56 protein-coding genes and 1 pseudogene (2 of these 57 cut by a window edge) are annotated in these 57,671 nt (G+C 34.2%); 13 read left to right on the top strand and 44 right to left on the bottom strand.

Annotated elements, in window-relative coordinates; translation table 11 throughout:
• The 6 genes from TX86_RS04625 to TX86_RS04600 form a co-directional block, all read right to left on the bottom strand.
• Positions 1-506 carry the start of a sigma-54 interaction domain-containing protein gene (locus tag TX86_RS04625; protein WP_272867242.1) on the bottom strand. Its footprint begins 874 nt before the window's first position, so only the first 506 of its 1,380 coding nucleotides appear in the window; its start codon is at positions 504-506; the stop codon falls past the left edge of the window.
• Between the two features lie 82 nt (positions 507-588).
• Positions 589-1,434 (bottom strand): putative beta-lysine N-acetyltransferase, encoded by an 846-nt coding sequence (gene ablB, locus TX86_RS04620; RefSeq protein ID WP_052343533.1) that lies wholly within the window; start codon positions 1,432-1,434, stop codon positions 589-591.
• Between the two features lie 15 nt (positions 1,435-1,449).
• On the bottom strand, positions 1,450-2,736 hold the full coding sequence (locus TX86_RS04615) for a peptidase (RefSeq protein ID WP_042346677.1): 1,287 nt from the start codon (positions 2,734-2,736) through the stop codon (positions 1,450-1,452).
• Entirely contained in the window at positions 2,733-3,404 is a 672-nt protein-coding gene (locus TX86_RS04610) for a 3-oxoacid CoA-transferase subunit B (RefSeq protein WP_042346674.1), read from the bottom strand. Before TX86_RS04610 ends, TX86_RS04615 begins: the two co-directional genes overlap by 4 nt.
• Positions 3,383-4,081 (bottom strand): CoA transferase subunit A, encoded by a 699-nt coding sequence (locus TX86_RS04605; RefSeq protein ID WP_042346673.1) that lies wholly within the window; start codon positions 4,079-4,081, stop codon positions 3,383-3,385. The genes TX86_RS04610 and TX86_RS04605 overlap by 22 nt, the downstream gene beginning before the upstream one ends.
• A gap of 9 nt (positions 4,082-4,090) precedes the next feature.
• Positions 4,091-5,446 (bottom strand): aspartate aminotransferase family protein, encoded by a 1,356-nt coding sequence (locus TX86_RS04600; RefSeq protein WP_042346671.1) that lies wholly within the window; start codon positions 5,444-5,446, stop codon positions 4,091-4,093.
• 227 nt (positions 5,447-5,673) lie between these two features.
• Here TX86_RS04600 and TX86_RS04595 point away from each other — a divergent pair, with 227 nt between their 5' ends.
• Complete coding sequence (locus tag TX86_RS04595; protein ID WP_042346669.1) at positions 5,674-6,390, top strand: B3/B4 domain-containing protein; 717 nt, start codon at positions 5,674-5,676, stop codon at positions 6,388-6,390.
• A gap of 54 nt (positions 6,391-6,444) precedes the next feature.
• On the opposite strand, the gene TX86_RS04590 is transcribed toward TX86_RS04595, so the two are convergent.
• The 8 genes and pseudogenes from TX86_RS04590 to msrA all read right to left on the bottom strand — a co-directional run bounded on the left by TX86_RS04590 (position 6,445) and on the right by msrA (position 14,324).
• Positions 6,445-6,789: a hypothetical protein gene (locus TX86_RS04590; RefSeq protein WP_042346668.1), complete on the bottom strand. Its 345-nt coding sequence runs from the start codon at positions 6,787-6,789 to the stop codon at positions 6,445-6,447.
• 162 nt (positions 6,790-6,951) lie between these two features.
• A complete protein-coding gene (locus tag TX86_RS04585; protein ID WP_042346666.1) occupies positions 6,952-7,350 on the bottom strand; it encodes a hypothetical protein in 399 nt (132 codons plus the stop codon).
• 728 nt (positions 7,351-8,078) lie between these two features.
• Positions 8,079-8,930, bottom strand: a complete 852-nt coding sequence (locus TX86_RS04580; protein WP_042346665.1) for a pentapeptide repeat-containing protein — start codon at positions 8,928-8,930, stop codon at positions 8,079-8,081.
• Positions 8,931-9,027: 97 nt separating this feature from the next.
• The gene (locus TX86_RS04575) at positions 9,028-12,105 is read right to left on the bottom strand and encodes a C39 family peptidase (RefSeq protein ID WP_042346664.1); all 3,078 of its coding nucleotides are present in this window, start codon (positions 12,103-12,105) and stop codon (positions 9,028-9,030) included.
• A gap of 253 nt (positions 12,106-12,358) precedes the next feature.
• Positions 12,359-12,466: pseudogene (locus tag TX86_RS27130) on the bottom strand (YjcZ family sporulation protein); the annotation flags it as partial.
• 306 nt (positions 12,467-12,772) lie between these two features.
• Positions 12,773-13,282 (bottom strand): PTS sugar transporter subunit IIA, encoded by a 510-nt coding sequence (locus TX86_RS04565; protein WP_042346661.1) that lies wholly within the window; start codon positions 13,280-13,282, stop codon positions 12,773-12,775.
• 83 nt (positions 13,283-13,365) lie between these two features.
• The gene (msrB, locus tag TX86_RS04560; protein ID WP_042346659.1) at positions 13,366-13,791 is read right to left on the bottom strand and encodes a peptide-methionine (R)-S-oxide reductase MsrB; all 426 of its coding nucleotides are present in this window, start codon (positions 13,789-13,791) and stop codon (positions 13,366-13,368) included.
• Positions 13,788-14,324, bottom strand: a complete 537-nt coding sequence (gene msrA / locus TX86_RS04555; protein WP_042346657.1) for a peptide-methionine (S)-S-oxide reductase MsrA — start codon at positions 14,322-14,324, stop codon at positions 13,788-13,790. The genes msrB and msrA overlap by 4 nt, the downstream gene beginning before the upstream one ends.
• A gap of 165 nt (positions 14,325-14,489) precedes the next feature.
• On the opposite strand from msrA, the gene TX86_RS04550 reads away from it, so the two are divergent.
• Positions 14,490-15,245, top strand: coding sequence for a DUF4397 domain-containing protein (locus tag TX86_RS04550; RefSeq protein WP_042346655.1), 756 nt, complete (start codon positions 14,490-14,492; stop codon positions 15,243-15,245).
• Positions 15,246-15,305: 60 nt separating this feature from the next.
• Here the strand turns inward: TX86_RS04550 and TX86_RS04545 are convergent, their stop codons facing one another.
• From TX86_RS04545 to TX86_RS04535, 3 genes are all read right to left on the bottom strand, one after another.
• The gene (locus TX86_RS04545) at positions 15,306-15,872 is read right to left on the bottom strand and encodes a YpmS family protein (RefSeq protein WP_052343532.1); all 567 of its coding nucleotides are present in this window, start codon (positions 15,870-15,872) and stop codon (positions 15,306-15,308) included.
• A gap of 60 nt (positions 15,873-15,932) precedes the next feature.
• A complete protein-coding gene (locus TX86_RS04540) occupies positions 15,933-16,760 on the bottom strand; it encodes an SGNH/GDSL hydrolase family protein (protein WP_042346653.1) in 828 nt (275 codons plus the stop codon).
• A gap of 188 nt (positions 16,761-16,948) precedes the next feature.
• Positions 16,949-17,539, bottom strand: coding sequence for an SCO family protein (locus TX86_RS04535; RefSeq protein ID WP_230203565.1), 591 nt, complete (start codon positions 17,537-17,539; stop codon positions 16,949-16,951).
• A gap of 242 nt (positions 17,540-17,781) precedes the next feature.
• On the opposite strand from TX86_RS04535, the gene TX86_RS04530 reads away from it, so the two are divergent.
• Positions 17,782-18,306: a PCYCGC motif-containing (lipo)protein gene (locus TX86_RS04530; RefSeq protein WP_042350157.1), complete on the top strand. Its 525-nt coding sequence runs from the start codon at positions 17,782-17,784 to the stop codon at positions 18,304-18,306.
• 642 nt (positions 18,307-18,948) lie between these two features.
• On the opposite strand, the gene tatC is transcribed toward TX86_RS04530, so the two are convergent.
• The 3 genes from tatC to ilvA all read right to left on the bottom strand — a co-directional run bounded on the left by tatC (position 18,949) and on the right by ilvA (position 21,503).
• Positions 18,949-19,707, bottom strand: a complete 759-nt coding sequence (gene tatC, locus TX86_RS04520) for a twin-arginine translocase subunit TatC (protein WP_042346650.1) — start codon at positions 19,705-19,707, stop codon at positions 18,949-18,951.
• A 146-nt stretch (positions 19,708-19,853) separates the two neighbouring features.
• Positions 19,854-20,045, bottom strand: a complete 192-nt coding sequence (locus TX86_RS04515; protein WP_042346649.1) for a twin-arginine translocase TatA/TatE family subunit — start codon at positions 20,043-20,045, stop codon at positions 19,854-19,856.
• A gap of 189 nt (positions 20,046-20,234) precedes the next feature.
• Positions 20,235-21,503, bottom strand: a complete 1,269-nt coding sequence (gene ilvA / locus TX86_RS04510) for a threonine ammonia-lyase IlvA (protein ID WP_042346647.1) — start codon at positions 21,501-21,503, stop codon at positions 20,235-20,237.
• 257 nt (positions 21,504-21,760) lie between these two features.
• On the opposite strand from ilvA, the gene TX86_RS04505 reads away from it, so the two are divergent.
• Positions 21,761-21,991: a hypothetical protein gene (locus tag TX86_RS04505; RefSeq protein WP_042346646.1), complete on the top strand. Its 231-nt coding sequence runs from the start codon at positions 21,761-21,763 to the stop codon at positions 21,989-21,991.
• Positions 21,992-22,062: 71 nt separating this feature from the next.
• On the opposite strand, the gene TX86_RS04500 is transcribed toward TX86_RS04505, so the two are convergent.
• From TX86_RS04500 to TX86_RS04485, 4 genes are all read right to left on the bottom strand, one after another.
• Complete coding sequence (locus TX86_RS04500; RefSeq protein ID WP_042346645.1) at positions 22,063-22,782, bottom strand: lysophospholipid acyltransferase family protein; 720 nt, start codon at positions 22,780-22,782, stop codon at positions 22,063-22,065.
• Positions 22,783-22,903: 121 nt separating this feature from the next.
• Positions 22,904-23,773, bottom strand: a complete 870-nt coding sequence (locus TX86_RS04495) for an EamA family transporter (RefSeq protein WP_230203564.1) — start codon at positions 23,771-23,773, stop codon at positions 22,904-22,906.
• A 94-nt stretch (positions 23,774-23,867) separates the two neighbouring features.
• Entirely contained in the window at positions 23,868-24,353 is a 486-nt protein-coding gene (locus TX86_RS04490) for a dihydrofolate reductase (protein ID WP_042346638.1), read from the bottom strand.
• 41 nt (positions 24,354-24,394) lie between these two features.
• Entirely contained in the window at positions 24,395-25,339 is a 945-nt protein-coding gene (locus TX86_RS04485; RefSeq protein ID WP_439096719.1) for a thymidylate synthase, read from the bottom strand.
• Between the two features lie 162 nt (positions 25,340-25,501).
• Between TX86_RS04485 and TX86_RS04480 the strand changes: the two genes are divergently transcribed.
• Positions 25,502-25,873, top strand: coding sequence for a GIY-YIG nuclease family protein (locus TX86_RS04480; protein WP_042346633.1), 372 nt, complete (start codon positions 25,502-25,504; stop codon positions 25,871-25,873).
• A gap of 396 nt (positions 25,874-26,269) precedes the next feature.
• On the opposite strand, the gene TX86_RS04470 is transcribed toward TX86_RS04480, so the two are convergent.
• The 4 genes from TX86_RS04470 to TX86_RS04455 all read right to left on the bottom strand — a co-directional run bounded on the left by TX86_RS04470 (position 26,270) and on the right by TX86_RS04455 (position 29,325).
• The gene (locus TX86_RS04470; protein ID WP_042346628.1) at positions 26,270-26,890 is read right to left on the bottom strand and encodes a YpjP family protein; all 621 of its coding nucleotides are present in this window, start codon (positions 26,888-26,890) and stop codon (positions 26,270-26,272) included.
• Between the two features lie 561 nt (positions 26,891-27,451).
• The gene (locus tag TX86_RS04465) at positions 27,452-28,222 is read right to left on the bottom strand and encodes a class I SAM-dependent methyltransferase (RefSeq protein WP_042346624.1); all 771 of its coding nucleotides are present in this window, start codon (positions 28,220-28,222) and stop codon (positions 27,452-27,454) included.
• A gap of 1 nt (position 28,223) precedes the next feature.
• Positions 28,224-28,658 carry a BrxA/BrxB family bacilliredoxin gene (locus tag TX86_RS04460; RefSeq protein ID WP_042346622.1) on the bottom strand — a complete coding sequence of 145 codons (435 nt, stop codon included), beginning with the start codon at positions 28,656-28,658 and terminating at the stop codon, positions 28,224-28,226.
• Positions 28,659-28,737: 79 nt separating this feature from the next.
• Positions 28,738-29,325 (bottom strand): lysophospholipid acyltransferase family protein, encoded by a 588-nt coding sequence (locus TX86_RS04455; protein WP_042346621.1) that lies wholly within the window; start codon positions 29,323-29,325, stop codon positions 28,738-28,740.
• Positions 29,326-29,614: 289 nt separating this feature from the next.
• Between TX86_RS04455 and TX86_RS04450 the strand changes: the two genes are divergently transcribed.
• Positions 29,615-29,989 carry a VOC family protein gene (locus TX86_RS04450; protein WP_042346618.1) on the top strand — a complete coding sequence of 125 codons (375 nt, stop codon included), beginning with the start codon at positions 29,615-29,617 and terminating at the stop codon, positions 29,987-29,989.
• Between the two features lie 151 nt (positions 29,990-30,140).
• Here TX86_RS04450 and TX86_RS04445 read toward each other — a convergent pair whose 3' ends face one another.
• The 4 genes from TX86_RS04445 to TX86_RS04430 form a co-directional block, all read right to left on the bottom strand.
• The gene (locus tag TX86_RS04445; protein WP_042346616.1) at positions 30,141-32,021 is read right to left on the bottom strand and encodes an ABC-F family ATP-binding cassette domain-containing protein; all 1,881 of its coding nucleotides are present in this window, start codon (positions 32,019-32,021) and stop codon (positions 30,141-30,143) included.
• Between the two features lie 303 nt (positions 32,022-32,324).
• Positions 32,325-32,801: a glutathione peroxidase gene (locus TX86_RS04440; protein WP_042346614.1), complete on the bottom strand. Its 477-nt coding sequence runs from the start codon at positions 32,799-32,801 to the stop codon at positions 32,325-32,327.
• A 45-nt stretch (positions 32,802-32,846) separates the two neighbouring features.
• Positions 32,847-33,386 (bottom strand): hypothetical protein, encoded by a 540-nt coding sequence (locus tag TX86_RS04435; protein ID WP_042346606.1) that lies wholly within the window; start codon positions 33,384-33,386, stop codon positions 32,847-32,849.
• A gap of 13 nt (positions 33,387-33,399) precedes the next feature.
• Positions 33,400-35,094, bottom strand: coding sequence for a formate--tetrahydrofolate ligase (locus TX86_RS04430; RefSeq protein WP_042346604.1), 1,695 nt, complete (start codon positions 35,092-35,094; stop codon positions 33,400-33,402).
• Positions 35,095-35,290: 196 nt separating this feature from the next.
• On the opposite strand from TX86_RS04430, the gene metA reads away from it, so the two are divergent.
• Both metA and TX86_RS04420 read left to right on the top strand, forming a co-directional pair.
• A complete protein-coding gene (metA, locus tag TX86_RS04425) occupies positions 35,291-36,199 on the top strand; it encodes a homoserine O-acetyltransferase MetA (RefSeq protein WP_042346602.1) in 909 nt (302 codons plus the stop codon).
• Between the two features lie 241 nt (positions 36,200-36,440).
• Positions 36,441-36,734 (top strand): hypothetical protein, encoded by a 294-nt coding sequence (locus TX86_RS04420; RefSeq protein WP_042346600.1) that lies wholly within the window; start codon positions 36,441-36,443, stop codon positions 36,732-36,734.
• A gap of 182 nt (positions 36,735-36,916) precedes the next feature.
• On the opposite strand, the gene TX86_RS04415 is transcribed toward TX86_RS04420, so the two are convergent.
• The 3 genes from TX86_RS04415 to trhO all read right to left on the bottom strand — a co-directional run bounded on the left by TX86_RS04415 (position 36,917) and on the right by trhO (position 39,273).
• Positions 36,917-37,591, bottom strand: coding sequence for a class I SAM-dependent methyltransferase (locus TX86_RS04415; protein WP_042346599.1), 675 nt, complete (start codon positions 37,589-37,591; stop codon positions 36,917-36,919).
• A 172-nt stretch (positions 37,592-37,763) separates the two neighbouring features.
• Positions 37,764-38,192 carry a transcriptional regulator MntR gene (gene mntR / locus TX86_RS04410; protein ID WP_042346597.1) on the bottom strand — a complete coding sequence of 143 codons (429 nt, stop codon included), beginning with the start codon at positions 38,190-38,192 and terminating at the stop codon, positions 37,764-37,766.
• Positions 38,193-38,319: 127 nt separating this feature from the next.
• The gene (trhO, locus tag TX86_RS04405) at positions 38,320-39,273 is read right to left on the bottom strand and encodes an oxygen-dependent tRNA uridine(34) hydroxylase TrhO (RefSeq protein ID WP_042346596.1); all 954 of its coding nucleotides are present in this window, start codon (positions 39,271-39,273) and stop codon (positions 38,320-38,322) included.
• Between the two features lie 368 nt (positions 39,274-39,641).
• On the opposite strand from trhO, the gene TX86_RS04400 reads away from it, so the two are divergent.
• Positions 39,642-40,184 (top strand): NADPH-dependent FMN reductase, encoded by a 543-nt coding sequence (locus tag TX86_RS04400; protein ID WP_042346594.1) that lies wholly within the window; start codon positions 39,642-39,644, stop codon positions 40,182-40,184.
• 142 nt (positions 40,185-40,326) lie between these two features.
• Here the strand turns inward: TX86_RS04400 and TX86_RS04395 are convergent, their stop codons facing one another.
• From TX86_RS04395 to TX86_RS04375, 5 genes are all read right to left on the bottom strand, one after another.
• Positions 40,327-40,560 (bottom strand): ferredoxin family protein, encoded by a 234-nt coding sequence (locus tag TX86_RS04395; RefSeq protein ID WP_195892859.1) that lies wholly within the window; start codon positions 40,558-40,560, stop codon positions 40,327-40,329.
• Between the two features lie 497 nt (positions 40,561-41,057).
• On the bottom strand, positions 41,058-42,125 hold the full coding sequence (locus TX86_RS04390; protein ID WP_042346589.1) for a sulfate/molybdate ABC transporter ATP-binding protein: 1,068 nt from the start codon (positions 42,123-42,125) through the stop codon (positions 41,058-41,060).
• Between the two features lie 15 nt (positions 42,126-42,140).
• Positions 42,141-43,022 carry a sulfate ABC transporter permease subunit CysW gene (gene cysW, locus TX86_RS04385; protein ID WP_042346588.1) on the bottom strand — a complete coding sequence of 294 codons (882 nt, stop codon included), beginning with the start codon at positions 43,020-43,022 and terminating at the stop codon, positions 42,141-42,143.
• 16 nt (positions 43,023-43,038) lie between these two features.
• On the bottom strand, positions 43,039-43,860 hold the full coding sequence (gene cysT / locus TX86_RS04380) for a sulfate ABC transporter permease subunit CysT (protein WP_042346587.1): 822 nt from the start codon (positions 43,858-43,860) through the stop codon (positions 43,039-43,041).
• A 97-nt stretch (positions 43,861-43,957) separates the two neighbouring features.
• Entirely contained in the window at positions 43,958-45,007 is a 1,050-nt protein-coding gene (locus TX86_RS04375; protein ID WP_042346586.1) for a sulfate ABC transporter substrate-binding protein, read from the bottom strand.
• Between the two features lie 412 nt (positions 45,008-45,419).
• Between TX86_RS04375 and TX86_RS04370 the strand changes: the two genes are divergently transcribed.
• Positions 45,420-45,848 carry a DUF3788 domain-containing protein gene (locus TX86_RS04370; RefSeq protein ID WP_042346583.1) on the top strand — a complete coding sequence of 143 codons (429 nt, stop codon included), beginning with the start codon at positions 45,420-45,422 and terminating at the stop codon, positions 45,846-45,848.
• A 74-nt stretch (positions 45,849-45,922) separates the two neighbouring features.
• Here TX86_RS04370 and TX86_RS04365 read toward each other — a convergent pair whose 3' ends face one another.
• On the bottom strand, positions 45,923-48,094 hold the full coding sequence (locus TX86_RS04365) for a type IA DNA topoisomerase (RefSeq protein WP_042346581.1): 2,172 nt from the start codon (positions 48,092-48,094) through the stop codon (positions 45,923-45,925).
• A gap of 299 nt (positions 48,095-48,393) precedes the next feature.
• Between TX86_RS04365 and TX86_RS04360 the strand changes: the two genes are divergently transcribed.
• The gene (locus TX86_RS04360) at positions 48,394-50,697 is read left to right on the top strand and encodes a glycoside hydrolase (RefSeq protein WP_042346580.1); all 2,304 of its coding nucleotides are present in this window, start codon (positions 48,394-48,396) and stop codon (positions 50,695-50,697) included.
• A gap of 105 nt (positions 50,698-50,802) precedes the next feature.
• Here the strand turns inward: TX86_RS04360 and TX86_RS04355 are convergent, their stop codons facing one another.
• The gene (locus tag TX86_RS04355; protein WP_042346577.1) at positions 50,803-53,481 is read right to left on the bottom strand and encodes a YhgE/Pip domain-containing protein; all 2,679 of its coding nucleotides are present in this window, start codon (positions 53,479-53,481) and stop codon (positions 50,803-50,805) included.
• Positions 53,482-53,870: 389 nt separating this feature from the next.
• Entirely contained in the window at positions 53,871-55,001 is a 1,131-nt protein-coding gene (locus TX86_RS04350) for a tetracycline resistance MFS efflux pump (RefSeq protein WP_042346576.1), read from the bottom strand.
• A 461-nt stretch (positions 55,002-55,462) separates the two neighbouring features.
• Here TX86_RS04350 and TX86_RS04345 point away from each other — a divergent pair, with 461 nt between their 5' ends.
• Together TX86_RS04345 and TX86_RS25620 are read left to right on the top strand one after the other, a co-directional pair.
• On the top strand, positions 55,463-55,786 hold the full coding sequence (locus TX86_RS04345; protein WP_230203563.1) for a hypothetical protein: 324 nt from the start codon (positions 55,463-55,465) through the stop codon (positions 55,784-55,786).
• 24 nt (positions 55,787-55,810) lie between these two features.
• Positions 55,811-56,302, top strand: coding sequence for a GNAT family N-acetyltransferase (locus TX86_RS25620; RefSeq protein ID WP_052343530.1), 492 nt, complete (start codon positions 55,811-55,813; stop codon positions 56,300-56,302).
• 66 nt (positions 56,303-56,368) lie between these two features.
• Here the strand turns inward: TX86_RS25620 and nagE are convergent, their stop codons facing one another.
• Positions 56,369-57,671 carry the 3' portion of an N-acetylglucosamine-specific PTS transporter subunit IIBC gene (gene nagE / locus TX86_RS04335; protein ID WP_042346574.1) on the bottom strand. It continues 158 nt past the right edge of the window, so only the last 1,303 of its 1,461 coding nucleotides appear in the window; its start codon lies beyond the right edge, outside the window; the stop codon is at positions 56,369-56,371.

Here is a 57,671-nt window from a genome sequence, read left to right as displayed (position 1 = left end):
ATTTCAATAATATTCATAAAGGTTTCATTATCTGTCTTAATATCGTGAAAATGATAAAACGCACCTGTTCCTCTTTTCCTCAAAGGTATGTCAGGTGCGTTCTGTTTCTCTAAATCAATTAATCGCTCAGATAACTTTCGAAGCTCAGAAATGTCTTTTGCAATTTCTACAGCTCCTACAAGCTTTCGATCTACAAATATCGGTAATGTGGTATTAATCGTATCTATTGTTGCACCGTGAATATTTGCATAAGTTTGTTGCTTATGATAAATGGCTTGACCGCTTTCGATGACACTGAGCAATGTGCTCGTTTTCTTTGTTAATGAGGGGAATACACGCAGTAAGTGTTTACCAATGACTTCTTCCGCTTTCATACTGTCTAATGAAGCTGCTACTTTATTATAAAGAATGGTTTTCCCTGACAAATCAATTACATGGATACCTTCGTCTATCACCTTTAATAAAGCTTCCATAAGTTCTTTCGTCACAACGTCTTTTTCTAGCACTTTTTCACTTCCTTTGAAGTCTGTTTCTTTATGTATATGAAAAAGTGCTGAAAACTTGTCAGTTAATGCTTAAAATTCGGCATTATATCGTTTTAACCCATACATTCATATCTTCAATATCTTCGTAAATATTACAATTATTCGTTAATCGACCACGATATTTATATTGTAGTCGATGAAAAGCAGCATTCATGCCATAAGAACGAGCTCTTGCAATAGTATATAAACAAAATATTTTCCGATTAAATAATTCTTTCTCAAGTGCTGCCAAGAGTAATTGTACTAAGCCAAACTGACGGTATTCTGGCACTGTCGCACAATCCGTTATTTCAGCATTATGATAATGATGATTTATTTCACCGCTCACAGCACTTACAATTGTATTTTGATGCATATAAGCTAAAAAAACAGTACCAGCCTGCATACTTTTAAGAACATATTTCGGATCATGTAAAGGGACAGGATATACTTTGAAAACACCTGCATATAAATTAGCTAAACCTTCAATATCCTTTTCATCACAAACTTGTAACGTGTAATCAGATGATAAAGGAGTTGTTTTTTTCTTAATAGAAGAGGAATAAATCGTATGAATTATTTCATCTTCTTCAGCCCAAACATCACTTCTTCTTCTTTCTGAATTGTAGTATTTACAGAAGAAATACATATCGCTACCAAAGAAATATTTATCTACTTTCGCTTCAAATATAAATCCGTGCGCTAACATCACATCAAAGTCTTCTAATCGAGCTTTAAAAATGAGCTTTTCAAATTGATAACGATGAAACTGTTCCGTAATATGTTTTATAATGCTATTAATATTTCCGTAATAATCATCTACCCGCATCCGTTTATTGAAATCATCGACAGTATACGTATACGTACAATCATCTTTAACCATATTGAGTGAGTATGGTAGCTTATCCAAAGCTTCACCCCATTTTCAAATGTTTTCTTCAGCCATTTCACACCAATCTACGAGAGTCATAGCAATCACTTCAGCTGACTTCATTATTGCATCTACCTCAATGTATTCATTACTATCATGCGCTTTACTTGTTGTACCAGGACCAAAGACTATGACAGGTGTTCCACCAATGTTAGAAAGAATACCTCCATCTGTACCCCAAGGAGATGCCTCAATAATAGGGTCTTTCTTTTCAATGTACGTATAATTTTCACTTATACACTGTAGCAATTCATGATCATTTTCAATTTTTCCAGGTAGCCACCTTGCCCCAAACCACTCAAGTTCAATAGGCTTTTGTTGAAACCATTCATGCGTTGCATTTAATTCTGCTATGACACTTTCAAATTGTTGAATAGCTTCATCCACACTTTCATATGGGGACACACCAAAACGCCCCTCTAAAACCGTTAAATCTGGCACAGAAGATGGCCAATTACCACTTTTGCATAAACCAATATTTATAGGAATAGGAATGGGAATATTGCTGTATAATGGCTCATTTAGAATTAGCTCGTTACGTTTCTTCTCAAGTTGTTTCACTGATTGCATAACATAGTAGGCCAAATCTAAGCTACTAACTCCTTCATAACGAGTTCCACCATGCGCTGATTTCCCTTTAATATTTAATCGAAACCAAAGAGAACCTTGTTGATGAGGAAATAATTTCAAACCAGTCGGCTCAGGAATAATCGCTCCATCAGCGGTATAACCTCTTAACACAGTCGCTAAAGTACCAGCTCCTCCGCTCTCTTCTTCTATAACACTTTCAAAAATCACATCACCTTTCAATGTGATATTATTTTTAATTAACGCTTCAATTGCTACTAATAAAGCAACATTCCCGCCCTTCATATCGGTTGTTCCTCTACCATATATGCGGCCATTTTCTTCAAATCCGCTATATGGATGAGCATTCCAATCGTCTACATTTCCTTCAGGGACCACATCAATATGACCATTTAAAATAATTGATTTCCCTCCGCCTTTACCTTTCAAAATAGCAACTAAGTTAGGATTACCTGCAAAATCAGTGCGATCACAATGAAAACTAGGATGCTCCTTTACATTAGGATCTTCATCAATTTCCCATAAATCAATCTCTAAGCCTAATTCACGACACTTTTCTACGACAATTGCTTGAGCTTTTCCTTCATTTCCTCTAATAGAAGGTTGTTGAACAAGTTTCTTTAATAATGTAATTGCCTCTTGTTCATGATTTTCTATCCAAGTTTTAATGATTTCTTTTTTAGTCATATTCATTCCTCCTCTAGATTCGTCACTAATTCCTCAGAAACTTTGAACTTTGCATTCGTACACTGTTGAATATCATCTAAACAATAAGGAGCAAATATCTCTATTAGCTTTAAAGAATGATTATTTATAGTGAACACACACATCTCTGTAATTATCATCGAAACGCATCGTGGAGCAGTTAAAGGCAAATCGCAGTTTTGTACAATTTTGGATTTACCTTTTTTGTCGCAATGATTCATGGTAACAATGACCTTCTTTGCTTTTGCTGCCAATTCCATTGCACCACCCATACCCGGAACTTTCTTCCCTGGAACAATCCAATTAGCCAAATCTCCATTCGCACCTACTTGAAGTGCTCCAAGGATTGTAATGTCAATTTTCCCTTTTCGAATCATGCCAAAAGCGGTAGCACTATCAAAGTAACTACCTCCTTCACGCAACGTCACTGGAAAACCACCCGCATTACATAGATTGGCATCTTCTGCTCCGAACCTTGCTGAACCATCAATGCCAAGAATGCCGTTTTCTGCCTGAAAGAAAACGGATTCCTTATATGCTATATAATCTGGAACTAAAGATGGAATGCCGATGCCTAAATTAACAATCATTCCTGGTTTAATTTCTTTAGCGGCTCGTTTGGCAATTTTTGTTCTTATATTTTCTCCCACGCCCACTTCCAGTTCACCCCTTTGGATTGCACGATGTAATCAACATAAATACCTGGAGTAATAATTTCTTCTGGATCAAACTCACCTAACGATACAATCTTCTCAGCTTCCACAATCGTCACATCTCCAGCCATTGCAACTAGCGGATTCGTATTACGTGCGCTTTTATCATAAATAACATTGCCAAATTCATCGGCTGCTTTAGCGTAAATAATTGAAACATCAGCTGTAAGAGCAGTTTCTAATAAAAATTGCTCTTCGTTAAGAGTTATAATCGGTTTGGAAAGTCTTACAGCTTCATGGTCAACACCAATATCGGACAGAAAACCTTTAATGCCCGAACCGCCAGCTCGAATACGTTCCATTAAAATACCTTGTGGTGAGAATTCAATCTCTACTTCCCCATTCGTCATTTGAATTCCTGCATTTGGATTTGATCCAATATGGGAGACGATTAATTTCTTTGCTCGTTTTTCCGTTACCAATTTACCAATACCGATTTCCGGAAACCCTGTATCATTTCCTATTAATGTAAGATTTTCAACACCTAACTCTAAAACAAAATCAACAATGGTAGGAGGTGTACCAATTCCACCAAAGCCCCCATACATAATGCTCATTTCATCGCTAAAGAAAGACGTAAGAGTATTTAAAGAAACAACTTTCCCAAACAAATTCTCCATATAAACCTCCTACTCCGACTGTGATTGAGCATGATTCAACAATGTTTGAAAATCTAGTAAGGTTTGATTCAAACGTAATAATAATTCATCAATTTCCTCATAAGTAATTGTCAATGGAGGTGAAATAATAAAAGCGTCTCCAATTACTCCATCAATCCCCGCTTGGGCTGGATAAAGCAATAAACCATTTTGCTGAGCAATTGAAACAATCTTGTTCGTAGCATCTATATGTCTAGCAAATGGTGTTTTTGTAGCAGCGGAACTAACACATTCAATACCGATTAACAAACCTTTTCCACGAATATCCCCAATAAAATGATGAATTTTTTGAAGCTTTAAAAGCCCATTGCGTATATGTTCACCCTTTTGTTCTACTTGAGAAATGATATTGTGTTTCTCTATATAATCAATTACGGCTAAGGACGTCGCACATGATAATGGATTTGCACTAAACGTATGACCACTCATAATACTTCCTGACCCTTTCTTGATAGGCTCCATCACTTTATCACTCACTAATGTAGCGGCAATTGGTGTATAACCTCCACTTAATCCTTTCCCAAGAGCAACTAGATCTGGAACAACACCTTCCTGTTCACATGCAAGAATTGAGCCTGTTCTACCCATTCCTGTCATCACTTCATCGGCAATAAATAAAATATCGTTATCCTCACATATTTGTTTCACTTTAGTTAAATAACCATCCGGGGATGAAATAGCCGCACCCGCTGCTCCAATAACGGGCTCACAAATAAAAGCAGCTATATTTTCTGCTCCAATTTTACGAATCATTGATTGTAATTCATCAGCACATTTTAAGGCACATGAAGGATGCGTTTGATTATAAGGGCAGCGATAACAATATGGAGGAGAAACAGAAGGATAACTTTCAAGAAGTGAAACGAAGCGATTTCTTCTTATTGAATGACCAGACATAGACAGCGCACCTAGCGTTATGCCATGATAACTCATCCATCTTGAAACCAACTTTGTTTTTTTCGGCTGACCTTTTTCCTGCCAATATTGGAGTGCTATTTTCATAGCGGTTTCTGTTGCTTCAGAACCGCTATTCACAAAGAAGCTATATGTTAACCCCTTACTTGTTAAACTATTAATCTTATTCGCTAAGCTTTCTGCCGCTTCCGAAGAGAATTGCGATCGATAAACAAACGATACTTTTTCCGCTTGCTTAATCATCGCATCCTTTACTTCATTTACTCCATGACCAATATTAACGGTTACTGCACCAGAAGCAGCATCCAAATAATCCTTGCCTTCTTTGTCGTACAAATATACTCCTTTACCATAATCAATGACTGGATATGTATAATGTAAATCAGGTTTAATCAGTGAAGAATCCATCATATTGATTCCTCCTAAATTATCAGTTTATTAAAGTGTATGTATGATGATACATAATCTTGCTTATTAAACATCTTTATCACCATAAAAAGTAAATATTATTTTGCTCTTAGCTAGTAACGGTAATATATTATTTTGTGAAAAATTTATTCATATTCATTTCATAAAGTTCTCATTATGTGATAGTAGAATTATCGTATCGGCACTTGAACTTAGGAGAATCTAATATTATGAAAAGATTTATTATTACTGAAGAGTTTTGGGAGCTATTTCCGAAAGCAGAGATTGCAATAATATTAGCAAAGGGTATTAATAATAGTGAGGAATTATCAGAGGATGTAAGACCTGACATTATTGAAATGCTAGAAAAGAGTAACAAGAACGCAAAGAAATTTTTGACAGAGGATGTATTTAGCAAAAATAAGGTGATTTCAGTTTGGCGAGATGCCTATAAACAATTTAAAACCAAAAAAGGTGCTAGATGCTCCATTGAAGCATTACTAAAACGAATAGATAAAGGAAATGATGTAGGGGCTATTAATCCTTTAGTAGATATATACAATACCGTTTCTTTAACTTATGGACTTCCATGCGGTGGTGAAGATATCGATAACTTTGAGGGAGACATGCTTTTAACTAAAGCAAACGGAAATGAGGCTTTCTTAGCTTTAGGTGATGAAGAATATAATAATGCATTACCAGGTGAAATCATTTACAAGGATGATGCAGGAGCTGTATGTCGATGCTGGAACTGGCGTGATGGACAACGAACAATGCTTACAGAAGATACTACAAATGCTTTTTTAATTATTGAATCCATTGATCCAACCAGAAGTGGTGACTTAAAGGAAGCTACTCAATTGCTTGCCGAACTAACATGCAAATTTCTTGGTGGCTCCGCTACAATTACATATATGAATAAAGAAAACAGAGAACTAAAATTATAGAATTACTTTATGTAATAACTATAAGTTCATACTTATATGATTAGGTTAACCTTTTTATCGTTCCAAAAATATTCTGTTCTCTCCACATAAAATAGGTGTCTTCGGTGATACCATACTGTTTTGAAGTTCAGTGATCGTTATTTTTAAATCTTCAAAGTCACGTTGGAATTCCCAGCAAAGTAATACCGAATCCATATTCCATGTGATACCACCTTTAAAATATCCGAAAGCCCCTTCCTTCCAACCAAGCTTACTTAATGGATGTGCGGATGCTAGATACGTAACAAAATCACCAAGCGCATCTGAAAAAAAACTTGGATGAAAAGTAAACTCCTGGCCATTCAATTCCAATCTGCATATTGCACTTCCGGTTCGAATATCATCATAAGTAAATTTCAAAATATAAATCCCCTTCAACATTTACATTAGTTCTTATTATTCCTTACTTCTACATAAGAAAATAAAACCCTTCTATAACAAAGTACCTTTAACCCAAAAGAAATAAGCTACATATATGCAGCCTATTTCTTCAAATTTTTCATATTTTTTATATTCCCTGTTTTACTTTTTATCAAAATTACTAAGTATCGCAAAACCAAAAATTATACTAAAAATAGGATAAGTCGATGTATTAAAAATAGGTACAGCAATAAATGTTGGCAAACTTATAAATGAAAAGTGAATGAAAGGATAGAACATGAAAAATAGTGACAAAACTCCAAGGATGATAAATCTTATATAGTTAAAGGTCCAATTCCCAGCCTTCATTCTATTATGATTAAATACTGGCAAACTTAACACAATACCTGTGGGAATAAACAAACATGCTTTATAGAACACATACGGAAAGACTTGAAAACTTTGAGTTTGCAACTGATTTATATAGTCCCATAGAATAATCCCACCTAAAATCGAAGTAAATAAAAGAATCAAATAAACTACATATAATTTAGTCGTCATCCAATTCCCCCTTGTCATTTAGTCACTTCTCAAATTAATAATCAAGTATTGCTAAAGTGGTCCTCTATATAGTGTACTACATTATTCATTATCAAAACCAATAATTACCAGATTTTCATTTTAAAAACAATCTTAATCTGAGTACTCCATAAGTTATTGAATGAAATTGAATTTTATTATTGTTTTAATCTTTGTTTTCTGCACGTACTAAACAATATTATTAATCTTACTTATTGGACATTCTATTTTTTGTATAAAAATAAGACTGCCAATATGACAGCCGAGATTGAACTCTATAATTTGAAAACTACAACTATTTGTATAAATACTTAATACTCTTAGAATCTCCTTTAATCTATAAAGAGAGCTCTATAAAAATAAGATTATACACTTTAATATCTTTCATTATTCAACTATCCTCTCTTTTCAAATTTCATTTTAATAATTTTATACTACAATAGTAAAAATCCCTTTATTTAAAGCACACCCTTCTTTGAAACAAAAATCACCTTTAGTGTAATTTTACACTAAAGGTGATTTATATCAATACTTTTCTAAAAAGAATGTCTCCCCTAAATATTTGTTTTCAAAATAAAACAAGGCAATCCTGAGAGTAATATAAAATCACTTTCAAGATTGCCTCTTATATAAATTGCAACAGTTAAATCATTTGATAATAATATAGTTTACTTACTATTTTTTCCACCAAGAGAAAATCATTCATCACATCATTTATGCTTCTCTCTCCAATGAGCCGGAATTATTAAAGAAGTAGGTAATTTCGTATTAGAATCGCCTAACGCAGCATTTATTTGTGCTTGTGTAAGAAAGATACATCCAGTGAGATTAGCGCCTCTTAAATCAGTATCTCTAAAATCTGCTCCTATCAAATCAGTCAATGTAAGGTCCGCATCTCTTAAATCAGCAGCAATAAATAAGGCCCCCCTTAAATTAGCTCCCCTTAAATTTGCACCTTTAAGTTTCGCTCCAATAAAGTCCCTACCACGACTTATTTTTTTCTGATTTTTCTTAGCTAGTATATTAACTCGTACTAACTCACTTGTTTGTAAAAGTAACTGATTCACTTTTGCTCTGTGCTCTGGAATATTGATTTTCAGCATCAACTCTGGACTTAACTCTGTTAGTTGTTCGCTTTCATCTATACACCTCATTAAATCTCCATGAATAGATTTAGTAGCCTCTAAGCTTAAAGCCTCATTTAAATACCAAAGCATTTCGTGTAATTGCTGCATAATTGGTAAAATATCAAACATTTCTTTCGCTATAGAGGTATTATCTCTCCAATCATTCCCCTTATAGGTGACTTGTGAAACCTTTTGACCTGCACCGAAGCATTCGAAAGCCGTACAACCTCGAAATCCTTTTTGTCGAAGGTTATTATGAATACCACATCGATAATCTGATTGTAAATTTGGACACGGAGTTCCTCCATCCTTATCAAATGCGAAATCAGCTGATTTTGCAAAAGGTAGAGCTACACAACATAAACCAAAACAATCTTCGCAGTTGGCGCTTAAATACTTTAGAGCATTCCCATCTGTGGCTGATATACGTGACAATTTCTACACTTCCCTCTATATAATATTTCTATCATTAAATCTCGTATTATTTAATATCGCTCATCTAATCATTCCATCGCCACATCATGATTATCTTTTACCTGTTCCCATTCCTCTTCTTCTCTAAAGCCCCATTTGCGCATGCCAAGCATTCTAATCTTTCAGTTTCAGTCGTTGACATTTCATTTTTTGTAAGCTTTATAATATACTCATCGAGCTCCTCATGGTCTAGTAAACTAAAGAATCTTTTAAAATCAACAATAGTGAAATCAAGAGTAAATAATTTTTGATAACATTTCTTTTCTAATGCCTTATTTTCTTCTATTTTTGCAATCTCAATCAACTTAAATAGATAACGAATATCTTGCCAATTTTGCTCATAACAAAATTGTAAAGTTGTTTTTGCCTCTTCTAATTTGCCTCGTTTAAAATAAGCTTCACCCAATTGATAGGCAGAGAATACATTTTTCTTCATTTCAAAAGCTTCTTTAATGTCTAAAAAACCATCTTGATTAGTCATATCCTCTAGTAGCATTCCTTTATACGTTTGAAAAGCAAAAGCTAAGGAATGATGTTGATTAATCATTTTCGTTAAAAAAGCAATACCACGCTCAAAGAACTTATTTTCAGATATTGTTTTCACATATACATTCAAAGGTTCTTCCCAATTATTCTCTATGATTTCAATACCTTCTTCGAGAAAAGTAATACCTTTCTCCTTCTTATATTCATCTTCACATTTATAGAGGAATGATATTCCTGCGTTTATTAAAAATTCAATATCGTTATTAAATTCATTATAATATTGGTCATATAATTGATGTGCTTCTTCCTTTAATCCCATATCAACTAATGTATCAGCATATTTCACATAACCAAAAGAATACTCAGGAAATTGCATCATACATTTTTGAAATTGTTCACTAGCTATATCATATTTTTCCTGATCTAAATACAATTGCCCTAATTGAATGATGATTTCTTCTTGCTCATCTGCTTGTTCCATTCCCTTTAGTAAAACTTTTTCCGCTTCTTCTTGGTCATTCATCTCTTCATCCAAAAGTTTAGCTAACATGAGATATGCGTTTGTAAATTGAGAGTCAAGGGTAAGCGCCTTACGCAAATTAGTTACCGCATTTGTTAATTGACCAAGACCAAGATAAACTTTTGCTAAAGTATAAGATTTGTATGCATCATTATCCGGAACTTGAGGATTCATTATGAACACTTGTAGAGCTTCTTCAAATAAGTTGTTCGCCATTAGCACTTTACAATGATTTAATATGATAAATAAATCATCATTATGATTTTCATATGCCATGTAAGAGGCTTCTAAAGCTGCTTGTAATTCTTGATTATATAAATAAGTTAATGATAAATAGCTCCATGTTAATACATCATCTGCATCTGCTTTCACCGACCACTTAAAGTGCTGAATACCGTCTTCAAAGCGCTCTTCTTCATAGGCAATACGGCCTTGTAAAAAATGATAAAAACCATTCATTTGCTTTTTCTGTACGCGCTTAATGATCTCCTTTGCTTCTTCAACATGTCCAAAATTCAAATAGCCATTCACTATATGCAGGCATACGGTCCCGTTATGAGCCATTTTTTCTTCCATTTCTTCAATCGCTTTATTAAACAATTGCTTCATATCTTCATCATGTAAATGCTTAATAATAAATAATTTCGTGTACGCATGATTCCAATATTGCTCTAAAAAAGCTATTAATTTCTTCAAATACATTTTTTCATCTTTTTCAATAAGCTCTAAATACTCGAATAACGAACGATAATATAAATGATCTTCTGTACTTAATATTTGTAATTCATTAAATTGCGCTTGTGGAACCCCTACAATTCCTAAATAATTCGTAATTAAATGCGTGTCTATATAATCTTCAAACGAAATAAGCAAAGTTTCAAAAGTGTTAGCATCTTGAATATAAACCACTTCTAAATGTTCATCATAGCCTGTTACAATTTGCACATGTGAAAATAATCCAACATTTACACTAAGTAATATCGGCATACCATTGTCAATACATTTCTTCAACGTTGTTAAGTCCGCTGTAATATAGTTGCAAGTATAGCCAATGCTTTCCCAATAAGTAATAGTTGTTGATAGCTTGCTACCTACTTTATCAAAGATACAATCTGCGATTTCATCTTGTTGTCGATATTCACCATAGAAACTAAGAATCATCGACAAACTCGCTGGAACACAATAATTACTTTTCTGTATAACCGGATTGATGTGTAACTTATGTTTAGTTCCTTCATCTTGAATTGAATGATAAGGACTATCTTTCAAACTAATTTCTGTTACAACTAGATTATTCAGTGCATCATATTCTTCCTTTTCATATAAATAATCTGCTTTCAGCTTTAAAAAATAAGGTTTATAAAAAACATCTGGAATCCAGTGTACAAGCTGTTCGATATCGCTAATCATCTCTTCCTGGCGACTCATATCACGTAAGCGACGAATGCGCTCCATCAATAAATTTGGCATTTCACCAAATGTAGCTATACCTTCTTGAACAAAGTCGTAAGCTTCTTCATGATTCCCTTCTAAGGCAGCTAAATGTGATAGCATAGCATAACATTTATGACCATATTCAGCATGGTGTCGACCTTGCCAGAAGTACTGCTTTGCTTCAATACGTTCCCCTTTTTCCAGATAATAATATCCCCACTTATCATCCAAAGAAGAACCACTATCTGCATGCATCTTATTTAACAGTTCTTTCACTTCTGAAAATCGTTTTAACTCAAGCAATACTTGAAGATATGTGAAATAAATCTTCTCACGTATCTCTTTAGGATATTGCTCTAACTCTCCTTCATCAATCCTACTTCCTAACAAATGAGCCATTTCAAGTGTTTTACCACTTTCAATATAATCATCAATAGTCCATGAAAGCGTCCATAAAGATTGATGTTGTTTATAAGCTATACGCGCTAAGAAATTACTATATTGATACATTAATCCATAATCTAAAATCCGAATAAGCATATACAATGTTTGCTCATCTTTTATAGCTAGAATGGTATTCTTCAACAATGAAAATTTCTTTACTTTTTTTAGTTTATTTACAATATCCAGAACCTCATCAAGTGCTTTATTATAATTAGCATCCTTAAAGTGAATTCTAATTTGTTCTAAATTCATCTATTCATCTCCCGTAATAGATTCCTATCTATATGTCTATAATATTTCCAATCGGATGCATTCTTCAATCTCCACTAATCAATTAAATACGTTTAAACAAGTATATATCACAAACGTGATTTATTGTTTATAAATAACTAAAACACACTAATTTTAAAAAGAATATACATGATTAACTACATTTAAAGTCAAAAAGATAGGGCCATAGACAAAGGTCTAAGGCCCATATTTAACAACTTTCACAATCCTTATATTAGCAGCAACCGCCGCCACATCCACCAGTACCACCACAGAATGATGCACCAATGATAATTAATAGAATGAATAATACAACGATTAACGCAAATCCGCCACCCCAGCCGAAACCACCGCCGCCGCCGCAGCAACCGCCACCTCCATAGCCGTATCCACCAAATCCAGTACCACCAAATCCGCCACATCCATCATATCCGTAACCCATATAATTTCACTCCTCACAAGTTTCTTAAAACATCTGCTACATTGATACTTTATGAAACAGGGCTTGTGTCTGTATGTGCATTCGCCCATTTTTTTTAAAAAGTGAAATTTACATATCTTAAAGTGATGATATAACGATTTGATTTCCTAAGAAAAAAAGCTACTAAAATGACATTAGTTTACGCCATTTCAGCAGCTTCTTCATCTATTACTTTGTAGTAATTGTTAAGTAAGTTGTTTCACCTTTTACAAGTGAAGTTTCTGTAGTTTTTTCAAGCTTCTCTACAACATCTCCGTTTGTAATAATAACTGGAGTAATTGTGCTTTTTGCTTTTTCACGAACAAGATCAAGGTCAAAAGAAATAAGTTTATCTCCTTTTTTCACTTTATCTCCTTCTTTTACGTGAGCTTCGAAGCCTTCACCCTTCATTGAAACTGTTTCAAGACCAATATGGATTAAGATTTCGATATTATTGCTTGTTTTTAATCCTACAGCATGTTTTGTAGGGAATACTTGAAGTACTTCTGCATCGATTGGTGCTACAATTACACCTTCAGTTGGGTTTACCGCTAATCCGTCACCCATCATTTTCTCAGCAAATACTGGATCCGGAACTTCTTCTAACGCAACAAGGCTTCCTGTTGCTGGAGATACTAATACGTTATTATTGTTGCTAGCTGTTTCAGTTTTATTACCAAAAAGTTTTTTAAAAAACATCAAACTTCCGCCTTTCTAACTTCTGCGTATTCTAAGTAGTTAAAATACTATCTTGAAATAACACTTTACCATAAAAAGAAGGTTTATGTAAATAGTTTCACATACTCACCATAACCTTCTTTTTCTAATTCTTGCACAGGAATAAAGCGTAGTGCTGCAGAATTGATGCAATATCGTAAACCCGTTGGTCTAGGACCATCTGGAAATACATGACCGAGATGAGAATCAGCAGTCTGACTTCTTACTTCAATTCTACGCATTCCATGACTATGATCTTCTTTATTCACTATCTCTTCCTCATGCACAGGTTTCGTGAAACTTGGCCAACCACATCCCGCATCAAATTGATCATTAGTTGAGAATAACGGCTTTCCTGATACAATGTCTACATATAAACCCACTTCTTTATTATTATAATATTCATTTCGAAACGGTGGTTCCGTACCATTATTTTGTGTTACTTCATATTGAATATCCGTTAATTTTTTCTTTAAATCGTCTTTATTCATTTCACGTCACCCCAATGTTTATTAATAAATGCCGCTCTTCCAGATCCCACATGATAGGCATTATAATGATTTGGATTTTTTTCATAATATTGCTGATGATATTCTTCAGCCTTATAGAAAACACTTGCAGGAAAAATAGGCGTTACAATTGGTGCTGCAAACCTACCACTTTGCTGTAGTTTCGCTTTTGACTTCTCTGCAGCCATTCTCTGTTCCTCATCATGATAGAAGATTGCTGTTTCATAGGATTTCCCTCGATCATAGAATTGTCCACCCTTATCCGTTGGATCGATTTGCATCCAAAAAATGTGTAATAAAGTTTCATAAGGAATGATATCAGGATTATATGTAATCTGAATTGCTTCGTAATGCCCTGTTTGATTGCTACATACTTCTTCATACGTAGGATTTTCCATTGTCCCACCAGTGTATCCGGACATGACTGATACGACACCTTCATATTTATCAAACGGTTTAACCATACACCAAAAACAACCACCTGCAAATGTTGCTTTCTTTAAAGTATCTCCCATTCTGTTCACTCTCCTACTATACATATATTGTAAACCATACTTATTTCAATATTAACGTTTTATTCCGTTTCATCAAAATATTTCGTCTTTAGTGAATCTGACACCTGCCCAAGTTCTATTGCATACATTTATTACGTAAGAACGCGTTATGAAAGGAGTATACGTATGCAGTCGAGAAATGCACATCATTATTTTGAAAAGGCTTCTATGTACGGAATGTTAGCTGATTATTATAAATATTGTAACCCTACATTGCACATTTATTATTACAAAAAACATTTAAATAGCTTACAAAAAGCAATTGCCTCACAAAGATCGGTAATGGGAACAGATTCTACTGAAACACCAGCGAAAGTAAGAATTTTACACGCAGCACCGGATGCGCCTAATGTCGATGTTTATATAAACGGTACCAGAATACTGAAAGATTTTCCTTATAAAAAAATAACCGACTACTTACCTTTACCACAAGGCAAATATCAAGTTGATATTTATCCAACAGGTAACCAAGTTTCCACTATTATTAGTAGAAAGGTGGAAGTCCAAAACGGCAAAATATACACTTTAGCAGCTACAGGAAATGGGAAGAACTTAAAGCTTTTAACTTATGAGGATCACCCAATAGTTCCCCATGGCGAAGCCAAAGTCAGATTTATTCATTTAGCACCAGATGCACCTGCAGTCGACATAGCAGTCAAACATGGAGATATTATTTTCCCTAATATAGCCTACCGTAAAGCTACTAACTATTTAGGTGTTACTCCTATGAATATTGATTTAGAAGCTAGGGAAGCGGGCACTAAAACAGTTATGTTGGAATTACCTAATGTAGACTTAAAACCGAACACAGTCTATTCCATTTATATTATTGGATCAATTGAAGGGACTCCAGCTTTAGAAGCTTTAATATTAATTCCTTAAAAACAGAGCTGATTTTAATAAACTAAAAAAGTAAAACGCCGTTTACTAGTAAGCGGCGTTTTACTTTGATGGAACTACCAATCGGAAAGAAATATCATCTTCTTTTAAATTAAATTTATTAACTTTAAGCATTAAACCTTGATCAAACTCTAAATCGGTTAAGGCTACATAAATTTGCTTCTTCTTCGGATCAATTGTAATCCATTCTGGAAGTTCATTTTCTTTTTTTATGAAGTTCAGTACATAAGATACAGGTAATTGCATCTTTCCTAATTCCATCGAGCGTTGCTTTAATAGCAAGTCACCATTCTTCAATGGGACAGGAGTAAACGTCATTGCTAATTGCAATTCCATATCGAACACTGGAATCTTCGAATAAAATTCAATATAGTCGTCTAACACCACTTGAGACTCTATTGTTTTGTTCTTCGGCTGAGAAGCAATATAATTTTGAATTAATTGATTAATACTTTCTTTCTTACTTTGGATAAGAATAGAAGAATCTTCTTGACTCCATTTCCCTTCGTCTGGAAGCTTCACTTCCTTCGGTATACCAACCAGTAGTAAAACAACTAGAACAAAAGCTACATTGATGCCAATAAGTAAAAAGAAAAGTATTTTCCACAAGTTTCTTTTCTTAGTCTCTATTGTGGATGCCCCCCTTCTTTCCACTATCTCTTGCCATAATTATGAATTGCTTTTCATGGCCTGCTGCTGCATTCGAAGAATCGTATTTTGTTTTAATGCTTCATAAATGGCATTACCCATTTTTTCATATCCTTTCGTATTCGGATGAAAATAATCTTCTTCATAAATTAAGTTCTCCTTTTTGGATGAAAAAATTGGGCTAATTTCGACAAAATACACTCCTTTATGTTTGCTTGCTATGTTTTTCGATTTTTCATTCCATTTAATCATTATATCATTAAATTCATCTACAGAATTCAACCATTTATCAAAAGGATTATATAAGCCAACTAAATATATATCGCCTTTAGGATTATTTTTTCGTATAATTGCTAGTATTTCATTCACATTTTTTTCATATTGCTTCATGCCTTTTTCAAATTGTGCTAATTGCAAATGTTTATAATTTTTCTTTACGATATCCATTACATCATTACCGCCTATAGTAACAATAACAACGTCTGCTTGTTTCACTAAATTTACCATTGAAGATTGATGCAGCTTCTCCACCAATCCTTCAGAAGTTAATCCACGCTTTCCATAATGAGCCATGCTGATATCTTTAATACGCTTTTCTTCTTCTAAACGCGTCGCTAAAATTGACTGATAGCCACCCTTATTCGTTTCATCCCCTACTCCTTGGGTTAAGGAATCACCGATTGAAGCAATCATAATATCTGCTGGTGGCAATTGTTTTAGTTCCACTTCTTCATCATGGTCATTTTGTTTTTCAACACTTTGATTCACTTTTTCAGAACGAAAATTGGGAATAGAGCAAGCAGTTAGTAGTACACAAGCAAGAGAAAACAGAATAAATTTCCTCATCATACTCTTCACCCCTCTGACAGAATATCTTTATCCTATATTGTATTGTTTTGTAATCTTTCTATTTTATTCTTAAAAAAAGTAGAAGTTTACCCTGTATTTTTATAATAGCACTAATTAAGAAAAATACAGTGCTCTCTAGCTCATTACATGCTTTTAGTTCAAAAATAAAAACAGGCCATTTCGCCTGTTTAATAATTCTGCAGGATTTTAATATGCTTAATAATTTCATCAATTGGAAAACTTTCTAATCCGGCATATGTTTGAACAACCGTACCTTCTTCATTAATCAGAGCAAAGCTTGTACCATGAAGAACTTGATCACCTGTTTCAGGCTTCTTCACAAGTGTTTTGAAACTATTTTCAGCAAATTCTTCAATAGTCGCTTGTTCATAACCAGTTAGGAAATCCCAATTACTATAATTTGCTTTAAACTTATCGCCAAATTGCTTTAATACTTCAGGGGAATCTACAGTTGGATCTATGCTAAACGAGATAAGTTCAACATCTTTTATACCCTCTGCCTTCAATTTCGCTTGTAATTTTGACATATTAGCTGTCATAGGCAAACATACATCATTACAATTTGTAAAAATAAAATTCGCTACCCATACCTTACCCTTTAAATCTTTTAGAGAAACTTTTTCATTATCTTGATTGGTAAACGTGAAATCTTCTACTGGCCAATCTTTACTATTCGGTATTGCCTGATTGCCACAGGCTGTTACAATTACTAGAATCAAAATCATACCCATTGTTGCTAATATCTTCTTTGAAAACATTTCATCCATCCCTTTTCGATATGATTGTACCTTGTAATATTTTATCAAATTTTTCCTAATATTAAAATAAATTCATTTTGTACAATATTTGTCCAATTAAGAGTATTTTACCCAAAAGATAAAGTTCATCACTTATAAGAGGTATATTTTTCACATATTACCAATTTGTATGATAAGATAGAATGGATGAAAGCAATCTTGTTAATCATTATAGAATAAAAGTAAAAAGTGAAGGTGATAGCTTGAAACAGTCAAAAATACTTCTCTCATTATTTGCAACAGTAATTCTAATACTTGGTGCGTGCTCTAAAAATGAAGCAACTGAAGCCACCAAAACAGGTAATCAAGAGCAAACTGAAAATCATGATCACACTCAACATGCTGCTAATGGTGACTTACAAGAAGAAACAAAATCAATTGAAACACTACCATCTTTTTTAAAAGATAAACCTGAAGAAATGAGCACTGTATATGCAGCTGTGGCAAAGAATAGAAAATTGCTAGAAAGTATGCCTTGTTACTGCGGTTGCGGTGAATCAGCAGGTCATAAAGATAATTATGATTGTTTTATTTTCGAAAATAAAACAGATGGTTCTATCGTATGGGATGATCACGCTACGAGATGCAAAGTTTGCTTAGAAATTGCAGCTGAATCTGTTGTTCTATACAATAACGGCAAGAGTGCAAAAGAAATACGCGACATAATCGATTCAAAATATAAAGAAGGCTATTTAAAACCAACTCCAACACCTAAGCCACAAGGGTGACAAGAAAAGCGCAAGCGCCCGTTTTGCGACGTATAGATTGGAGCACTTCGACTGAGATAAAGTCAACACGAAGAGGCGGTAGCCTTTTTCGTGTTGACTTATCGTAGGGAGATGGGCAAAATCTACTAGTCACTGGGCGCTGGAGCTAGACAATAAGAAAAACTGTCACCGGTCTTTTTTGATTGATGTTTATGCTACTTGGTTTACTCCCAATCAAAAGAGCTATGCGGCAGAAATAAGCCAATCTGTTCTTGAGAACTCGCTTTTGATTTTCAAAACGGAATGGCCTATTTCCGAGCATAGCAGGTGTAAGGTTAGACATTATCTTTAAAAAAAGGCGTCCAAAAAGTGATTTCCAACCACCTTTTGGACGCCTTTTTACGACTATTTCACCCAAGATGAAACTCCTAAATAAAGTGAAACTTTGCTCGGTGGGGGGGTGCTATCATCCCCCACCGAGCATTAGTTGAACCAATCGGGTTCTTACTGGTACTTATCTCCCACTTAAACGTCCCTGCTTACGCTTATGTTTTGAAGTGGGAGTCTTAGCGCCAGTTTGAACGGGATAAATTAAAGAATTCCTTTTTCCACACTTTCTAACCACTCATATTAATCTGACTTATCATACAACCTCTTCTAATATCAAGCTTGCTGATAATCTTCATAATCCTCATGGTCTGGATCTGCCTCAAGTCTTTTCATACGTCGTTTATACACGATTTTCGATAACGTGATACTCACTTCATAGAGTGTTAATAAGGGTACTATTACTAGAAAATCTGAAAGAAAATCTGGAGGCGTAATAGTAACTGAAATAACAACTAAGACAAAATAAGCATACTTTCTTATTTTAGTTAAAACATATGGATTAATAATACCAATTGATGTTAAAAACATAACAACTGCCGGAAGCTCAAACAATACTGCGAATGGCAAAGTCATGTTCATTAAAAATGAGAAATACTTCTCCGCTGTAAAGTTCGTTACAAACATATTTCCACCTAATTCAACTAAGAAACCTAGTACAGTTGGAAAAACAACAAAATAACCAAAACATAAACCAATTATAAATAAAATAAATAACGCTGGAATATACGATAAAGTTGCTTTTCTTTCGTGTGGCATTAATGCTGGTTTAACAAACAGCCAAATTTGCAATGCTAAAACTGGTATAGTAGCAGCGATTCCGATAACTGCTGCAATCATAAAATACACCCAAATAATATCACTTGGACCAAGTACAATTAATTTCACATCTAAGTCTTTAACCAACCAATTATATATTTCCTCTACATAAACAAAACCTAATATTAAAAAAACAATAAATGCGACAGCGGTAATAATAAGTCTTTTGCGAAGTTCACTAAGATGTTCGATGATATTCTGTTCTCTATCTGCCATAGAAATCAAGCCTTCCTTCTTCTAATAAAGTAAAACTTCAATTGGTTTCTTCTCCAACTAAAAGTTCGACTAATCAGGTCCATTCAAATCTTCAAAAAAGGTGTAAGATGATTTCATCTCACACCCTTTCAGAACTATAATTAAGATTAGCTTTTTACTTTTTTCTTCTCTTCATCAATATCATCCATAACATCACTAGTTAATTCGCGGGTTGACTTCTTAAATTCACGTAATGTTTGACCAAATGCACGGCCAATTTCAGGAAGTTTCTTAGGTCCGAATACAATTAAAGCTACGATTAGAATTAAAATCAGTCCAGGAACACCAATATTTGACATTAAAACATCCCCTTTAGTATGTAGACTATGTTTTCTACAAGTAGTATAGTATATTTTTAAAAAATTCGATTAATAAAAACTATTATTCACATTGTTTTCACAAATACACGTAACATATTAGACACATAATTAACCAAATATAGTGAAAGTTCCCACTAATTGTAACCTAAAAGAGCATATATTGCTAGATTAAATAAGTAAATTAAATAAATTCTGGTCTTTATTTACTTCAATAAAACGGAAACCTTTTTTATTCATACGATAAATCATATCCTGATATTCTTCTGGGCGCTTAAGCTCAATGCCAACAAGTGCCGGACCAGATTCTTTGTTATTATTTTTAGTATATTCAAATCTTGTAATATCATCGTCAGGACCTAATACTTCATCAAGAAACTCTCTTAATGCACCTGCTCTTTGTGGGAAATTAACGATGAAATAATGTAAAAACCCTTCATATAATAATGAACGTTCTTTAATTTCTTGCATTCTAGCAATATCGTTATTACCACCACTAATCACACAGACAACGTTTTTACCTTTAATTTCTTCACAATATAAGTCAAGGGCAGCAACTGAAAGAGCACCAGCTGGCTCAGCTACAATGGCATGCTCATTGTACATATTTAAAATTGTTGTACAAACTTTCCCTTCAGGTACAACAATAATATCTTCAACTAACTCTTGGCAAATATCAAAGGTTTTTTCTCCGACACATTTTACTGCCGCACCATCTACAAACTTATCAATCGTATCAAGTGACACAACTTGATTGTTCAGAAATGATTCCTTCATACTAGGGGCACCGAGCGGTTCAACACCAATACATTTTGTACTCGGAGAAATACTCTTACAGTAAGTAGCCAATCCTGCCATTAGCCCTCCACCGCCAATTGCAGCAAATAAGAAATCAACTGGATCCTCACAATCATTTAGAATCTCAACAGCAACTGTTCCTTGCCCTGCGATTACTTTTTCATCATCGAAAGGATGGACAAATGTACGTTGTTCTTGCTCACAACATTCCATAGCCTTTACAAAAGAATCATCAAATGTATCGCCTACAAGGAATATTTCTACCATTTCCTTTCCAAACATTTTCACTTGATTTACTTTTTGTCTAGGTGTGGTAGCGGGCATGAAGATTTTCCCTACAATGTTCATTTGCTTACAAGCATATGCCACTCCTTGTGCATGATTACCAGCACTTGCACAAACAACTCCATTCACTTTTTCATCTTCAGTTAAACTTTTCATTTTATAATACGCACCTCTTAATTTGAAAGAGCGTACATGCTGTAAATCTTCACGCTTTAAATACACATTGCACTCATATTTTTCTGATAAGCGTTCATTTTTTTGTAACGGTGTATGAGCTACTACATCTTTTAATTGTTGATGAGCAATAAGCACATCTTCTACTTGTAGCCACTTTCGTTCATTGGCTGTCGAATTCATAAGGTCCCTTCTTTCTTTTTTCCTTCAGATTATTATAATGCCGTAAATTATATCACTATGGATGAATAAATCAACTGATTTTTCAAATAATTCAATTTTCAAGGAACCGAAATATAGAACTACTTTACTTTCAATATCTTTTCTCCTCCTTATATTGTATCATTTTCTATTTTTGTTTGTAACAAAGCAGGTTTGTAGTATACAAAAAACGAATAGTTAATATGATAGAGAACAGAAACAAAAGGGAGGTTTCACGATTGGAATTTTCGTTATGTTCGATTGACTGCGCCTTACCTGTGGAAGTAACTATTGATGAAGATAACGGTCGATACACAATTCGCAAAAGTGATTCAAGTGGAGAATATTTCAACACGGCTCAAGAACTTATTGATTGGATCAAGCAAAACTTTTCAGTGGATCAATTCTGCTATCAAGAGGAATACGAGGATATGATGAAACAGCTAAATTTATACGAGATATTACAATAACTATTAGAAAAGAGGTGTCCTAAAAGTGATTTTCAATCACTTTTAGGACACCTCTCCTTGATTTCATATTATTACAACTGTTCACGAGCTTCCTTAATCTTCATTTCTACATATGAATTTAATGTATTACTATCCATATCTTTATATTCTTCATATGATATTGCTGGTAATATAGAAACCGTAACATCTCCTGGTTTAATCCAATTTTTATTCTTCTCCATTAATTGCGATGTACCCTTAATAACAACTGGAAGAATGGGTGATTTAGCGTCAGTTGCTAATCGCAGACTCCCCGCTTTAAATTCACCTACTGGACCACCTTTACTTCTTGTCCCTTCTGGGAAAACAGCAATAGAGTGTCCTTCTTTCATTAAAGCAATACCTGCACGTATAGCCTTGATAGATTGTCTACGGTCTTTACGGTCCATAAATACACAATTCATAACTTCCATCCATTTATACACAACAGGTATTTTCATTACTTCAATTTTTGAAATGAAGCCGAATGGTTTTTTTAGAGAGCTTATTAATACCGGAATATCAAAATTTCCTTCATGGTTTGCTACAATTAAAACAGAGCCTAAAGGAACATTTTCTTCACCTAAAACAGTTACATTAGCACCAGAAATTTTTACTAATGTACTCGCCCACTTTTTAGCGTGTTTTTGTTTAAATTGATCTTGCTCTTCAACAGTTAAAGAGTCATCTTTGAATTTCTTAGCTTTATTTAAAAATGGAATACTATAAAATAAATATCCAAAAAAATAAAGGAAAAATGCCACTGTGCGCATCTTGTTGTACCTCCTGAGTGAATTGCCTCCCCCATTATATACAATTATGTAAGTAAAAACTATAGCATTCCTTAAGTAATTGTGTCTTGACACAAAACTTGATGACATTAGAAGCCTTTCACTATAGAATCAGTAATACAGTCCCAATTGTAATAACAATTCCACCAAGAATCGTCATTTTTGATGCTTTTTCTTTTAAGATGATAAAACTTAAGACCATCGTAATAACAACACTAAATTTATCAATAGGAGCTACAATAGACACCTTACCAATCGCAATCGCGCCAAAATAACATAACCATGACAATCCAGTAGCAACACCGGATAATATGAGGAATGTATAACTTCTTTTTGATATATCTTTCAACTGTCGGTGAGTTCCTTGGAAGAAAACAATTCCCCATGCAAAAATTATAATAACAATCGTTCTAATAAATGTTGCTACATTTGAATCAACATCTTCAATACCTATTTTCGCTAATATGGCAGTTAAGGCCGCAAATAGTGCAGATAAAACGGCTAATACAATATAAGAATTGGATGCTTTAATTGTTTTATCTGGTTTGATTTTGCCAATTAATATGAATGTTCCAATAGTTATGATTGCACCACCTGCGATAACCATCGGTGTCGCAGGTTCGCCTAGAATGATAAAAGACAAAATAATCGTCATCACGACACTCGATTTATCAATTGGAACAACCTTCGAAACATCCCCAATTTTTATAGCCTTGAAATAACATAACCATGACAATCCCGTTGTTATACCAGATATAATGAGGAAAATGAGAGCCTTCCATGGTACCATAAAGATTTCATCAAATCGATCCGTTATCAATACCATAATAAATGCCATAATTACAACTACAATTGTACGAACAGCTGTCGCTAAATTAGAATCTACCTTCTCTATCCCGACCTTTGCCAATATTGCCGTAAGAGAGGCAAAAAGAGCGGCTAATAACGCTAATATAATACTCAATACTTCCACCCCTGTTTCTTTCTTCTTTTTCGTTTTTGAGAATGATTCTCATTATATCTTATTATAGAAACCAACCATAAATTATAGTTGGTTTCTATACTCTTTATTTTCTATCATAAACATGAAAATAATATGTGTATGGATTTTTCTCATCCGTTATACCTTGTTCAACAAACACTTCTTGCCATTCGCTATAATCGATTTCTGGAAAGAATGTATCACCATCAAAAGCATGATGAATTTTAGTAATATACAATTTATCCGTTTGATCTAGGAACAGTTTATAGACCTGCTCTCCACCAAAGATAAAGATTTCTTCTTCATTTGCACAAAGCTGCAGTACCTCTCCAGGAGAATGGGCAATTTCACAGCCCTCTGCCTTGAAATTAGTATCTCTCGTTAAAACAATATTCCTTCTTCCCGGAAGTGGTCTGCTAATGGATTCATAATTTTTTCTCCCCATAATAATTGGATGACCCATTGTTGTTTTTTTAACATATTGTAATTCTCGTGGTAAACGCCAAGGTAATTGATTATCCTTACCAATCACTCGATTTTCATCCATAGCTACAATTATAGAAACAATCATACTATCCCCTACCTTTTGTTCTAATGTTAGTAAATAGTTTATTAAACAGCCACTGGTGCTTTTATAGCCGGGTGTGGATCGTATCCATCAATACGGATATCCTCCATCTCAAAATCAAAAACAGATTGCTTCTCGCTATTTAAGAAAAGCGTTGGAAGATTCTTAGGCTCACGACTTAATTGCTTCTCAACCTGTTCCATATGATTGCTATAAATATGTGCATCTCCTAATGTATGAATGAATTCTCCTACCTCTAATCCACATTCATGTGCAATTAAATGAGTTAATAAAGCATAACTAGCGATATTAAATGGAATGCCAAGGAAAATATCTCCACTACGCTGATATAATTGACAAGAAAGTTTACCTTCTAATACATAGAATTGAAAAAGTGTATGACATGGTGGCAAAGCCATCGTTGGTACATCTTCTGGATTCCACGCTGAAACAATCAATCTTCTTGAATCAGGATTACGTTTAATCGTATCAATAACATCTTTTAGTTGATCAATCGTTTCACCAGCTGTTGTTTTCCATGCACGCCATTGTTTACCGTACACGTCTCCTAGCTCTCCATACTTACGAGCAAATTCATCATCATTTAAAATAGAATCTACAAAGATTTGCATTTGTTTTTGATATTCTTGATTGAAAGCTTCATCTTCTTGAGAACGCAAACCAAAGTCAGTCATATCAGGTCCAGTATACTCGTCACTTTCAACCCATTTTTTAAAAGCCCATTCATTCCAAATATGATTATTATGTTGCAATAAATATTTTATATTTGTATCACCTTTAATAAACCAAAGCAGCTCACTTGCAATTAAACGAAAAGGAATACGCTTTGTTGTTAATAACGGAAATCCTTCTTGCAAATTAAAGCGCATTTGATAGCCAAATGTACTAATTGTACCTGTTCCAGTACGATCTTCTTTCTTCACTCCATTATGTAAAACGTGGTTACATAAATCTAAGTATTGTTTCAATGTAATAGCACCTCTATAATCAATAATATTGTTATATTTTAACCTTTCTTATTAGAAGAAGTACAGGAAGAACTTTTTGTATTTTTTACTATCAATCACAAGAAGAAAGTAATAACATACATCTACATGAATATTATTAGTAGTTAAAGGAGAAATAAGGACTTGGAATGGAATGTAGACCCGAACCATATATTATATGCAGTTTTTCTTACGCTAAATGAAGATATTAATATTGCAATTGGAGCAAAAGGCTTTCAACAATTTACAAAAGGAGATTATATATATATTGGAAGTGCAAAGAAAAATATTCTTCGCAGAGTAGAGCGCCATTACAAACTAGATAAACCATTGCGCTGGCATTTGGATTATTTACGTCCATATTGTACCATTACGAAAATACAATCATATGACCATCCCGAAGGAGAATGTTCTCTAGCAGCCACATTCGCAAAACAAGGTGAAGTATGGATCAAACATTTCGGAGCTTCTGACTGTAAATGCAACGGTCATTTAATTCGAGTACAAGACAAATAATGAACATTCCTCTAATGATTTTCATAAACTAGAATACTAAGATAACAGGTGAGATGTCATGAGGAAGAATGATAAAATCAACAATCCCTTAGAGCAAATCGATGATGTAAGTATAGTTATGAATTTCAAAATATTTATTTATCTGGACCTTTTTTTATTGTCTTTTTTCTTAGGATTTTTATTATATTCACAAATACACCATTGGCTACCAACATGCATTATTTCAAGTGTATTTTTTTTATCGACTTCATTAATTTTTAAGCTTTTGATTACAAAGGATGAGCCTCAAAAAAAGCAAAAGCAAACCTTTTGAAACCGATGAAGATTTCAAAACAGTAAAAAGGATGTCCAAAAAGGAATTTGTACCTTTGGGACATCCTTAGTCTAAATCTTTTATTAATGTAATTGCTGATTCCATCCAGGAGGCGTGTTCTTATCCCAGAATATAGAACCTAAATCATGATGAGTTAAGAATTCATCATCGTTTGTATGATAGTGAAAATTAAACCAATAGCCTTGTTGAGGTGGATTTTCCCTTCTTACATGAAAGCGAATAATATCTTTGCTTGATTGTTTGTCATAAATATTGAAGATTTTCTCACCAGTAGCTGAATTAGAAGGTTTTTCAGTGATTGCTAAGTTAGACAAATCCTCATCTGGATAGCTTTGTAAATATTCAGAAATAGCTTCTTCCATCTTCGGAAAAATAATATCTTTAAATTCATTTTCAATGCGAGGTTTAATACGATCTCCAAACTTCAAATAGCAGTTTTCTTCAGCTTTCAGCACAAAGCTTTCAATTTGCTTATCACGATCAAATTCTTCTTCCGTAGATAACGATGTTGGAATAATAAACTCATCAACTGGCTTCGCTTCTTCAAAAGAACTCTTTTTCTGAGGCTTACCATTAGCAGCGGCTTCATCTTGCCAATGAAAATCATCCGGCGATACTAATCCTAATGTCATAATTGACAAAAGAATAACTAAACTTTTCTTCATCCATTGTGGTACGACCATAGAATATCCCCTCATTTATAGCATTCTACCTTACTTACAATATACACTGTTTCTACTATATACGAAACATTTTGGAAGAGGTTTCATAATTATTTAATACTCTAGTAATAATTCAGCAATAATTACTAGAATGCTAGACCTAATGATACGAAAATAAGGATATACATATCATTTTTTGAAAAAACTATATACAAGGAGGAGGTATTGCCATGATGGAAATTTGGTTTTTCAATATCTTTAGCATCATTATTCTTGTATATTTTATTTTCTTAAGCTTTACTGATTAATATAATTGTTTTACATACTGAATAAGAAAAAACGTCACCGGTCTTTTTTGATTAATATTTATGCTTCTTGTACTACTCTAAATCAAAAAAGAGCTATGCGGCAGAAATAAGACGAGCTGTTCTTGAAAACCCTCTTTTGGTTTTCAAAACAGATTGGCTTATTTCCGAGCATAGCAGGTGTAAGGTTAGACAACGCTAAAATTATATACTTTCTTGTCTTTTAAAACAAAACCGCTTGAAGTCAATCTCGACAGCAAGCGGTTTTTATTACATATTAAAGATCAATTGTGCCATAATGAAACTTAGCCGTTTTACGGATATGCTGTGTAAAACCTAATTGTTCAAAGCGAGTGCTACGAAAATGGTCTTTCAAGACTATTCTTCTACGTGCAACCCTTCTAGCTTCAGCTATTATTTCATCCGTAATACTAGCAAATGAAGTAAAGTGAGAAAGGGTTTGCAGAGCATTTGATTCATCAATGCTTTCTTCAAACATTGGATCGAAGTACACAACATCTACACTTTTTGAAGGCATACGTTGTAAATAATCATAATGATTACCTTCCACTACCGTAATTCTTCTCATTGCTTTTTCGATTTCCTCATGTTGCCCTTCCCAGGTTTGTAGACCTATCTTCGTTAAATACGCCAAAATGTGGCTTGCTTCAACACCAATAACCTTACCCGTTTCTCCAACAACAAAGCTCGCTACAATACTATCAGATGCATAGCCTAATGTACAATCAAGCAAAGCATCACCTTGCTTTAATCCAGCCACTTCGATAAAAGCATCATGGCTATCATTCATTAGACGCTTTACTCGAACCATCGCTAAATTAGGATGGAAGAAATACGGCTCACTGCCATCTTGATGATAAAGCTGAATACCGTCTTTTCCCACGACGACAACAAGTGTATGCATCTTGAATAACGCTTGTAATGATTTCTTTCTTCTAGGCTCATAAGCAACCTGTAAATCGTTTGCTACCGCTTTTGCTTTTGCAATATATTCTTCCGTTGTTCGCCCAGCTGTTGTAACAATCATACTATGCGATATAGTCTGCAAAGCTTTGTTGAATATTAGCTAAAATCTCTTCTACTGAATGACCTTCAATTTCTTCACGTGCAATAAAATGAACACATTCTTTTCCTTTGAAAAGTGCCATTGATGGTGAAGATGGTACATAGTCTGCCATATATTCTCGCATTTTTGCAGTAGCTTCTTTATCTTGTCCAGCAAAAACAGTAATCGCATTTGGTTTATTTGTACTTTCAGCAATAGCAGTTGTTGCAGCTGGTCTAGCTAAGCCAGCTGCACAGCCACATACAGAATTAATTACCACAAATGTGTATCCTTCTGCACCTTCCATATACTGCTCTACTTGTTCAGCTGTAGTTAATTCATTAAAACCTGCGTTTAACAATTCATCACGCATTGGTTGAGATACTTGTTTCATATATTGTTCATATGCATTTGACATATTCATTCACTCCAATAATTAGTTTAATAAGTAACATAAGCATACTATAAATAAATTTTTATTAAAAGTGTACTGAACCTTATAGTTGTAATTGCTTCATCCTTGCTTCTAATAAATTGACTCCACTTTCAATCAAATGTTCCTTCTTCACTGATTGTAATTCTTTTTCAAAATCAATTGGTGTTCCAAAAATTACAACAGCTTTTTCACCTTTAAGTATTTGCTTGAACTTTGTAGGACCTTTGTATACGGCTGGAAGCAATGGAGCTTTCGCCTTCATAGCAATTGTAACAGCGCCTCTCTTTAGCGGTACATCTTCACTTGTTCTAGTTCCACTTGGAAAAATCCCGACACATTTATTATTTTTCAAAATTTTCAAAGGTATTTTCAAAGCACTTGGTCCAGGATTTTCTCGATTAACTGGGAAGGCTTTCACTGATTCCATAAATTTTCTAGAAAATGAACGATTAAATAATTCTTTCTTCGCCATAAAGTGTACAGGAGTTGGATAAACCGCAATCGCTAACATAATGCAATCAATCCAGCTAGTATGTGAGCAGGTCACAACATACCGATGATTCGATGGCTTATTCGTTTTCCCTTTAATTTTTAACAAACCAAACAGCTTAATTACAATAAACAGCACAGTACAAACAAAAGTATTCATGTTTTCTCTCCTTAGTGGAAGTTCATTGTTTCACAAATGATATTTTTTATTTTATACGAAAACTTTGCATTTAGAAACATATTTTGTGACCTGATACTAATATCAGAGTTTAAAGTTTGGTTATAATACACAAAACCGACATAATAATGTTTCTAATACTTACATTTGTTAGCTATTCCTCCTTACTTAGAAAGCAAACATAGTATAATTTGAAGGTAATGATAATTCTGTTTTTTATACAACTACACTTTCATAAAAGAATTAATCACATTTGAAAAGGGTGTAAAAAATGATTAAAAAAATTGACCATTTCGTAATTACTACCGCACACATTACAAAATGTCTCTCCTTCTACAAAAAGCTAGGCTTTACTCCAAAAGAGGCAGCAGGTCGCTACGAGCTCTTTACTGGCGACTTTAAAATTAATGTCCATATAAAAGGAAAAGAGCTATCACCTCATGCTCAACATATTCAAACGGGCAGTGCCGACCTTTGCTTCGAAGTAAATGATGACATAAACATTGTAAAGACCCAACTTGAAGAAGCAGGCATTCCAATCGAATTTGGTATTGTAGAACGTACTGGTTTTAAAGGAAAAATGAATTCTATTTATTTACGAGACCCAGATGGTAATTTGGTAGAGCTATCTAATTACAACATATAATGTGACAACTTGATTGAACTACATTCGGTTGATCACCAACTTAAAAGACTTTTTCTTCTCCTCGTTTGGAAATGAGTATCTTCGCGGGAATTTGAACAGGATAAATAAAAAAAGCATGTAAAGAAAGACTTTCTTTACATGCTTTTTTGTTCTATCCTTCAGCAATTTCAGAAAGATATTCCCAACGCTCCATTAATTGCTCTAATTGTTCGTTTAAACGCGCTTCTTCTTCCATTAGCTGCTGACCTTTTGTAAAGTCACTACCAATTGAAGTTAAGTCAATTGCCACTTGCTTCAATTGTTCTTCAACTTTCTCAATATCTGCTTCAATCGTATCCCATTCACGTTTTTCCATATAAGAAAGACGTTTCTTCTTTTCTTTCTCTTTCGGTTGAACAGGCGCTTTCTCAACTACTTCTTTACGTTCTTTCTCTTGTGTGATGGTCGCTAAATAATCGCTGTATTCTCCATAATACGTCCCAATCTCTCCATCACCTTTAAAAATCAATAATTCTGTAGCTACTTTATCTAAGAAATAGCGATCATGGGAAACCGTAATAACTACGCCAGAAAAACCATCTAAGAAATCTTCTAGTACCGTTAATGTTTGCGTATCTAAATCGTTCGTAGGCTCATCTAGTAATAATACATTTGGAGAAGACATTAAGATTCGCAACAAATATAAACGACGTTTCTCTCCACCTGATAGCTTATAGATTGGAGTACCATGCGTATGCATAGGAAATAAAAACTTCTCTAGCATAGCCGATGCCGAAATTGTGCTACCATCTTTCAACTCAATAGCTTCCGCTTCTTCGCGAATATACTCAATCATTCGTAGTTTTTCATTCATATCTTCATTTTCTTGCGTATAGAAGCCGATTTTCACCGTTTGCCCTTTTTCTAATTCACCACTATCAATGGACTCTCTATCTGCTAAAATACGTAATAATGTTGACTTCCCTGAACCATTCTTACCAATGATTCCAATACGATCACCACGTTTGAACAATCTTGAAAAATGATTAATGACAACTTTATCACCAAATGACTTTGAAATATTATGGCATTCAATTACTTTTCGTCCTAAACGAGAGCCTGCTAATTCAATCTCTAAATTTTCGTTTTGAACTTTACCTTTCACGTCGTCTTCCAACTGTTCAAAACGTTGAATACGTGCTTTTTGCTTCGTTGTACGAGCTTTTGCACCTTTTCTCATCCACGCTAATTCATTTTTAAATAAACTTTGCATTTTAGCCATTGTTGTTGCATTGTTCTCTTCACGAATTGCTTTACCTTCTAGGAAACTTTCATAGTTACCTTTGTATTCAAATAGTGAGCCTTGATCTAATTCCCAAATTTTCGTTGCAATTGAATCTAAGAAATAACGATCATGGGTTACAAATAAAACAGCATATGGATATTTATTCAAGTACTCTTCTAGCCATTTAATACTATCTGCATCTAAATGGTTGGTAGGCTCATCAAGAATTAATAAATCCGGTTGTTCAATTAACGCTTTTGCTAATGCAGCACGTTTCTTTTGACCACCTGATAAGTGGCCAATTTTTTGCGTAGAATCCGGTAACGCTAATTTACTTAAAATAACTTTACCTTCCGCACTTCGATCCCAGCCTTTTTCTGTATCCATTCGATGCTGTAATGCTAATACCTTTTCTTGTAAAGCTTGATTTTCTGGATGTTGTTGAAGTTCTTCTAACGCATGCTCATAATCTCTAATTAAATTAAATAAAGGTGTATCGCTTGCAAATAAGTACTCTATTACCGTTAATGACTCATCATATTCAGGATCTTGTGATAGAAACGAAATTTGGTAGTCCTTCGGATGAACAATTCCTCCTTGATCGCACTCTTCCATTCCTGCAATCATTTTCATCAAAGTTGATTTTCCACAACCATTAACACCAATAATTCCAATTCTTTCTCCTTCACTTATAGAAAAAGAAATGTTTTTCCACAATGTTTTTTCTGCCATTTCCTTTGTTACATTTTCTGCTGTTAATATTTTCATATTATATATGCCTTCTCCTTAAACCCGCTGATTATTACATCAACTGGATCAAAAATAAATTTTATCTATATACGTTATTTATCAAGCCATAATGAATATTTATCAATTGAAATATTTAGCTTACTTTTCCCATTATATATTTCATTGAGAAAGACAACAACTAAAGAAAAATCGGCGGTCCCTTTTCTATGAAAATAAAAAAGACTCTCTCACCCAATCGTTTATTAAACGACTTGCAAGAAAGCCTCTTTTAAATAGTTCATCTTTATCTTTTCCAGATAGTTCAGTTCTTATACAGAAATTCTATAATAATTTTGTTATTTCTTTTTCAATATCAAAAGGCTTCGTTTTTGGGGAAAATCGAGCTACAACCTTCCCATCTCGATTGATTAAAAACTTAGTAAAATTCCACTTTATCCCTTTTAGCCCCATCATACCTGGTGCTTCATGAGCCAAATACTTAAATAACGGGTGTGCATCTTCACCAAACACGTTCACTTTAGCAAACATCGGGAAAGTAACCCCATAATTAAGGCGACAAAAACTATCTATTTCTAGCTCATCTCCTGGTTCTTGGGTCATAAATTGATTACAAGGAAACCCTAAGACAAGGAATCCATCATTCTTATAACGCTCATAAATCGTTTGTAGCTGCTCATATTGAGGAGTAAAACCGCATTTACTAGCAGTATTTACAATAAGCAATACCTTTCCAGCAAACTGCTTTAACGAAATTTCTTTTCCGTTGATTAACGTTGCATTATAATCGTATACGGTCATCTTAATCACCCCTTTATTCACTCAAGCTAACTGAAAAACAAAGTACTATTTTACAAAGGGTATACCTTGTTTTTGCATTTCTTCTAATGAAGTAATAACATAATTCACCAATTCATATAAATCATCAGCTTGATTCTCAGTTACTACCCGGTTAAACGAGACAACTATCTTTTGAGAAGAACTTTTATACTCACCATTATGATATTCCTCAGTAGAAAATGTTTCAATAAAGCGATCTCTTCCCCATACGTTAAATAAACAATCAGTTACAGATTTGATACTTTCTATTGTCTGAGATTGTTTTGTTTTAAATAGAAAATGCATTTCAATATTGGCTGCTGCATGATCCTCATTATTCAATAACAATTCCTCGGCCAGATGTGCCAAAGAAGCATCCACAATAATGCTACCAATAATATAATCACAATTGGGTAGCACAAACTGGATCTCGTATCTGCGAGCTAATGTAGATAAATCGATAATCTCTGAACGATTTACAACAACAATATCACCTGTTAAATCATAATCATACACAGAGCCCTCTATTATTACTTTAAAATTTTCATATGCTGTTGGATGAGACATTCTATAACCTCACTTAAAATAAACCAATAGCTTCCCCATTATCATCAACATCCATTTGTAGGGCAGCTGGAGCTTTCGGAAGACCTGGCATTGTCATAACATCGCCAGTTAATGCTACAATAAACCCAGCTCCTACAGATGGCTTTAACTCTCTTACCGTAATGGTAAAGTCAGTTGGTCTTCCTAACTTAGATGGATCATCAGAGAAAGAGTATTGTGTTTTCGCAATACAAATCGGTAAATGACTCCAGCCATTCTTTTCAATTTCCTGCATTTGTTTCTGTGCTTTTGAAGAAAAGTCTACGTCTTTCGCTCCATATATTTTTTGAGCAACCATACGAATTTTATTTGGAATTGTATCACTCACATCATATAAAAATGAAAATTCTAAATCATTGTTTTCAATCACTGTAAGTAATTTTTTAGCTAGGTTAACGCCACCATCGCCACCTTTGCCCCATACTTCTGTTAATTCGTAAGGGATGTTTTGCTCTGCACACAATTCAGCAAATGTTGCTAATTCCGCATCGCTATCGGTAACAAAACGATTTAATGCTACTACAAATGGTAAACCAAAAGAAGCCATGTTCTCACAATGTTTCTTTAAATTTTCAAAACCTTTTTGTAAAGCTTCTACATTTTCAATAGCTAACTCATTTTTCGGTTCGCCACCATGCATTTTCAATGCACGAATCGTAGCTACAATCACTACGGCATCTGGTTGAATACCAGCACTTCTCGATTTAATATGTAAAAACTTTTCCGCACCTAAATCGGCACCAAAACCAGCTTCTGTAACAACATAATCCCCTAGCTTTAACGCCATCTTCGTAGCGATTACACTATTACAGCCATGCGCAATATTAGCAAATGGACCGCCATGAACAAATGCTGGTGTATGCTCAATTGTTTGTACTAAATTTGGCTTAATTGCATCTTTCAATAATAATGTTAGAGCACCTTCAACTTGTAATTGCTCCACTGTAATTGGTTCTCGTTTATATGTATATCCTATTACAACCTTAGCTAATCTTCTTTTTAAATCTTTCTCATCTTCTGCTAAGCATAGAATTGCCATAATTTCTGAAGCAACTGTAATATCAAATCCATCTTCACGTGGAACACCTTGAACAGGTCCTCCTAAACCAATTACCACATTTCGCAGTGCACGATCATTCATATCTAACACACGTTTCCAAATAATTCGACGAGGATCAATATTCAGTGCATTCCCCTGATGAATATGATTATCGATTAAAGCAGAAAGTGCATTATGAGCAGTTGTAATAGCATGTATATCACCAGTAAAATGCAAATTGATATCATCCATAGGAAGAACTTGCGCATATCCACCACCACATGCTCCACCTTTCACACCCATAACTGGTCCTAAAGAAGGCTCTCTCATAGCAATAACGGCATTTTTGCCCAATTTCTTCAAAGCATCTCCAAGTCCAACCGTAACGGTTGATTTTCCTTCACCTGCACTCGTTGGACTAATCGCTGTTACCAAAATAAGTTTTCCATTTTTTGTTTGATTAGGCTGTTTTAAAACATCTAAAGAAACTTTCGCTTTATATTTTCCATATGCATCATATGCTTCATCTGATAAATGTAATGCTTCTGCAATTTCTTGTATATGCTTCATTGACGCATTCTTTGCTATGTCTAAATCACTCTTAATTGTTTTCTCAACTGATGTACTCATTATTAGCCTCCCAAACAATTTCACTTTTTTTATTACGATTGTAACATGACTATCCTAGGAAAACTCTACTCAATCATTTACAATTAAATGAATTAAATATTCCAAAAAATCAAACTTTACTGTTGTATGTATCTATTCTATTTCTTTATAATGGCTATAAATGTATAAACAACAACTGGAAAAAGGAGGCTTATTAATGCCAATAAAAATACCAAGTCAACTACCTGCAAAAGATATATTAGAAAGTGAAAATATTTTCGTAATGGATGATGATCGTGCGAATACTCAAGATATTCGCCCATTAAATATATTAATTGTAAACCTAATGCCGGAAAAAGAAAAAACTGAAGCACAATTACTACGCTTGTTAGGAAATACACCTTTACAAGTAAATATTTCATTCTTAAAGATGAAAACACATGAGTCAAAAAATACAAGTAAATATCATTTAGATCAATTCTACCTGTGCTTTGATGAAGTGAAACATCGCAAATTTGACGGAATGATTGTGACAGGAGCACCTGTTGAGAAGCTTTCCTTCACAGATGTAAATTATTGGGCAGAATTAAGTAAAATCATGGATTGGTCAAGTCGCAATGTAACTTCTACATTACATATTTGTTGGGGTGCTCAAGCAGCATTATTCCATCATTATGGAATTGATAAATTCGAACTACCAAAGAAATGTAATGGCGTATATCAACATAATTTATTAACTTGTAGCGAAAAGCTAGTTCGTGGATTTGATGATGAGTTTTATGCTCCTCATTCTAGATATACAGATGTTAGCTTAGAGGCAATCAATAATCATCCTGAATTGATTGTTATGGCCACTTCAGATGATGCAGGAGTATACTTAGTCGGTTCAAAAGATGGTAGACATATTATGGTTACAGGGCACCCTGAATATGAATCTGAAACACTTTCACAAGAATATGAAAGAGATATTCAAAAGGGTATTGACATAGATGTTCCTGAAAACTATTTCCCTAAGGACAACCCGGGTAACAAACCTCCACACAAATGGAGAAGTCACGGTAATTTATTATTCTCAAATTGGTTAAACTATTATGTTTACCAAGAAACTCCATTCCAATGGGATTGAAAGAGTAAGATACGCGACATCATTCATATTTAACATCACTATTCACTACATCTTAGGCGAACATGTCTCGTAGAAAATTAGAATAAAACATTCTAATCCGTTAGCTACCTACCTTTTTTCTAAAAGATGGGTAGCTTTTTTGTATTTTACGAAATCTGTTGATGTTGAACAAGTTTCCGATTGTTCATCATGCTCATAATTTGTAATTGTACAAATAAAATATGAGTAGGTTGTGATACGAATGAATCCATACGATTATTACGATAATACTCACATCTATAATCAACAATATGATACATCCGACAATAATAATTGGATGGTACGTCCCCCTGACCCCGTTGGTGGTGGTCATGTTGTCAGTGTCGGTCACGTAGATGGAGGTCCTGTTGGTCATATTGGAGGAGGAGGATTTCCATCAGGGGGGTGGTCACCAGGTGGTGGATGGCTCCCAAGTAGTTCATGGTATCCATGGTATCCATATCAAAGCTGGTACCATCCCTACAGTGGTGATTGGTATCCGAGATACCGATTTTAACATTTGACTTCATTGTATAAAATAACCACAGTATTAAAAGATAAAGAAAGTATATAAATTTGTACGGTGTCTAGCTCCAGTGCCCAGCGACGTATAGATTTCGCCCAGCTCCCTACGATAAGTCGAAGTGCTCCAATCTATACGTCGCTAAACGGGCGCTTGCGCTTTTCTTAAGTAACGTATCATTTTTTCTGTAACATAAATAACCACATAAACGATACAGATTGCTGTAATTCTTTAGACATACTCGGTAACATTTGTTGTCTAGCTTCTTTCTTTTCTACCCAATGTTCTGCGATAAGATTCCAACCATTTTCCACTGCAATTCTTTCGAACTCCCATGGTAGCATACTATTCATAATAACTTTTTCACCATAAAGTCTATTGAAGCTATGTATTTTACGTGGACCTGCAGTTGGACCAAGAATACCAAAACAAGCATAGCCATCTTGTTTAACAACACGTTTCATTTCATTAAGTGCATCCAAGGGATTTTCTGTCCACTCAATTGAATTAATAGCCATAATAGCATCAAATTCTTCATTATCAAATGGTAATTTAGCAATGTCCCCTTGTATAAATCGAATATTTTTATCTTGTATACGACCCTTCGCAGTCTCAATCATTTCTTTCGATAGATCAAGACCAACTGTCCGATAGCCATTAGCTAAAAGCATCATGGAACCATAACCATCTCCACAACCTAAATCACATACATGACTTCCCTTCGGTACATGTGATAAGAAAAATGGAATAATATCTTTCCTACTTCCTCCCTCCCACATTTCCCTTGAGTTACTAGCCCAATTTTGTGCAAAAGAATCCCATTTCACTTCTGCTTGTTCATGCCAATTCATTATTTCCCCACCCTATTCGTATTTTACTCAATAAAAACTATATAACCCCTGTATACAGTATAAACCATAATATTACAATCTATATATTAATAACTCCCTTTAGAATAAGCATCCAACAAAAAAGGTAACTTGAAATCATTCATGTCAACGATTTCAAGTTACCTTTTTTCAATTATTCACTTGGATGTTCATTTGTTTTTTGAACATTTCTTAATGCTTCTATGCGCTTTGGATCTTCTTCAAAATAATAAACTAAATCACCAACTCGATCTATTGCGTTCCAGCTCAAATGATGTTCAATACCTTCAACATCATGATAAATATTTTCTTCTTTTACTCCGATTATGCGTAATAGGTTTTCTAATAATTCATGACGATATACTAACCGTCTTCCAACCTTTTTCCCTTTAGTAGTTAAAATTAGTCCTCTATATTTCTCATATATCAAATAATCTTCTTGGTCTAGCTTTTGAACCATTTTAGTAACTGAGGATGGATGAACACTCAAATTTTCTGCAATATCTGATACTCTAGCGTATCCTTTTTCTTCAATTAAAATATATATTTGTTCTATATAATCTTCCATACTTGGTGTTGCCATCATGTATCCTCCCCGTTTAAAGCATATCATTAAAATTCTACTATATTTTTGCATTTTTCTCAAGGAATGATATGTTACATAAAAAAGCCGTCCTAATAACGATGATAGAACGGCTTAACTGTTGCTACTATAAATTAATTCTACTTAATCTTTCATTCACTTCTACTTCAGAAAGATTGTATTCAACCACATATCGATTTCGAGCGTGTGCGCTACATTCCGGAGTACACCCTCGTAAATACTTATGTTCATTCTCTTCTGAACATATAATTTGTTTATTACACTCAGGATTTGCACAGTTCACATAACGCTCACAAGGCTCATTTGTGAAATGATCGCGACCCACGATTACATGCTCCTTCTGATTAATAGGGACACTAATACGCTCATCGAATACATACATCATACCGTCCCAATTCTCACCTTGAACAACTGGGTCTTTACCATATGTAGCAATTCCACCATGAAGCTGAGAAACATCTTCATAACCTTCTCTTACTAACCAGCCAGAGAATTTCTCACAGCGAATACCACCCGTGCAGTACGTTAAAATCTTTTTGTTTTCAAACATCTGTTTATTTTCACGCATCCATTGAGGTAGGTCACGGAAGTTTCTAATATCAGGTCGAACCGCTCCTTTAAAGTGTCCTAAATCAAATTCATAATCATTTCTCGCATCAATAATCACAGTATCTTCTTTCTTCATAGCCTCAAAAAACTCTACAGGGCTTAAATATTCACCTGTGATTTCATGCGGATTTATATCATCCTCTAAACGTAGAGACACAATTTCTTTTCTTGGACGAACATGCATCTTTTTAAAAGCATGACCATCTGCTTCATCAATTTTAAAGACGATATCACTGAATAATGGATTACTTTTCATTGCTTCCATGTATTGATTTGTTTGTTCAATAGTACCAGAGACTGTACCATTAATACCTTCTAACCCCGCCAAAATTCTACCCTTTAATCCGATTTCTTTACAAAAAGCAAGATGCTGTGCTGCAAATTCCTCTGGATTTTCTATAGGCACATATAAATAATAAAGTAATACTCTATATGCTTTTGATTCTATCATGCATAATAACCCCTTTGCTCTTAACTTATTATTACAATCGAAGAAACTATTCTTAACGACTTTAATTATCGAAATATTTTAAAACACACATTAAAAATAGTAAGTGTTTATTTTTAATAATGCAAGTTAAGTGAATTCTAACGTTTTTTATAGTGATAAAGTTTCCTAAACTGACAAGAACTTCATAACCATGTATAATTCAGGTGGTAGCAAATAGAGATAAGACGTTTCAAAAATATTCTTAAATAAAAAACCATCTATATTTTTCAAAAATATAACTATTGAGTGAAACGCATTCTAATATATGATAAACAGCAATGATAATACATTTTAAATAACCCGTTTATATTTAGTAGGAGGAGATTTTCTTGAAACTAGTAGGTATTTCAGGAGCACTTATTGGAGCAAAACCAGCAATCGCTGTTAACGAAGTGCTACAAGCAGCAAAAAGACTTGACCCAAGTATTGAAATTGAATTAATTGATTTACGAAATTACGATGTAGAATTTGTAGTAGGTAAACCATTCGAAGCCTATAACCAAGACACGCAAACAGTTATCAACAAAATTTTAGAAGCTGATCTTTATGTAATCGGAACACCTATTTATCAAGCATCTATTACTGGTGCTCTGAAAAATCTATTCGATCACTTACCAACAACCGCACTTCAATCTAAAGTTGTTGGTGTTATCACAACTGGTGGATCAGACAAGCACTTCTTAGTAGCTGATAATCAATTAAAGCCAATTCTTTCATTCTTCAAAGCCAATATCGCTGCAAGTAGCGTATTTGTTCATAGCAGTAACTTTAATAAAGACAATGAAATTGTTGATGAAGATGTTAAGCACCGCATCAACAATCTTGCAATGGATTTATTATTCCTACACACAAAACTTTTCGCGAATAACTAAGAAAAGCGGAAGCGACCTCTGTATAGCTCCATATGGATTGGAGCACTCTACCTTAGGATAGAGGAAATATCAAATGAAATTGTCTTGATTTAAATAGAAAGAGGGTGCCCCCATCTCGGGCACCCTCTTTCATATGAAATGATTAAGCAAAAAATTCTTTCGCTTTATCTAAATAAACTTGGTCTTCGTCACTCAGTTCATCAACATGGAATATTGCTTCAACAGGACAAGCTGTTTCACAAGCCCCACATTCGATACAAACAGAAGGATCAATAAAGAATTGCTCTTCTCCCTCAACAATACAATCTACAGGGCAAACTGTTACACAATCCGCAGCTTTTTCTCCAATACATGGAGATGTAATAACAAATGTCATAATAATTGCTCCTTTTATATGAAATTTTTAGAAAACAGATTAACATAGCATATGAAACTAGTAAGCTTTGTTAGCATTCTTTCTGGAACTAACACAATAATTAGTCAATTCAAGTTGGAACATATTTTCAATATTACTACGTCCGTGTAGGGTCTCCCAATACATATATACATCATTGTTTTCTATGAAGATGTCAAATGCATGAGTAAATATCCCCTGTTTCATATATTCCCCCCTTTGTATCAAACTAAAACAAGTATGCATATATGAAAGTCACCGAACACGCAATTTTAAATAGCTAATACCTATATGTACTCCCCAATACTTTTTATTAATTTAGATTTATTAAAAAGTATTACTATAAAATTACCACCAAATTATCAGACTATCAAATAAAATTTCTGATAATTCTAAAAACAACCCAAATAAATCAGCTATTAAACACATTTTATCACATTTACTCGTTCTAATAGCTATTTATTAGGGATTGTATTTATCTATATAACAAAATCCATAAACACCTTTAATTCCTTTGGCTTAACAAATATCGCATCGCCAACTCGTACATCAAGTTCTTCGATACTTTCTTTTGATAATTCCAATTCAATAAATTCTCCCGTGTCATTTCTTTTCAATTCGATACGAACGATTGGACCAACAGCATGGATATGTTCGACAGTCGATGCAATCGATGTCTCATCAGATGCTACCTTTTCAATACTGAAGTGATGTGGCCGTGTATAACCAAGCCCTTCCCCATCTGTTACATCATGAGGTTCAGGTATTTCTAATTGGTAATTACCTGTTTGTAAATGCCCATCACGCACTTTACCAGAAAACACATTGGCACTCCCTAAAAAGTCATATACGAAGGGGTTAACAGGTTCATTATACACTTCCTCAGGTGTTCCAATCTGTTCGATTCTCCCATTGTTCATGATCACTATGCGATCTGCAACATCTAACGCTTCCTCTTGATCATGTGTTACAAATACGCTCGTAATCTGAAAATCATTATGCAAATGCCTTAACCAACGACGGAGTTCTTTTCGCACCTTTGCATCAAGTGCACCAAAAGGTTCATCTAATAATAATACCTCAGGCTCTACTGCTAACGACCTAGCAAGTGCAACACGTTGTCGTTGACCTCCAGACAATTGATTCGGATAACGATCTGCAAAATTCTCTAACTTCACTAACTGAAGCAATTCAAGGACCTTTTCTTTAATTTCCTCCTTTGATGGTCTTAGTTTTTTTGGACGTACCTTTAAACCATAAGCGACATTTTCAAAAATAGTCATATTACGAAACAATGCATAATGTTGAAAAACAAATCCAACCTTTCGCTTACCAACATGTGTGTTAGTAAAATCCTGTTGATTAAATAGCACCTGACCTGAATCAGGATGTTCTAAACCTGCAATAATCCGTAATAATGACGTTTTTCCAGAACCAGATGGTCCTAATAAAGCAACTAATTCTCCACTTTTGATTTCTAAATCAATATCATGAAGAATCTTTGTACTTCCAAAGGACTTAGCAATATTATTAATTGTTATTCCCATAACCAATGCTCCTTTTTATCCTACCTTAGATGAACGATACTTCCCTTTCCATTCTAAGAAGTTTTTAATGATTAACGTGATAATCGCGACTACAGACATGAGAGATGCGACCGCAAATGCTGCTGCAAACTGGTACTCGTTATAAAGAATTTCTATATGAAGAGGCATTGTATTCGTTAAACCTCTTATATGCCCTGACACAACAGAAACTGCACCAAACTCGCCTATTGCTCTCGCATTACACAAAATAATACCGTACAACAATCCCCACTTAATATTCGGTAGTGTAATGCGCAGAAAAGTTTGTAACCCACTTGCTCCAAGTACGACGGAGGCCTCCTCTTCTGATGAACCTTGATTTTGCATCAAAGGTATCAATTCTCTAGCCACAAAAGGAAATGTCACAAATAACGTGGCAATCACTATACCCGGAACAGCAAATATGATTTTCAAGTCATGTTCTGCTAACCAAGGACCCAACCAACTATTCGCACCAAATAAAAGAATAAAAATTAAGCCCGCTATAACAGGAGATACAGCAAAAGGTAAATCAATTAAGGTAATTAATACATTTTTCCCTTTAAATTTATATTTTGAGATAGCCCAAGCTGCAGCTACTCCAAAGATAGCATTAATCGGTACTGCAATTAGTACAACGAGAAGAGTCAGTTTTATTGCAGATAAAGCATCAGGATGAGTAATCGCTGCAAAGTAAACATCCGCTCCTTTTTCAAAAGCTTTCACAAAAATCGCGATCAATGGTAATAACAAAAACAACGAAAGAAAGAGTAAGACAATAGCGATTAATATTACTCGTATATATAAAGGTTCCGTTGTGTTAGGAATGGGAGCAGGCTTCGTATCCTCTTTTGTCTTTGCATTAAGTTCAAGCTCCATTTACTAGCCCTCCTTCTTATTGCTGAATATATCTTCTATTCGACCACCATTGCAGAACATTTATAAATAGAAGAATAATAAACGTAAAAACGAGCATCACTGCAGCAATAGCAGTTGCTCCAACATAATCATATTGCTCAAGCTTAGTCATAATAATTAATGGCGTAATTTCCGTTTTGTAAGGCGTATTACCTGAAATGAAGACAACTGAACCATATTCTCCTAAAGAGCGAGCAAATGATAAAGCAAAACCCGTTAAAACGGCTGGAATGAGTTCAGGAAAAATCACCTTACAGAAGGTTTGCCAACGACTTGCTCCTAATATGGAAGACACCTCTTCCAATTCTTTTTCGATATTCGCTAAAACGGGCTGTACCATGCGCACAACAAAGGGCAAGCCGATAAAAACAAGTGCAACCATTATCCCAATTGGTGTAAATGCGATTTTAAAAGAAAAAAATTGGCCAATCCAACCATTTGTTGAATATAACGTAGTTAAGGCTATACCTGCAACTGCTGTTGGTAAGGCAAAAGGTAAATCAACTAAACTATCAATAATTTTCTTCCCTGGAAATTGATAACGCGTTAATACCCAAGCAATCAATATACCAAATACACCATTTATACAAGCTGCAATAAAAGCTGTGCCAAAGCTCAATTTATATGAAGCAATCGCTCTAGCATTCGTAACAGTTTCCCAGAAACCACTGAACCCTAAAGACATCGAATTCAGAAAGACCATAGATAATGGAATTAATACTAAGACACCTAAATACAAAATAGTTAATCCCATTGTCAATCCAAAACCCGGTAATACTGCCTTTCTCTTCGTTTTCATAACTCATAATCCACTCCTTCATGAAAAAGCACAAGTATGCTCAACTAACAAACTTCCAACTCCTAACTCATATAGCTTTGAAGTTGAAAGGATAACATTATGGCTGATAAATTTGATCGAATGTACCACCATCATTAAAATGTGTTTCTTGAGCTTTCTTCCAACCACCAAAATCTTGATCAATATTTACTAAATCAATTTTTGGAAAGAGGTTATCATATTTTTTTAGAATTTCTTCATTTCTTGGACGATAATAGTTTTTAGTAGCGATTTCTTGACCTTTATCAGAATACAAATAATTTAGGTATGCTTCTGCTACCTCTCTCGTACCTTTTTTATCAACTACCTTATCTACAATAGCCACTGGTGGTTCTGCTAAAATACTGATTGAAGGTGCCACAATTTCAAATTTATCCTTACCCAATTCATCTAACGTTAAAAAAGCTTCATTCTCCCAAGCAAGTAACACATCGCCAATTCCACGCTCAACGAACGTTGTTGTTGCCCCTCTCGCTCCTGAATCTAACACTTCAACGTTCTTATATAGTTTTCTTACAAAATCCTTCACTTTCTTTTCATCTTTGTTATACTTCTTCTCTGCATATGCCCAAGCTGCTAGGTAATTCCATCGTGCTCCACCTGATGTCTTTGGATTAGGCGTGATAACCGAAACATCTTTACGAATTAAATCATCCCAATCATTAATTTTCTTTGGGTTTCCCTTTTTAACTAAAAAAACAATCGTTGACGTATAAGGCGTCGAATTATTCGGAAATTCACTTTGCCAATCCTTTGCAATCAATTTCCCTTTAGCCTTTGCAATCGCGTCGATATCATAGGCAAGTGCTAATGTAACCACGTCAGCTTCTAGTCCATCAATAACAGCTCTACCTTGTTTACCCGAACCACCATGAGATTGCTGAAAAGTAACTGTTTGACCTTTCTCCTTTTTCCAATAATCAGCAAACTCCTTATTAAACGCTTGATATAGCTCACGTGTTGGGTCATAAGAAACATTCAATAATTCAACATTTTCTTTTTTCTCTGTTTCTTCTTTTGTTTGTTCTCCTGATGAACTTTTCGAACCACATCCTACTAATACACCAATCAATAATGTGATAACTAAAAAAAACTTCGCCTTTCTCACCTAAATCCCCCCTAATACTTTGTTTATAACCGACTTTTCCAAATTCTCTATATAGCAATAGAAAAAGGCTCTAAATCAAGAAATTAGTATTTTGCTAATTTCCTAACTTAGAGCCTTCGGTCGTCCGATCAGCCGAGTATACAATTGATAACATCTCTTCCACTTCAACAGCATTTTTTATTGTTTCTGATATAAACACTATAAAGCTAATTATTCCTACCTGTCAACTCTAATTTATTTTCTCATGACTTTAAAACAAGAACAATACTTTCTATGATTCTGTACTTTTCGTTTCACACTATGCACATTCATTGTGATTACACTTAAACGTAACATGTACGCCAAACGAATGTAGTTGTATATGGAAGGACTTCAAGTATTACATTACTAATCTATAAAGGTGGTAAATATTTTGGAATGGAAAGACACATTCTTACAAGAATGTAAACCTACACTTGAACAAGTTGAATCATTCATTAATAACCCTCTTTGGTCAAAATTAATGGATAATTTGCAAGACACATATCATATTTCGCCACAACTTCAATACAGTGGATGTTCTATGCAAAAGGGATGGAATATCAGGTTTAAAAAAAGAGGTAAATCTCTTTGTACTTTATATCCTATGAAAGGATATTTCCTCGCTTTAGTTGTCGTTGGAGCAAAAGAAATGGAGAAAGCTGAATTATTGCTCCCGTTTTGTTCAACTACTGTTCAAGAAATTTTTAACAAAGCTGATTTGTATATAGGAGGAAAATGGCTTATGGTTCCCGTCTTAAATCATGAAACGCTTCAGGATTTAAGAAGTCTAATTAGCCTGCGTGTAGCACCCCAAAAATAAACGGAGCAATTGTTAAAAAATGTTAAAAGAGCGTCCCGAAAGTGATTTTTTATCACTTTTGAGGCGCCCCTCTATTATTTCCCTTCATTCTTATTCTTCTCTTGCTCAACAAACTCCATTTTCCAGCCAAAATATTCGTTATCCGTATTTTTTTCATACGTCATTATAGCGTCAAACTTATTCCCTTTTTTACTAGTTAAACCTTTAACTAACGCTTTACCATCTTTAAGTAATGCTTTAACCATTGTTTTTGTTGGCTTTTTCTTCATAGAAGCAAGATATTTATCATTTTTCCATATCACATATTTACAGCCATTCTTCCAATTCGAACATCCAAAGCCTTTTTGCCCCTCAATAACGGCACTTGAACAAAGTGGACATTTACCTAGAAATTCATTCTTCTTCACTTCTGGCTTCGCTGCATGTAACAAGACAACGTCTTTATCACTCTTAATAGTTTCAACAGATTTCTTTGTAAAATCAAAAATGAAGTTTAAAAACACACCTCGACTTACTTCTTTCTTCTCCATATCAGATAAAGCTTTCTCTAGCTTTCCTGTAAACTCTAAGTCGAAAAGATCTTTAATCGGGAAAGTTTCTACAATTTCCTTACCTAAATCACTACATAGTAAACTTTTATCTTTTGAGAAAATATAGCCGATGTCTTTTAACTTCTTAATTGTTTCCGCTCTCGTTGCTGGTGTCCCAATACTGAACCCGCTTAATACAGCTTCTTCATCATCATAATTCTTCCCGCACGTTTCCATAACACGCAATAAGGTTTTCTCTGTATGATGCTTTGGAGGTTTTGTTTCATGGGATGTTACTTTAGCATTTAGAATTTCTAATTGTTCACTTTGATTCATAAACGGAAGAATATTATCTTTCGACTCAATCTTCTCAACTTGACGCCAGCCTTCAATAATTTGGACGCGACCTTTAGCAGCAAAAAATCCTTTAATTGCCTCATCACTAATCTTAATAGTTACTCTAGTTTCTTCATGCTCAGCGATTGGCATAAACTGCATAATAAAGCGATTTTTAATAGCACTATAAACAATTTGTTCATCACTCGATAAAGATTTAGGAATCACATATGTCGGTATAATGGCAGAGTGACTTTCCACTTTCTCATTATTAAACAAACGTTTTGTTTTTACGAATTTCACTTCATCTTCATACGGTAATCCTCGTTTTACAGCACCTAACACTTTTGCCGCACGATCAACTAAACTTTCTTCAAGAGCTGTACTGGCCGTTCTCGGGTATGTAATATATTTCTTTTCATACAGCGATTGCGCCACTTTCAACACTTTATCGGAAGTCCATCCTTTAAACTTACTCGTAATATGACCTTGTAAATTAGATAAATTAAAAAGATAAGGTGGATACTCTTTTTTACGTTCTACTTGTTTATCCGCTACAATCCCATGTGCATTTTTCAAGGCATTACGAATTTCGTCTAATGTTTCCTTCTGTTTAAACTTCTCTTCTTTCCCTTCCATATAAGTAGCATCAAACTCTTCACCTTTTTCCGTCTTAAACTTGGCCCCTAGTTTGAAATACTTATCTGGCACAAATGCTTCAATTTCTTTATCTCTATCGTAAATTATTTTTAAAGTTGGTAAAATTACACGACCAATATTTAAAACTTGACCTCTACCTTTTTGATATTTTAACGTTGTGACAGATGTTAGATTAATACCGATAACCCAGTCAGCCCACTGCCTACTAACACCAGCATCTTGCAATGGACGTAGCTCTGTATTAGGACGAATTTGTTCTAGTCCAGCCAAAACCTCATCAGGTGTCCATTCATTTAACAATAAGCGATACACTTGCTTCGGAGCTTTAATATTATAAATGATACTATCACCTATTACCTGTCCTTCACGATCATAGTCACATGCAGAGATAATAGCATCAACATCATCCCGAAATAATAATGATTTAATAATAGTAAACTGTTTCTTCGCTCCGCTATCGGCTTGATCACGATTTTTCGGACTGCTCTTCACCTTATATTGAAACTTATTTGGAATGAAAGGAAAATTATCCATTTTCCACTTTCCCATATTCTCATCATAATCTTTCGCATCATACAATTGCAGTAAATGACCGAAAGCCCATGTTACAATATAATTTTCTCCCTCATAATAACCATCACTTCGTTTTTTTATATGTAATGCATCAGCAATGTTTTTAGCAACGGAAGGTTTTTCTGCTATAATAACTGCTTTACTCATTTTACAGGTTAACCTCCTTTTATATGATAAAATTCAAATCCCCGTATCTGTTTTTAATAAATTTTTTCTACATTTCCTTTTAATAACTTACCAAATAAAATATCGTTAAAAATCTATTCTACCATTATTACATTCTAAATTAAAAATCAAAATTAATGTCTACTTGTTATGTATCTTTAGGTTATTCTCTCTTTATATCAATTAATACACTTAATTCTTTTATACACTAATAGTATAACTTTCACTTGTGATATTACTGTAACATTCCTCTACTATAGTATCTCTTGGAGGTAGATAGTATGAAAAAAATATTATCCATATTAATTGCGACAAGTTTGTTAGCTTCACCTTTAGCAGGCTGTTCCAATAGTACAGATAAAACACAAAATGAACAGGCATTTCAAAAAGTATCAGGTTTAGATTTTTCTTATAAGGTAAACCCTGAAACGTTTGAAGTAGTTGTAGAGCACAATGGAAAAACAGAGATTGTATCGAAGGCACAAGAGAAGCGAGAAGTTAGTGATTTTACTAATAAAGAGTCTCATTCTTCATGGACATATCCGAAAGAAGATATAAAAATTTCATTACAGAAAAAAGAAGACTATCTTGATGTAATGATTCAATCAACGAAGGATTCAGAATCAAGTTTTTCATGGCCTGTTGTAGAAGGTCAGAATTATATGCTACCAATTGGAGAAGGAAGAACGATTCCAAGTCAGGATGAGCATTGGAAAAAATATTTAAATGGAAGCGAAATGCATGCAATTGAGTCACTTTCAATGGGTTTTTTCGCAGTAAATCACGAGCAGTATTCTACGCTATACGTAATGAAAGAAGCTTTTAATAGTACGTTGAAGTTTAATACGAAAGACAATATCTCGTTTACATTCACTCATGAATTTCCTAGCATTAACGAAAAGAAAGAATATGGGTTTCGTATTTATGTAGCGAAAAACGATCCTGTACAACTTGCCAAAATCTATAAAAGCTACATTGTTGAAAAAGGTGAATTTAAAACACTAAAGGAAAAAGCAAAAGAAAATAAAAACATTGAAATGTTATATGGCGCTCCACATATTTATTTATGGGATACAACTGTCATTTCAGAAAACGATATCATTTGGAAAGCTTTTCGAGAGCAACTCTCAAGTAAAACAATGACTTATGTAAAAGAGTTTCTATCTAAAGAGATAGAAGAAGGCCAAGAAGCCGTTAATATCATGGATGAAGTATCAAAACAAGATTATGTAGATAACTATCAAAAAAATACAATCTCACAGATGTTAAGTAAAGCTCTAGTAATGCCTTCTTTTTATAAGGAAGATATTTTCACAAAAAGCGACAAAAAAATGGAACGACTTTTGCAAAAAGACATTGAAGAATTAAATGAAGTAGAAATGATTGAACTAAATAAATGTGCTCTTCAAAATAATTTACCATCTGTTTTTTCACCTGTTGATGAATGGGCAAATGACCGAACTCTTGATTTAGTAAAAAAAATAAATGATGCAGGCATTGATAAAGCTTGGTTCGGCTTAGACAATTGGATACAAGGTTTTATAAAGCCTGAAATGGTTAATTATGCAACAAGCAGTGGTTATTTAATGGGACCATATGACTCATATCATTCCATTCATGAACCAGGTAAAGAAAAATGGCATTCTGCCACATTTAAAGATACAAAGCTTTTTGATAAAGCCACCATTGAAGGAAAAGATGGCGAAAAGCTTTCAGGCTTCCAAAATGTTGGTAGAAAATTAAACCCGACTTTATCATTACCATCTGTTCAAGGAAGACTTGAATCTATATTGAATACAGGGATATCGTTCAATTCATGGTTTATTGATTGCGATGCTACAGGTGAAATTTATGATGATTATTCAAAAAATCATATAACCACACAGCAAGAAGATTTGCAGGCACGATTAGAGAGAATGTCATACATCAGAGATGCTAAGAAGATGGTAATTGGTTCGGAAGGTGGAAATGATTTCGCAGCCTCAACAATTGCTTTTGCTCACGGAATAGAATTACCCGCTTTCTCTTGGATGGATGAAGACATGAAGAAAAATAAAGACAGTCAATATTATATGGGCCGCTACTACTCTTCAAGAGGAGGAGCACCTGAAAAAGTTACGAAACAAATCCCAATGAAAGAAGAGTATAAAAAATTTTTCTTAGATCCTACTTATAAGCTCCCTCTATATAAATTAGTTTATAATGACTCTGTCATCACATCCTACCATTGGGATTGGTCGACATTTAAAATTATTGATGAAATAGAAAATCGTATGCTATATGAAATTTTATATAATGTCCCACCAATGTATCATATTGATAAATTCGAATGGGAAAAACACGGCAAAAAGATGGCCGCACATACAAAAGTTTGGTCAAAGTTCAGCAAAAGTGTCATTAACAAAGAAATGACTAATTTTAAAACTCTAACAGACGATCACCTCGTACAAAAAACAGAGTATGGAAATAACATTAAAGTAGTTGCTAACTTTAGTGGAATTCCATATAAATACAATAAAGATACTGTGCAACCAAAATCACTAATCATTTACGATGGAGATATGAAAATATCATATCAACCATAAAGGCAAATAAGAGATTGATTCGCAAATGATTTTAAATAAAAGAACATAAAGGGGCGTTCGTGAAGTGATTGAAATTCACTTTTCGGACACCCCCATCTTTTTTTATCAATGAAAAATTTTGCTTTTCTTCGCATTCTCCGAAAATCGATCAACGACCTTCATTAATGGCTTCTTAAGCACTGTTCCAATTATAATGAAAATCACCGCAATACAAACTAACACAATCATATAGGTAATCGCATTATGCCAAATAGCTCCACCTAAACCTTCTCTCAGTAGCTTTACAGCATAAGTAAAAGGTAAAAACGGATAGATATGTTGGAAGAACGGTGCAGAAACCTCAATAGGAAAGTTACCTCCAGAGCTTGATATTTGTAATACAAGCATAATAATTGCAAGACCTTTCCCAATATTACCGAAAATAGATACTAATGTATAAACAATCGTCACAAACACGAAACTTATTAGCAGACTAAATAGCACAAAAGCAAGCTTCATATGAATATCAACACCGAGTAAATATATGTTTCCTAACGATACAATCGTTGCTTGTATAAGAGCAATTGTTAAGAATGTTAAACCTCTACCAAAGTAAAAATGATGTGGCTTATACATTTCTCTTGGCATATGAACATCCACTGATAACATGGATACGAGCAATAAAGCACCAACCCAAATCGCCAAAGCAGTATAGAAAGGTGAGCTAGCTGAGCCATAATTCGCCACAGGGAATTCTCTGATTTCCTTTAATTTCACTGGATGAGCCATGAAGTCACTATCTGCTTTTATATCTGTTCTAAGTAGGTCAATCACTTCTTCAATACTAATCTTTTTCTTCGACTCATTAAGCTTTTCTGTAGCTGAATTAATTGATTTTGTCAGTTGCGGTAGCTCTGTTCGTGATAAATCACCTGCCATATGTACCGCTTCAACTAATTTTGGCATTTTCTCTTTAATTAATTGGGCAGCACGTTGCAAATCTTTTTCTAAACTAGGTAAATCTTTTTTGACAAACTCACTACCTCTATTAACTTGATTTCTCATTGCGTCAAAGTTGTTTTTATAAAAATTCGCTGCGTAATTTACTTCATCAATTACCTTACCTAAATTATCATTTATTAAATTAGTCGCGTTCTGTAAGGTTGCTTCCAATTGAGGTAATTCTTCTTGATATTTCTTCAGCATAGCAGTAGCTGCTTGCAGCGTCTTTTCCGTATCACCAAGGAGATTCTTCACATTCGGAAGCTGTTTCTGTGCTGCAATAACAACATCATTCGCCGTTTGAATATCACTTTTTATTTTATTTAAACCATCTCGTATAGCTGGCAAATATGTACTATCATAATTTACTAAAACATTATCTGTAAGTTGTTGAATATTCTTGGCTTCAGTATTTATGTTTTGTAATATTGTTGGCAGTTGATTCCCATTATTTTGAAGTATTGAAATGGCATTTTGGACAAGCTTCTGCTGCTCTTGCACCCGATTATTAATGTTTTGTAATCGTTGCTTTAGATCTTTCATACGGTCAGGCGCTATACCTTGATCAATTAATCCTTGAATATGATCAATTTGATTTTGTAGAACTTTTTGTTGTTTATCCAATAAATCATTCACACTATTCAAAAATGACATTGCTTGTTCTGGAGAAATATTTGTATCTAACAATTGATCCGTAATGATAGCCGTATTTTTAGCAATTTGATTAACAAGCACTAAATTTAATCGCACAGCGTTAGCTATTTCATCAAATGATGCACTTAGACTATCTGTAAATTGCGTCGCAATAGCCACATATTTTTCGCTATCTTTAGCCAACTGTTCGATCTTTGGTAGCAACGCTTGAGTGGAATGAATGACATCCATCGCTTGATTTGCTTCCGTTAAACCATTATTCAATGTATCTTTTACAATGCCAAAATTATTATTAAATTCATTGACCTTCTCAGCCATTTTGCGTATTTCAGGTATCTTCCCCTGCAGCAGTAACACTTGTTGCCCCGCTTGGTCCACAAGCGGTAAAGCTCCTTGAATTTTCAATATACTTTGCCCAGCTGCATTTATTTCCGGAATATGACTTGTTAGGCCAACTACTTTATTTGCTTTGGCTTGAATAGTAGGCAACTCTTTTTCAAGTTGTATCATTTGTTGTCCAAATGAGTTGATTTGTGGCAGAGCATCGTGAATTTGATAGAGCTTACTCTCGAGTTTACGAATAGTAGGTAAATCTTTATCAAGCTCAATTCCAATCTTATCAAAAGCTGTTAATAAGGAGCGTGAAACTGTATCAACAAATTCCTGGCTCACCTGTGTAGTAATACTATTAGCACCGGTTGCTGTAATCTTTGGAGTAATGGCATTAATTTTATCATTTACTGTAAAAACGATTTCCGCTTTCTTTGGCTTTTCACTTAAAATGCTCGACAATGCTTCAGAGAAGTCTTTCGGAATATATAAACTTGCATAATAATTGCCATTTGTAACTCCTGAGTCTGCTTCTTCCTTACTCACAAACGTCCATCCTAGATTCTCGTTTTTCTTTAGTTTTTTCACTAATTCTTTTCCGATGTTTAGCTTTTTATCTTCTACCGTGGTGCCTACATCATCATTAGCAACCGCAATTTTTATCCCTTTCGTGTTCCCATACGGGTCCCAAAGTGCTTTAATGTTAAACCATGCATAAAGCGAAGGTAAAAACATTAATGCAATGATTAAAAAGATCGCTGCCTTCGATCGAGAAATTCGGCGCCAATCCAATCCATAAATATGTAATACTTTTCTCATAGATGAAACTCCTTTTACAGCTCTCGTTGACGTATTTTATATATAAAATGATAAAGCGAAACATTATTCGGTGGGGAGTTCGTCCATCCCCCATCGATTATTAGTTTAGCCAATCGGGTTCGTACTGGCGCTTAGACACCTGCTTACACATCTTCGTTTTACTGCGATGTTGAAGTGGGAGTCTTAGCGATAAATTAGAACGGGATAAATTCTCCATTTACTTTACCCAACTGTCATACAAATCATGTTTTTTCAAATACAAAACTTTATTTTAAAAACAAAAAAAGCCACAAAACGATTAAAATAACTACCGCTAATCGTCTTGTGACTTTCAAATATAAGATATAATTATTTAGAAATTTTACTAACATCATTTATAAAAATACTATTTATGCCGCAGCTTTCATTTTTCGAGCTTTCACATGATAAATCTGGTACAGTAAAAGCGCAAAAACGGAAAGAATTGCACCTGAAATATATGGTAAACCTATTGAAACTGAGAATAACCAGCCACCTAATGGAGGACCTACAATTCTTCCCAGTGAATCGAAAGATGAAAGCAATCCTGTAACGTTACCATGACCAGAAGTCGAATTTTTAGTCAGCAACGCTGATACTGCTGGGCGAATAACACCATTTCCTAATCCAAAAATAGTTAAGAAAACAGCAGATGTCCAGAAATTGTGAGAGAACAAGATTAATAGGAAGCCTATCGCTGAAACAACAATACCAACGCGAATTACTGCTCCTTCTCCATATTTCTTTGTCATTTTACCAGCTAATCCACCTTGAACCATTGCACTACCAAATCCCATAATCATAAAAATATAGCCCAATTGAACAGTATCAATTCCTGCTTTCTTCGCTGCAAAATAAGCAAATGTTGTTTCTAGCCCCGCTAAAGAAAGTGTAATAATCAATTGTAAAATAAACATAATGGATAATGGTCCTTGGAAAGCTTTCCACATAGAATCTTTCTTTTGCGCTTCTAGAACACGATTTTCTTTAGTAAGTGATTCTTTCAATAATACGGCAACTAAAATTAGTGTAACCACACAAGAAATACCTGCAATATAGAAAGGCATATTTAAACTTGATTTAGAGAATATACCACCGATTGCTGGACCAAACACAAAGCCAAGTCCAGTTGCCGCTCCGATGATACCCATTCCTTTACCTCTATCTTCAGGCGTTGTAATATCTGCTACATATGCCATTGCAGTTGGCATATTCGCAGCTGATAATGCTCCCCCTACTATTCTTGCTACAAATAATACCCATAAAGAATGTGCTGTTGCCATAATGAAAAATGATGCAGCTAATCCAGCAATCCCAATCATCATAACAGGTTTACGTCCAATCCGATCAGATACACGTCCCCATACTGGTGCAAAAAATAGTTGCATCAATGAATATACTGCCATTAAAAGACCAAGTTCAGTAGGACTACCTCCCACTTTTTCAGCCAAGAACGGAAGAACCGGGATTATAATACCAAAGCCAACCATCACCAAAAACATAACTAAAAAAAGAACCGGTAAAACTTTTTCGTTTTCATTTTATTCTTCCTTCCTTCAATTTAAATTAAATCATAGCATGAAAGCTAGTATAGTTATTTTATAATTAATCACGTATGACTATATCTGAAATTATAGCTCACTCATTATAGATTATCAATCATTAACTCTCCCTTTTGCTGTAATATACTGTTATTCAAGTTGTTAGGTTCCCATAAAATGGACCGACAAGCTTCCTTCCATTAAAGATATAATTAAGCAGTTAACGATTCATGAACCAGGACATCTTTATAAACAGAAAGTAGTGATTACATAATGAAAATTCCAAAAGGTGCAACTGTTTTTTTACTTCTGAAGAGACAAAGCCTCCTCAAGTAGACGGAAAGCAATTCAAACAAATCCTTCATTATTGTATGAATCGGAATGATGGGAAAATCATTAAATTTATAGAGCCTCAGTTTCCAATGAATTATTACAATGTTCAAGTTGAGATTTTTCAGAAACAGCTTCATATTTTGCTAAACGTACATTATCCATTGCTTGCTTTTGCTCGTGTTGCTAAATATGACAATATAGATTTCATTGACGAGCCTATACTCGTTCAAGAGTTTTCTCCTTTCTATCAGGTTTTACAAACCACAGAATTAAATAAACCTCTAAATCTATCACTTGACGCAGAAAAGTGGATGCTTCAAAATGATTATCAATTCAATGAAGCTGAATTAGAAGAAATTGTTTTTTGGAATCCTGAAACGATTGGAGAAATTATCTTTAATCACTGGGATTAGTTTCAATAGAAGGAGAAGAAAATAATGGACTTAAATATAAGAGGAATTAATGCAAGTGAACTGAATACATTTTCATCTATTCTAATTGAAGCTACAGAATGGGTTAACAGTACAGGTCAGGAATTATGGGATATTAATGACATAACAAATGAAGGATTATTAAAGAGCTATACAATAGAAGAAATGTACCTTGCCTGTATTAATAATGAAGAAGCAGCGACTGTAATACTTCAAGAAGAAGATCATATTTATTGGCCTCATGAAAAAAACAGTGACTCTTTGTATTTACATAAGCTTGCCATTCGTAGAAAGTTTGCGAAAACTGGTCTATCCGAGCAAGTACTTAGTTGGGCAAAATCAGAGGCTAAACATCATAATAAACAATATTTAAGACTCGACTGCTTAGCTAATCGTTCTAAATTATGTCATTTCTACGAAGCACAAGGGTTTAAAAAAATAAAACAAGAAGAGATTAATCATCATTTAGTAGCTTTTTATGAATATAAGATACTATAAAAATATTTTATTCTTGGTATTAAAACACAGCCTCGAAAATTGACATTCAAGGCTGTGTTTTTTTCATTATGCTTTTCGGATTTTTTCTATTTCATCCGCAACAAACTGTACTTGTGTTCCCACAATAACTTGAATACTTTGAGGCCCTACAATGTTAATACCTGGTACACCTGTTGCTTTGATTTTATTTTGATCGACTGCATTCATGTCTTTCACTTCTAATCGTAAGCGTGTAATGCAATTATCTACCGATGTAACATTCGCATCTCCACCTAAGCCTTCATATATTTGAGCTGCCATTAATGCAAATTTATTTTCCACAGTTGCACCCTCTTTGCTTGCTTCAAAATCATCACTTTCCTCGTCATCATCATCACCTCTACCAGGTGTTTTCAAATCGAATTTAATAATTAAGAAACGGAATAAGAAATAATAAATTACAGCAAATACAAGACCTTGCAGAATTAACATAAATGGTTTATTTGCTAAAGGTAGACTAGAGCTTAAGAAAAAGTCTACAAATCCAGCACTGAAACCAAAGCCCGCTGTCCAGTGAAAAAATGCTGCAATTGCTAAAGAAAGACCTGTTAATGCAGCGTGTACTACAAAAAGCATAGGAGCTAAAAACATAAATGCAAATTCAAGTGGTTCTGTAACCCCAGTAAAGAATGCTGCAAAAGCAGCTGCCATCATTAATGCTGCAATTTGCTTTTTCTTGGATGGTTTAGCAGTATGATAGATTGCTAATGCTGCCGCTGGTAAACCAAACATCATAATTGGGAAGAAACCAGCTTGGTACATACCTGTAACACCTTTTGTACCTTCTCCACTCCAGAAATTACCGATATCATTAATCCCCGCTACGTCAAACCAGAACACAGAATTTAGAGCATGGTGTAAACCTGTTGGTATTAATAAACGATTAAAGAATCCATATAATCCAGCACCAACAAAATCTAAATTACTAATAGCCTTACCGAAACTAACTAATGCGTTGAATATAGCTGGCCATACGAAAAATAAAATAGCTGACGCAAATAACATTGCAACCGCTGTCATAATTGGAACTAATCGTTTACCGCTAAAGAATGCTAAAGCATCTGGCAATTTCACATGACTAAAACGATTATACATAACAGAAGCTATTAACCCTGAAATAATACCAATAAATTGATTTCCGATTTTTGCAAAAGCTGGGTTAACACTATCCACATCAATTCCCTGTAACATAGCTACTGAATCTACACCTAATAATGTGGTGACAACTAAATAAGCTACTAAGCCACTTAAGGCTGCTGACCCGTCCTTATTCTTTGACATCCCTAACGCTACACCAACAGCGAACAAAATAGACATATTATCAATAATA

Origin of the sequence: Bacillus massiliigorillae (assembly GCF_000380245.2) — a bacterium.
Lineage (GTDB): Bacteria > Bacillota > Bacilli > Bacillales > DSM-1321 > Bacillus_AD > Bacillus_AD massiliigorillae.
This window is presented reverse-complemented; position numbering and strand designations above follow the sequence as displayed.

What these genes read in the sequence shown, in the direction of transcription:
- TX86_RS04465 (WP_042346624.1), bottom strand. Translation starts at nt 28,222, where the DNA reads ATGATTGTTACAACAGCTGGGCGAACAACGGAAGAATATATTGCAAAA.
- TX86_RS04540 (WP_042346653.1), bottom strand. Translation starts at nt 16,760, where the DNA reads ATGATGAGGAAATTTATTCTGTTTTCTCTTGCTTGTGTACTACTAACT.
- TX86_RS04490 (WP_042346638.1), bottom strand. Translation starts at nt 24,353, where the DNA reads ATGATTGTTTCTATAATTGTAGCTATGGATGAAAATCGAGTGATTGGT.
- TX86_RS04585 (WP_042346666.1), bottom strand. Translation starts at nt 7,350, where the DNA reads ATGACGACTAAATTATATGTAGTTTATTTGATTCTTTTATTTACTTCG.
- TX86_RS25620 (WP_052343530.1), top strand. Translation starts at nt 55,811, where the DNA reads ATGGACTTAAATATAAGAGGAATTAATGCAAGTGAACTGAATACATTT.
- TX86_RS04350 (WP_042346576.1), bottom strand. Translation starts at nt 55,001, where the DNA reads ATGTTTTTGGTGATGGTTGGCTTTGGTATTATAATCCCGGTTCTTCCG.
- TX86_RS04345 (WP_230203563.1), top strand. Translation starts at nt 55,463, where the DNA reads ATGAATTATTACAATGTTCAAGTTGAGATTTTTCAGAAACAGCTTCAT.
- cysW (WP_042346588.1), bottom strand. Translation starts at nt 43,022, where the DNA reads ATGGAGCTTGAACTTAATGCAAAGACAAAAGAGGATACGAAGCCTGCT.
- TX86_RS04460 (WP_042346622.1), bottom strand. Translation starts at nt 28,658, where the DNA reads ATGTCAAATGCATATGAACAATATATGAAACAAGTATCTCAACCAATG.
- TX86_RS04595 (WP_042346669.1), top strand. Translation starts at nt 5,674, where the DNA reads ATGAAAAGATTTATTATTACTGAAGAGTTTTGGGAGCTATTTCCGAAA.
- TX86_RS04395 (WP_195892859.1), bottom strand. Translation starts at nt 40,560, where the DNA reads ATGACATTTGTTATTACATCTCCATGTATTGGAGAAAAAGCTGCGGAT.
- TX86_RS04500 (WP_042346645.1), bottom strand. Translation starts at nt 22,782, where the DNA reads ATGCGCACAGTGGCATTTTTCCTTTATTTTTTTGGATATTTATTTTAT.
- TX86_RS04440 (WP_042346614.1), bottom strand. Translation starts at nt 32,801, where the DNA reads ATGACCGTATACGATTATAATGCAACGTTAATCAACGGAAAAGAAATT.
- TX86_RS04365 (WP_042346581.1), bottom strand. Translation starts at nt 48,094, where the DNA reads ATGAGTAAAGCAGTTATTATAGCAGAAAAACCTTCCGTTGCTAAAAAC.
- tatC (WP_042346650.1), bottom strand. Translation starts at nt 19,707, where the DNA reads ATGGCAGATAGAGAACAGAATATCATCGAACATCTTAGTGAACTTCGC.
- TX86_RS04390 (WP_042346589.1), bottom strand. Translation starts at nt 42,125, where the DNA reads ATGGGAATAACAATTAATAATATTGCTAAGTCCTTTGGAAGTACAAAG.
- TX86_RS04535 (WP_230203565.1), bottom strand. Translation starts at nt 17,539, where the DNA reads ATGTTTTCAAAGAAGATATTAGCAACAATGGGTATGATTTTGATTCTA.
- TX86_RS04420 (WP_042346600.1), top strand. Translation starts at nt 36,441, where the DNA reads ATGAATCCATACGATTATTACGATAATACTCACATCTATAATCAACAA.
- TX86_RS04575 (WP_042346664.1), bottom strand. Translation starts at nt 12,105, where the DNA reads ATGAATTTAGAACAAATTAGAATTCACTTTAAGGATGCTAATTATAAT.
- TX86_RS04445 (WP_042346616.1), bottom strand. Translation starts at nt 32,021, where the DNA reads ATGAAAATATTAACAGCAGAAAATGTAACAAAGGAAATGGCAGAAAAA.
- TX86_RS04550 (WP_042346655.1), top strand. Translation starts at nt 14,490, where the DNA reads ATGCAGTCGAGAAATGCACATCATTATTTTGAAAAGGCTTCTATGTAC.
- TX86_RS04455 (WP_042346621.1), bottom strand. Translation starts at nt 29,325, where the DNA reads ATGAATACTTTTGTTTGTACTGTGCTGTTTATTGTAATTAAGCTGTTT.
- TX86_RS04355 (WP_042346577.1), bottom strand. Translation starts at nt 53,481, where the DNA reads ATGAGAAAAGTATTACATATTTATGGATTGGATTGGCGCCGAATTTCT.
- msrB (WP_042346659.1), bottom strand. Translation starts at nt 13,791, where the DNA reads ATGAATAAAGACGATTTAAAGAAAAAATTAACGGATATTCAATATGAA.
- TX86_RS04360 (WP_042346580.1), top strand. Translation starts at nt 48,394, where the DNA reads ATGAAAAAAATATTATCCATATTAATTGCGACAAGTTTGTTAGCTTCA.
- ilvA (WP_042346647.1), bottom strand. Translation starts at nt 21,503, where the DNA reads ATGAATTCGACAGCCAATGAACGAAAGTGGCTACAAGTAGAAGATGTG.
- trhO (WP_042346596.1), bottom strand. Translation starts at nt 39,273, where the DNA reads ATGATAGAATCAAAAGCATATAGAGTATTACTTTATTATTTATATGTG.
- TX86_RS04435 (WP_042346606.1), bottom strand. Translation starts at nt 33,386, where the DNA reads ATGTCTCATCCAACAGCATATGAAAATTTTAAAGTAATAATAGAGGGC.
- TX86_RS04565 (WP_042346661.1), bottom strand. Translation starts at nt 13,282, where the DNA reads ATGTTTTTTAAAAAACTTTTTGGTAATAAAACTGAAACAGCTAGCAAC.
- mntR (WP_042346597.1), bottom strand. Translation starts at nt 38,192, where the DNA reads ATGGCAACACCAAGTATGGAAGATTATATAGAACAAATATATATTTTA.
- msrA (WP_042346657.1), bottom strand. Translation starts at nt 14,324, where the DNA reads ATGGGAGATACTTTAAAGAAAGCAACATTTGCAGGTGGTTGTTTTTGG.
- TX86_RS04605 (WP_042346673.1), bottom strand. Translation starts at nt 4,081, where the DNA reads ATGGAGAATTTGTTTGGGAAAGTTGTTTCTTTAAATACTCTTACGTCT.
- cysT (WP_042346587.1), bottom strand. Translation starts at nt 43,860, where the DNA reads ATGAAAACGAAGAGAAAGGCAGTATTACCGGGTTTTGGATTGACAATG.
- TX86_RS04600 (WP_042346671.1), bottom strand. Translation starts at nt 5,446, where the DNA reads ATGATGGATTCTTCACTGATTAAACCTGATTTACATTATACATATCCA.
- TX86_RS04430 (WP_042346604.1), bottom strand. Translation starts at nt 35,094, where the DNA reads ATGAGTACATCAGTTGAGAAAACAATTAAGAGTGATTTAGACATAGCA.
- TX86_RS04450 (WP_042346618.1), top strand. Translation starts at nt 29,615, where the DNA reads ATGATTAAAAAAATTGACCATTTCGTAATTACTACCGCACACATTACA.
- TX86_RS04415 (WP_042346599.1), bottom strand. Translation starts at nt 37,591, where the DNA reads ATGAATTGGCATGAACAAGCAGAAGTGAAATGGGATTCTTTTGCACAA.
- TX86_RS04515 (WP_042346649.1), bottom strand. Translation starts at nt 20,045, where the DNA reads ATGTCAAATATTGGTGTTCCTGGACTGATTTTAATTCTAATCGTAGCT.
- TX86_RS04470 (WP_042346628.1), bottom strand. Translation starts at nt 26,890, where the DNA reads ATGGTCGTACCACAATGGATGAAGAAAAGTTTAGTTATTCTTTTGTCA.
- metA (WP_042346602.1), top strand. Translation starts at nt 35,291, where the DNA reads ATGCCAATAAAAATACCAAGTCAACTACCTGCAAAAGATATATTAGAA.
- TX86_RS04615 (WP_042346677.1), bottom strand. Translation starts at nt 2,736, where the DNA reads ATGAATATGACTAAAAAAGAAATCATTAAAACTTGGATAGAAAATCAT.